59 protein-coding genes (2 of these 59 only partly in view) are annotated in these 55376 nt (G+C 61.6%); 27 read left to right on the forward strand and 32 right to left on the reverse strand.

From position 1 onward, the window contains the following. Positions 1-399 carry the 5' end (the start) of an energy-dependent translational throttle protein EttA gene (gene ettA, locus B2M20_RS13345; RefSeq protein WP_079447523.1) on the reverse strand. The gene continues 1254 nt to the left of window position 1, outside the view, so only the first 399 of its 1653 coding nucleotides appear in the window; the start codon lies at positions 397-399; the stop codon falls past the left edge of the window. Positions 400-804: 405 nt separating this feature from the next. Here ettA and B2M20_RS13350 point away from each other — a divergent pair, with 405 nt between their 5' ends. Together B2M20_RS13350 and B2M20_RS13355 are read left to right on the forward strand one after the other, a co-directional pair. Beyond that, on the forward strand, positions 805-1005 hold the full coding sequence (locus tag B2M20_RS13350) for a hypothetical protein (protein ID WP_079447524.1): 201 nt from the start codon (positions 805-807) through the stop codon (positions 1003-1005). Beyond that, on the forward strand, positions 998-1279 hold the full coding sequence (locus B2M20_RS13355; RefSeq protein WP_139372916.1) for a hypothetical protein: 282 nt from the start codon (positions 998-1000) through the stop codon (positions 1277-1279). Before B2M20_RS13350 ends, B2M20_RS13355 begins: the two co-directional genes overlap by 8 nt. 190 nt (positions 1280-1469) lie before the next feature. On the opposite strand, the gene B2M20_RS13360 is transcribed toward B2M20_RS13355, so the two are convergent. Next, positions 1470-2600 carry a L,D-transpeptidase gene (locus tag B2M20_RS13360; RefSeq protein ID WP_079447526.1) on the reverse strand — a complete coding sequence of 377 codons (1131 nt, stop codon included), beginning with the start codon at positions 2598-2600 and terminating at the stop codon, positions 1470-1472. Positions 2601-2926: 326 nt separating this feature from the next. Between B2M20_RS13360 and B2M20_RS13365 the strand changes: the two genes are divergently transcribed. After that, complete coding sequence (locus B2M20_RS13365) at positions 2927-3685, forward strand: hypothetical protein (protein WP_079447527.1); 759 nt, start codon at positions 2927-2929, stop codon at positions 3683-3685. 6 nt (positions 3686-3691) lie between these two features. Here B2M20_RS13365 and sseA read toward each other — a convergent pair whose 3' ends face one another. From sseA to B2M20_RS13380, 3 genes are all read right to left on the reverse strand, one after another. Further along, positions 3692-4558 carry a 3-mercaptopyruvate sulfurtransferase gene (sseA, locus tag B2M20_RS13370; RefSeq protein WP_244553515.1) on the reverse strand — a complete coding sequence of 289 codons (867 nt, stop codon included), beginning with the start codon at positions 4556-4558 and terminating at the stop codon, positions 3692-3694. 44 nt (positions 4559-4602) lie between these two features. Further along, positions 4603-5196: a GNAT family N-acetyltransferase gene (locus B2M20_RS13375; protein ID WP_079447528.1), complete on the reverse strand. Its 594-nt coding sequence runs from the start codon at positions 5194-5196 to the stop codon at positions 4603-4605. A gap of 137 nt (positions 5197-5333) precedes the next feature. Next, positions 5334-5690 (reverse strand): hypothetical protein, encoded by a 357-nt coding sequence (locus B2M20_RS13380; RefSeq protein WP_079447529.1) that lies wholly within the window; start codon positions 5688-5690, stop codon positions 5334-5336. A 289-nt stretch (positions 5691-5979) separates the two neighbouring features. Here B2M20_RS13380 and B2M20_RS13385 point away from each other — a divergent pair, with 289 nt between their 5' ends. The 9 genes from B2M20_RS13385 (at position 5980) to B2M20_RS13425 (ending at position 14873) form a co-directional block, all read left to right on the forward strand. Beyond that, complete coding sequence (locus B2M20_RS13385) at positions 5980-6792, forward strand: PAS-domain containing protein (protein ID WP_079447530.1); 813 nt, start codon at positions 5980-5982, stop codon at positions 6790-6792. A 188-nt stretch (positions 6793-6980) separates the two neighbouring features. Then, complete coding sequence (locus B2M20_RS20320) at positions 6981-7181, forward strand: hypothetical protein (protein ID WP_079447531.1); 201 nt, start codon at positions 6981-6983, stop codon at positions 7179-7181. Between the two features lie 66 nt (positions 7182-7247). Next, entirely contained in the window at positions 7248-10310 is a 3063-nt protein-coding gene (uvrB, locus tag B2M20_RS13395) for an excinuclease ABC subunit UvrB (RefSeq protein WP_079447532.1), read from the forward strand. A gap of 185 nt (positions 10311-10495) precedes the next feature. Next, entirely contained in the window at positions 10496-11017 is a 522-nt protein-coding gene (locus B2M20_RS13400; RefSeq protein ID WP_079447681.1) for a hypothetical protein, read from the forward strand. Then, positions 11010-12242: an HlyD family secretion protein gene (locus B2M20_RS13405; RefSeq protein WP_079447680.1), complete on the forward strand. Its 1233-nt coding sequence runs from the start codon at positions 11010-11012 to the stop codon at positions 12240-12242. Before B2M20_RS13400 ends, B2M20_RS13405 begins: the two co-directional genes overlap by 8 nt. Before the next feature lie 223 nt (positions 12243-12465). Next, on the forward strand, positions 12466-12801 hold the full coding sequence (locus B2M20_RS13410; protein ID WP_079447533.1) for a hypothetical protein: 336 nt from the start codon (positions 12466-12468) through the stop codon (positions 12799-12801). A 22-nt stretch (positions 12802-12823) separates the two neighbouring features. Continuing rightward, positions 12824-13303 carry a hypothetical protein gene (locus B2M20_RS20685; RefSeq protein WP_158081541.1) on the forward strand — a complete coding sequence of 160 codons (480 nt, stop codon included), beginning with the start codon at positions 12824-12826 and terminating at the stop codon, positions 13301-13303. 92 nt (positions 13304-13395) lie between these two features. Then, on the forward strand, positions 13396-14286 hold the full coding sequence (locus B2M20_RS13420) for a hypothetical protein (RefSeq protein ID WP_244553516.1): 891 nt from the start codon (positions 13396-13398) through the stop codon (positions 14284-14286). Positions 14287-14438: 152 nt separating this feature from the next. Next, on the forward strand, positions 14439-14873 hold the full coding sequence (locus tag B2M20_RS13425; protein ID WP_079447682.1) for a hypothetical protein: 435 nt from the start codon (positions 14439-14441) through the stop codon (positions 14871-14873). An 86-nt stretch (positions 14874-14959) separates the two neighbouring features. On the opposite strand, the gene B2M20_RS13430 is transcribed toward B2M20_RS13425, so the two are convergent. The 4 genes from B2M20_RS13430 to lgt all read right to left on the reverse strand — a co-directional run bounded on the left by B2M20_RS13430 (position 14960) and on the right by lgt (position 18985). Beyond that, positions 14960-15913 carry a ribose-phosphate pyrophosphokinase gene (locus tag B2M20_RS13430; protein WP_079447683.1) on the reverse strand — a complete coding sequence of 318 codons (954 nt, stop codon included), beginning with the start codon at positions 15911-15913 and terminating at the stop codon, positions 14960-14962. 318 nt (positions 15914-16231) lie between these two features. Next, entirely contained in the window at positions 16232-17002 is a 771-nt protein-coding gene (gene pgeF, locus B2M20_RS13435; protein WP_079447536.1) for a peptidoglycan editing factor PgeF, read from the reverse strand. Then, a complete protein-coding gene (locus B2M20_RS13440) occupies positions 16999-18126 on the reverse strand; it encodes a class I SAM-dependent methyltransferase (protein WP_244553517.1) in 1128 nt (375 codons plus the stop codon). Before B2M20_RS13440 ends, pgeF begins: the two co-directional genes overlap by 4 nt. After that, complete coding sequence (gene lgt, locus B2M20_RS13445; RefSeq protein WP_079447684.1) at positions 18119-18985, reverse strand: prolipoprotein diacylglyceryl transferase; 867 nt, start codon at positions 18983-18985, stop codon at positions 18119-18121. The genes B2M20_RS13440 and lgt overlap by 8 nt, the downstream gene beginning before the upstream one ends. 194 nt (positions 18986-19179) lie before the next feature. Here lgt and B2M20_RS13450 point away from each other — a divergent pair, with 194 nt between their 5' ends. Further along, positions 19180-19437, forward strand: coding sequence for an accessory factor UbiK family protein (locus B2M20_RS13450; RefSeq protein WP_079447538.1), 258 nt, complete (start codon positions 19180-19182; stop codon positions 19435-19437). A 19-nt stretch (positions 19438-19456) separates the two neighbouring features. Here B2M20_RS13450 and B2M20_RS19795 read toward each other — a convergent pair whose 3' ends face one another. From B2M20_RS19795 to B2M20_RS13460, 3 genes are all read right to left on the reverse strand, one after another. Continuing rightward, positions 19457-19609: a hypothetical protein gene (locus B2M20_RS19795; RefSeq protein ID WP_173816003.1), complete on the reverse strand. Its 153-nt coding sequence runs from the start codon at positions 19607-19609 to the stop codon at positions 19457-19459. Positions 19610-19729: 120 nt separating this feature from the next. After that, a complete protein-coding gene (locus B2M20_RS13455) occupies positions 19730-20212 on the reverse strand; it encodes a MaoC family dehydratase (RefSeq protein ID WP_079447539.1) in 483 nt (160 codons plus the stop codon). Positions 20213-20216: 4 nt separating this feature from the next. After that, entirely contained in the window at positions 20217-20678 is a 462-nt protein-coding gene (locus tag B2M20_RS13460) for a MaoC family dehydratase (RefSeq protein WP_079447540.1), read from the reverse strand. A gap of 156 nt (positions 20679-20834) precedes the next feature. On the opposite strand from B2M20_RS13460, the gene B2M20_RS13465 reads away from it, so the two are divergent. Continuing rightward, complete coding sequence (locus tag B2M20_RS13465) at positions 20835-21131, forward strand: DUF4282 domain-containing protein (protein ID WP_079447541.1); 297 nt, start codon at positions 20835-20837, stop codon at positions 21129-21131. 159 nt (positions 21132-21290) lie between these two features. On the opposite strand, the gene ychF is transcribed toward B2M20_RS13465, so the two are convergent. From ychF to B2M20_RS13480, 3 genes are all read right to left on the reverse strand, one after another. Beyond that, positions 21291-22388 (reverse strand): redox-regulated ATPase YchF, encoded by a 1098-nt coding sequence (gene ychF / locus B2M20_RS13470; RefSeq protein WP_079447542.1) that lies wholly within the window; start codon positions 22386-22388, stop codon positions 21291-21293. A 134-nt stretch (positions 22389-22522) separates the two neighbouring features. Next, a complete protein-coding gene (gene pth, locus B2M20_RS13475; protein ID WP_079447543.1) occupies positions 22523-23137 on the reverse strand; it encodes an aminoacyl-tRNA hydrolase in 615 nt (204 codons plus the stop codon). Between the two features lie 116 nt (positions 23138-23253). Next, a complete protein-coding gene (locus B2M20_RS13480; RefSeq protein ID WP_079447685.1) occupies positions 23254-23985 on the reverse strand; it encodes a 50S ribosomal protein L25/general stress protein Ctc in 732 nt (243 codons plus the stop codon). Positions 23986-24740: 755 nt separating this feature from the next. Here B2M20_RS13480 and B2M20_RS13485 point away from each other — a divergent pair. The 3 genes from B2M20_RS13485 (at position 24741) to amaB (ending at position 27920) form a co-directional block, all read left to right on the forward strand. Continuing rightward, positions 24741-25241, forward strand: a complete 501-nt coding sequence (locus tag B2M20_RS13485) for a type III secretion system chaperone family protein (protein ID WP_079447686.1) — start codon at positions 24741-24743, stop codon at positions 25239-25241. Positions 25242-25412: 171 nt separating this feature from the next. Continuing rightward, positions 25413-26249 carry a pyrroline-5-carboxylate reductase gene (proC, locus tag B2M20_RS13490; protein ID WP_079447544.1) on the forward strand — a complete coding sequence of 279 codons (837 nt, stop codon included), beginning with the start codon at positions 25413-25415 and terminating at the stop codon, positions 26247-26249. 159 nt (positions 26250-26408) lie between these two features. Beyond that, positions 26409-27920, forward strand: a complete 1512-nt coding sequence (gene amaB / locus B2M20_RS13495) for an L-piperidine-6-carboxylate dehydrogenase (RefSeq protein ID WP_079447545.1) — start codon at positions 26409-26411, stop codon at positions 27918-27920. 81 nt (positions 27921-28001) lie between these two features. On the opposite strand, the gene rocD is transcribed toward amaB, so the two are convergent. From rocD to B2M20_RS13515, 4 genes are all read right to left on the reverse strand, one after another. After that, positions 28002-29219 (reverse strand): ornithine--oxo-acid transaminase, encoded by a 1218-nt coding sequence (gene rocD / locus B2M20_RS13500; RefSeq protein WP_079447687.1) that lies wholly within the window; start codon positions 29217-29219, stop codon positions 28002-28004. Positions 29220-29368: 149 nt separating this feature from the next. After that, the gene (locus tag B2M20_RS13505; protein WP_079447688.1) at positions 29369-30703 is read right to left on the reverse strand and encodes an ATP-binding protein; all 1335 of its coding nucleotides are present in this window, start codon (positions 30701-30703) and stop codon (positions 29369-29371) included. Between the two features lie 62 nt (positions 30704-30765). Continuing rightward, entirely contained in the window at positions 30766-31494 is a 729-nt protein-coding gene (locus tag B2M20_RS13510; protein ID WP_079447546.1) for a response regulator, read from the reverse strand. Beyond that, a complete protein-coding gene (locus B2M20_RS13515; RefSeq protein WP_079447689.1) occupies positions 31491-32003 on the reverse strand; it encodes a MarR family winged helix-turn-helix transcriptional regulator in 513 nt (170 codons plus the stop codon). The genes B2M20_RS13510 and B2M20_RS13515 overlap by 4 nt, the downstream gene beginning before the upstream one ends. A gap of 289 nt (positions 32004-32292) precedes the next feature. On the opposite strand from B2M20_RS13515, the gene B2M20_RS13520 reads away from it, so the two are divergent. Then, positions 32293-33405 (forward strand): branched-chain amino acid aminotransferase, encoded by a 1113-nt coding sequence (locus tag B2M20_RS13520; RefSeq protein WP_079447547.1) that lies wholly within the window; start codon positions 32293-32295, stop codon positions 33403-33405. Positions 33406-33425: 20 nt separating this feature from the next. Here B2M20_RS13520 and B2M20_RS13525 read toward each other — a convergent pair whose 3' ends face one another. From B2M20_RS13525 to uvrC, 6 genes are all read right to left on the reverse strand, one after another. Next, positions 33426-34856 (reverse strand): MATE family efflux transporter, encoded by a 1431-nt coding sequence (locus B2M20_RS13525; protein ID WP_079447548.1) that lies wholly within the window; start codon positions 34854-34856, stop codon positions 33426-33428. Positions 34857-35023: 167 nt separating this feature from the next. Further along, positions 35024-36064 (reverse strand): 50S ribosomal protein L3 N(5)-glutamine methyltransferase, encoded by a 1041-nt coding sequence (gene prmB / locus B2M20_RS13530; RefSeq protein ID WP_079447549.1) that lies wholly within the window; start codon positions 36062-36064, stop codon positions 35024-35026. After that, positions 36064-36543 (reverse strand): molybdenum cofactor biosynthesis protein MoaE, encoded by a 480-nt coding sequence (locus tag B2M20_RS13535; protein ID WP_079447550.1) that lies wholly within the window; start codon positions 36541-36543, stop codon positions 36064-36066. The genes prmB and B2M20_RS13535 overlap by 1 nt, the downstream gene beginning before the upstream one ends. A gap of 22 nt (positions 36544-36565) precedes the next feature. Next, positions 36566-36817, reverse strand: a complete 252-nt coding sequence (gene moaD / locus B2M20_RS13540; RefSeq protein WP_079447551.1) for a molybdopterin converting factor subunit 1 — start codon at positions 36815-36817, stop codon at positions 36566-36568. After that, positions 36814-37431 (reverse strand): CDP-diacylglycerol--glycerol-3-phosphate 3-phosphatidyltransferase, encoded by a 618-nt coding sequence (gene pgsA, locus B2M20_RS13545; protein WP_079447552.1) that lies wholly within the window; start codon positions 37429-37431, stop codon positions 36814-36816. Before pgsA ends, moaD begins: the two co-directional genes overlap by 4 nt. A gap of 134 nt (positions 37432-37565) precedes the next feature. Beyond that, entirely contained in the window at positions 37566-39620 is a 2055-nt protein-coding gene (uvrC, locus tag B2M20_RS13550) for an excinuclease ABC subunit UvrC (RefSeq protein WP_079447553.1), read from the reverse strand. A 277-nt stretch (positions 39621-39897) separates the two neighbouring features. Here uvrC and B2M20_RS13555 point away from each other — a divergent pair, with 277 nt between their 5' ends. After that, a complete protein-coding gene (locus B2M20_RS13555; protein ID WP_079447554.1) occupies positions 39898-40518 on the forward strand; it encodes an outer membrane protein in 621 nt (206 codons plus the stop codon). A 147-nt stretch (positions 40519-40665) separates the two neighbouring features. Here the strand turns inward: B2M20_RS13555 and B2M20_RS13560 are convergent, their stop codons facing one another. The 3 genes from B2M20_RS13560 to B2M20_RS13570 form a co-directional block, all read right to left on the reverse strand. Next, positions 40666-41520 carry a 23S rRNA (adenine(2030)-N(6))-methyltransferase RlmJ gene (locus B2M20_RS13560; protein ID WP_079447555.1) on the reverse strand — a complete coding sequence of 285 codons (855 nt, stop codon included), beginning with the start codon at positions 41518-41520 and terminating at the stop codon, positions 40666-40668. 93 nt (positions 41521-41613) lie between these two features. Then, positions 41614-42306, reverse strand: a complete 693-nt coding sequence (locus B2M20_RS13565; protein WP_079447556.1) for a ribonuclease T2 family protein — start codon at positions 42304-42306, stop codon at positions 41614-41616. A 200-nt stretch (positions 42307-42506) separates the two neighbouring features. Further along, positions 42507-42962, reverse strand: a complete 456-nt coding sequence (locus B2M20_RS13570; protein ID WP_079447557.1) for a hypothetical protein — start codon at positions 42960-42962, stop codon at positions 42507-42509. Positions 42963-43128: 166 nt separating this feature from the next. On the opposite strand from B2M20_RS13570, the gene B2M20_RS13575 reads away from it, so the two are divergent. Both B2M20_RS13575 and B2M20_RS13580 read left to right on the forward strand, forming a co-directional pair. Next, positions 43129-43419, forward strand: coding sequence for a hypothetical protein (locus B2M20_RS13575; RefSeq protein ID WP_079447690.1), 291 nt, complete (start codon positions 43129-43131; stop codon positions 43417-43419). 165 nt (positions 43420-43584) lie between these two features. Then, complete coding sequence (locus B2M20_RS13580; protein WP_079447691.1) at positions 43585-44115, forward strand: DUF3617 domain-containing protein; 531 nt, start codon at positions 43585-43587, stop codon at positions 44113-44115. 124 nt (positions 44116-44239) lie between these two features. Here the strand turns inward: B2M20_RS13580 and hisS are convergent, their stop codons facing one another. The 3 genes from hisS to B2M20_RS13595 all read right to left on the reverse strand — a co-directional run bounded on the left by hisS (position 44240) and on the right by B2M20_RS13595 (position 48053). Further along, complete coding sequence (gene hisS, locus B2M20_RS13585) at positions 44240-45826, reverse strand: histidine--tRNA ligase (RefSeq protein ID WP_079447558.1); 1587 nt, start codon at positions 45824-45826, stop codon at positions 44240-44242. Positions 45827-45939: 113 nt separating this feature from the next. Next, positions 45940-47604 carry a pilus assembly protein TadG-related protein gene (locus tag B2M20_RS13590; RefSeq protein ID WP_079447559.1) on the reverse strand — a complete coding sequence of 555 codons (1665 nt, stop codon included), beginning with the start codon at positions 47602-47604 and terminating at the stop codon, positions 45940-45942. 11 nt (positions 47605-47615) lie between these two features. Then, positions 47616-48053 carry a TadE/TadG family type IV pilus assembly protein gene (locus B2M20_RS13595; RefSeq protein ID WP_079447560.1) on the reverse strand — a complete coding sequence of 146 codons (438 nt, stop codon included), beginning with the start codon at positions 48051-48053 and terminating at the stop codon, positions 47616-47618. A gap of 393 nt (positions 48054-48446) precedes the next feature. On the opposite strand from B2M20_RS13595, the gene aptA reads away from it, so the two are divergent. From aptA to B2M20_RS13610, 3 genes are all read left to right on the forward strand, one after another. Continuing rightward, positions 48447-49784 carry an omega-aminotransferase AptA gene (gene aptA, locus B2M20_RS13600; protein WP_079447561.1) on the forward strand — a complete coding sequence of 446 codons (1338 nt, stop codon included), beginning with the start codon at positions 48447-48449 and terminating at the stop codon, positions 49782-49784. A gap of 121 nt (positions 49785-49905) precedes the next feature. Further along, on the forward strand, positions 49906-51348 hold the full coding sequence (locus B2M20_RS13605; protein ID WP_079447562.1) for an EAL domain-containing protein: 1443 nt from the start codon (positions 49906-49908) through the stop codon (positions 51346-51348). 14 nt (positions 51349-51362) lie between these two features. After that, complete coding sequence (locus B2M20_RS13610; protein WP_079447563.1) at positions 51363-52217, forward strand: TIGR01459 family HAD-type hydrolase; 855 nt, start codon at positions 51363-51365, stop codon at positions 52215-52217. Between the two features lie 69 nt (positions 52218-52286). Here the strand turns inward: B2M20_RS13610 and B2M20_RS13615 are convergent, their stop codons facing one another. Then, positions 52287-52682 carry a response regulator gene (locus B2M20_RS13615; RefSeq protein ID WP_079447564.1) on the reverse strand — a complete coding sequence of 132 codons (396 nt, stop codon included), beginning with the start codon at positions 52680-52682 and terminating at the stop codon, positions 52287-52289. Positions 52683-52935: 253 nt separating this feature from the next. Here B2M20_RS13615 and B2M20_RS13620 point away from each other — a divergent pair, with 253 nt between their 5' ends. From B2M20_RS13620 to ileS, 3 genes are all read left to right on the forward strand, one after another. After that, entirely contained in the window at positions 52936-53919 is a 984-nt protein-coding gene (locus tag B2M20_RS13620) for a bifunctional riboflavin kinase/FAD synthetase (RefSeq protein WP_079447565.1), read from the forward strand. A gap of 17 nt (positions 53920-53936) precedes the next feature. Beyond that, the gene (locus tag B2M20_RS13625) at positions 53937-54473 is read left to right on the forward strand and encodes a sugar O-acetyltransferase (protein ID WP_079447566.1); all 537 of its coding nucleotides are present in this window, start codon (positions 53937-53939) and stop codon (positions 54471-54473) included. 174 nt (positions 54474-54647) lie between these two features. After that, positions 54648-55376 carry the beginning of an isoleucine--tRNA ligase gene (ileS, locus tag B2M20_RS13630; RefSeq protein ID WP_079447567.1) on the forward strand. 2283 nt of this gene lie beyond the right edge of the window, so the window shows 729 of its 3012 coding nt (coding positions 1-729); it begins with the start codon at positions 54648-54650; its stop codon lies off the right edge, out of view.

The raw sequence follows: 55376 nt of genomic DNA on the forward strand, positions 1-55376 counted from the left end.
CCACAACCCCGCAGCCTCGATCTCATCCTGCAGCCTGGTCATCTCGTCGGCGGTTTCGTCGGAGTAGTTCATCGCCAGTTCGTTGTAGCGATCGAGGATCGCCTTCTGCTTGGCGACGCCCTCCATGACGTTTTCGCGCACGGTCTTGGCTGGATCGAGCTGCGGCTCCTGCTCAAGATAACCGACGCGGGCACCTTCCGCGACCCAGGCCTCGCCCGTGTAGTCCTTGTCGAGCCCCGCCATGATCTTCAGCAGCGTCGATTTACCCGAGCCGTTGACGCCGAGCACGCCGATCTTGGCGTCCGGATAGAACGACAGGTGGATGTTATCCAGCACCTTCCGGTTCGGCGGATAAGTTTTGGACAAGCCCTGCATGAAGTAGATGAACTGGCGCGCCATCGTGATCCCTGAAAGCGTGATTCCTAAAGGTGATTCCTGAAAGCGTCGCGGCGGTGTTCAGACGTTCTCTCCCGCCTTGCGGCGAAATCGTCAGGAACCTCTGAACCAGGCCACGCGCCGACCGAAGGTTGTACGCCTCTTTTGAATCCACGTCGCTGATAGGCCGCAGGGGCCGAACTTCGGGATTCAGGAGGCGCCGTTTTCTGGAAAGTTTACTGCCGCTGATGTAGCCGCGCGGTGGCGAAAGGGCAACCTTGCCTTAACCACGCAGAAAGGTTGACGGAAGGAATACTCCGTTTCGTCTCATTCGAACCGCCTTTTAATTAAATCCGTGAAGGATAGCGAGACCAGCGCCATCGTCGGCCTCCCAACAGGAAGCTTGCGACCCAACAAGGCAGTAACACCATGGCGACCAGCGTATCGGCGTCAGCGTCCAACCGGACCGAAAGACAGGATCATCCGCGCGGAGGACTTCACGGCATTCGCGCGTTATGGCGCGAATTCACCGCGATCGCGTTCAGCTCCTACCGGCCCGAACTGCATTACATGCGCGGACCCGGACCCGCGTGGCGTGCCAAGCACGGCGAGCGAGCGCCCAATGACTAGGCCGCGCATCCGCAGTTGGCATCACGCAACATCGCATATGACCGCGTCGATCGCCGAAGCGAAGACGAGGGAACGTTCGATCGCCGATCCCCGACCGAATACCTTCTCGCAGAAAGCCCTGCACCTCAATCATCCGCTCCGCAGGCGCGATCGCCACTTGAGGACGCCTCATCCCGGCTGCGAGATCACGCCGAACTACGGGCATTATTACATCGAGATGGTCGGGAATATCGCCGCGTGGCTCAAGGGCGCACGGGTACGCGCGCTGCGGTGAGTTAAGGTGAGTTAAAAGTGTTTCGAGCGAAGCATGTCCTCGGACTTGACCCGAGGATGGAATGGGTTCGCATGAAGAAAACACGTCAGATCAAAATCATAGAGTCACGCTTCTGACTCTGTCAGAAGCGGAAGGCTCTAAGAGAGCCGCGCAGCAAAACCGTTACGCAGGCGCGGCTTAAGCGCTGCGCCTATCGGATCGTAACCGGCGCCGGCAGCGGCGGCACCGAGGTTGGCTGGGTTCCGGGCAAGCTCGCTGTCTGCGGCGGCTGCGGAGTCGGCGCCGCGCTCGATCCCGGAGCCGGCTGGGTGGAAGCCGTCGTATCGGTGTGCGGTGGACCGCCGGGCAGCACGACAACCCGCGTACCGACCTTCACACGATCAAACAGATCCGACACATCCTCGTTGAGCATCCCGATGCAACCTGAAGAGACGAACTTGCCGATCGTCGAAGGCTGATTGGTGCCATGGATGCGAAATACTGTCGAACCGAGATACATGGCGCGCGCGCCCAACGGATTGCCCGGACCGCCTGCCATGAAGCGCGGCAGATAAGGCTGACGTTCGATCATTTCGGTCGGCGGATGCCAGTCCGGCCACTCAGCCTTGCGGCTGATCTTCTGCACGCCGGCCCAGGTGAAGCCGTCGCGGCCAACGCGCACGCCATAGCGGATCGCGCGATTATTACCGAGTATGTAGTACAGATGCGTATTTGACGTATCGACCACGATGGTGCCCGCCGGCTCTTTGGTGGCGAACGTGACTTCCTTGCGGCGCAGTCTCGGCGCCAGCTGTTTCTCACCGCCCTGATCAGCCTCCGGCTGCTCGTCCGGCGGCAGCGCCGACATTGGGGCCGGCCTACCGTCCGCACCCACCGGAGCCGGCGGCGTGAGGCCGTCAGTCGCTCCGCCGGTCGAAGCGACCGTTTCCGGCATACGCGTCGGAGCTTGATACTGTGGGGGGCCGGGCTGCCCGTAACGAGGATCCTCGGGCGACATCACCGGGCCTGGCGGAAGGTCGCGAGTCGAATAGACCGGCGTGGAACTGGAGCGACCGTAACGCGGATCATCCGGCGACATCACGGGGCCAGGCGGTGTCAACGCTGCGGAATTGTCGCGCTGCGCCGATTGGTCGTCAACCGGATCGAAACTGGGAACCGCATCGGCTCCTCTTTGACGGTCATCTTCGTCCGGATAAGCGGAGGGCGGCGTGGAATAGATCGGGCTCGGCGGGGGCGGGTATCCCTGCGCCGAGGCTAACGAGGTTCCCGCTGCGCCAGCTACGATCGCCGCAAAAACCGTCAGAATGCGTTTGATCATCATCGCCCTTGTATAAATCCAACAAGACACCGGATCGTTAACGGCCACATCGCGCAGGATAGCGGCGCATTCAAGACGATTCAGACAAAAGCCTCCCCGATTCGGTCATAATTCCAGATCGTGGCGAACCGTGTCCTCCAGGCCTCACTATTTCCTGCAAACTTTCGACGGGCGATTGTTGCGGTGGATTTTTGGAGCGCACGACCGCGTCCCTTGCGGTATTCTCGATAGGCCCTGATTCGTACAACCTGTCGATCAGGCGTGTGTTCAATTGCGTTCTGATGGCCCGATCACCGTCGTAGACGCGCGGGGAAGGCGCAACCACACCCATGCTACCCGGCTTTCGTTCCCTATTCGTTGCGGTCACGCTGGCGATCTCAATGCTGATCTTCGGCTTGGGGGCCGCAGCTTTGCTGCGAGCAACCCACGAAGAGTTCGCAAGTCTGCCTCTCAAGCCGATGCCCGAAGTCACGTTTGGATCAAAAGAAGCCGAACAGCCTACGTTGGCCGTGCTGCAGGTCGATACACCCGCCGCCAAACCTGCAACACCGGAATCAAACCAGGCCGACGCACAGCACACGGTGACGCCTTTATCGGATGCGCAGCCGGAATCCGGGGCCGATACGCCTCCTGCCACGGACGCACCTTCTGCTCCGGCCGATACTGACAAGCCGGCAGCTTCTCCATCACGATCGGAGCCCGTCCCCGCGATAGCGGACACGACACCTCCCGCCAATACCGCTGCGCCAGAACTATCGGAGCCAGCGCGAGGCAGCGAGACGGCAGACGAGGCAGACGAGGCCGTCAAACCCGCGGTCGCGAAAAGCGACGCATCCTCAACTGACGGAAAAACATCCGGTGTCACGGAAACGATGACATCGCCGTTCGGAGAGCATTCCAAGCCACCCCTGCCGGCAAGCCGTCCTGTACAGAAAACGCAGGTCGCCGATCCGGCGACGCCCACCACCAAACGATCGTCCACGAAACCACGGCGTGCTGCTAAGAAACATCACCATCGCAGTGCGATCCGGCAGTCAGATCGTTCATCGCAACCCATGCTTTTGGGGTCGCCGCTCGAATTGGAGTGAGCCTGTTCAGGCAGGTCCGGTAGCGATCGGCGGACCCTCACTCAATCCCCACTCCGACCATGACCCGTCGTAGAGCGCCGAGCCCCGCACCCCGAGTCGGTAGAGCGCAAGCGTCAGCACCGCGGCCGAAACCCCCGAGCCGCAGGTGGTGACGACGGGCTTTGCCAAATCCACCCCGACGCGAGTAAACGCGGCACGAATATCGTCCAGCGGCTTCATAGCGCCGGTCCCAGGATCGAACAGCTCGTTGTACGGCAGGTTGCGGCTGCCGGGAATGTGACCTGAACGCAGCCCGGCTCTCGGCTCCGCTACGGCGCCGGTGAAGCGACCAGCCGCGCGCGCATCGACAAGCTGCTCGCGACCCGACGACAGGTTGCTCATGAGCTGAGCTTGACCGCGCACATAAAGCGGATCGAAGGTCGCGTTGAAATGGCCCGGCTTCGGCGAAACTTTACCGGATTCGACCGGGCGGTTTTCCGCGCGCCATTTTTTCAGGCCGCCGTCAAGTACCCGGACATCGGCGTGACCGAACGACAGGAACATCCACCACACCCGCGGCGCGGCAACCCAGCCTCCAAAGTCATAAACAACGACTGTATCTTTCGAGGAAACCCCCAGCGCGCCGACATCACGCGCGAACTGCGCAGCATCCGGATACATATGCGGAAGTGGCGACGCACGATCCGATACGGCATCGACATCGAAGAACACCGCGCCGGGAATGTGCGTGGCGTGAAAATCATCGACAGCCAGCGGTAGCACGCCGGGCATCTTGAACGAGGCATCGATGACCTTGACGTCACCAAGATGCGCGGCCAGCCATTCGGTGGAGACAAGAGGATCGTCGAGAATGGAGATCATTGTAATGCTCATTATATTCCCGCGCCGCAGTCGCTCACTCGGCGGGACGGCCGGGACTATCGACGCTTTTCATTGAGTTCGTAGGTGAGATGCGCCTTCACCTTCGGCCACTCTCCGGGAAGGATGCTGTAGACGACGGTGTCCCGCACCGTCACGTTTGGCGACATCTGACGATCGCGCAGGGTACCCTCCTGTTTGGCGCCGAGCCGCTCGATGCCACGTCGGCTGACATGATTGAAAACGTGAGTACGGAATTCCACGGCGATGCAGTTCAGCTTTTCGAACGCGTGAGTGAGCAGCAGCAGCTTGCACTGGGTATTGACTGCGGTGCGCTGGACGCGCTTCGCATACCAGGTCGAGCCGATCTCGACGCGACAGCTCGCAGAGTCGACGTTCATGTAGGTCGTCATACCGGCGATTCGTCCCTCGGCATCCCGCACCGTAAAGGGCAGCATGGTTCCGGCTGCTTGCAGCGAGAGCCGCCGCTCGATCTCGGCCCCCATTTTCTCCGGCGCCGGAACGAAAGTGTACCAGATCTTCCAGATCTCGCCGTCTTTGACCGCGTCAACAAGGGCTTCGCGGTGATCTTGCGACAACGGCTCGAGCCGCGCATGAGGTCCTTCGAGCGTGACCGGCTGCAGCCAGGGCATGATGTACTCCGTTCCTTTACAGCCATTTGTGCGATCGAGACAAAATTTGCAAAAGCAATTTGCCTGACTTCACATCTTGACAACGGGTACCAGGACAGATGTCAGCGGCTGGAATGACGTCGGAGATAACGCCTGAACTACTTCCCTTCCTCCTTCGCCGGATGTTTTCCGTCCTCCTTCGTCGGGGACTGCGGCTGTTTCTTGCTCGCCGCCTGAAGTTCAGCCACCGCCTTCCGCAGTTCCGCAACTGTGCTCTCAAGCACCTGCATCTGTCGGTTGGCCGCATCGATTTTCTGCCTGCTATCGATGACATATCTGCTGAGGGTGGTTTGCAGAAAATTGATGTTGCTCTGCAAGCAACTCGTCCGCCTCTCCATCGTCTTTTCGACGGTGCAGATCTCAATACCGGGAACGTCCTGCGCCATGGAAGCGCAGAGGCCCAGCATATAAAGGGGCCCGATCATCAACATCAACGGAAGGCGTCGGTCGCTCATCGAAACTCTCATCCCACACAATGATTCCCTGAAGGCAGCTTTGCAGAACGCCGATCAAGGGGCGAGGATTATCACGCGACCTCAGACTGTGGCGGGCAAACCCACACGGCCCGAACAGCTACGGTTGCGCACCCGGCAGTTCCTTGGATTAGATCTCGGGCAGCGCAATTCATTTCAAATCGCGCGCCGCCGCGTTAGGCGCCATTAACGCTGGCGACGAAAACCGTGCGATTGTGCAACCAGTTGTTCGCGAACCGGATTTAGTCTCATTCGGTATCATGGAACGGTGATGCATATCGACTGGCGAATAGTGTTGGGTCCGGCTTTCGCGATTTTAATCGCAGGCGCGTCCATCTATGCCGATCGCAACGTTGCCGCCTTTGCGGACCTGTCAGCGCTATATATTTGTGTCGTCGCCCTCGCCGGATCGCTTGGTGGCACAGTTTCCGGTCTGATCAGCGCCGGAATAGCCGTTTTAGCCTCCGCAGGAATTCTTAGCGACTACAATGCCACGGTCGCTGACGGTTCCATCGTTTTACGTCTTGGATTGCTGACCCTGACCGCCGGCGGCACCGCCTTGATCACCGGATTGTTGCGGTTGCGGATGATGAATGCGCTCAGACGGGAGCGCGAGCGGCACGCGACAGCGGCACGGCTGTCCACCGCCCTCAACCAGACCGACATCGGGATCGTCATGCTCGACGCAGACACCCGTGCCGAATTCATCAACCGAGCGTTCCGGAATTACTTCTCGCTGCCTGACGAGAAGGCCGACAGCAAGCCGCCGTTTATCGCGCTGATGTATCATGGCCGCGATACCGGCGCGTACGAACTGCCGCAAGACGAGCTTAGCCATTTCATCGCCGAGCGCGTTGGGATGGTACGCGCGGGCGATCCGACCCCGATAAATATCAAACTCAGAAACGGCGAGGTGCTGCGCTTCATTTGCACGGCGCTTCCGGACGGCGGCCGAATGCTGAGTTATGCGCCGGTGACCGATCTCATTCGTCGCACCGACAATCCGGCGGATGCCGACTACTACCTCTCACTGCGCGGAAGAGACCGACGTCTCCCGATCCATCGCCTTCGCGCGGCGGAATAATCTCGCTTCTGAAAGGATTTCATCCGTATCGATCCGGAACTATGGTTGCGCATCGATCAACCCGGCCTAGAGTCTTTCACCGCTTAACGGAAGCGGTGAAAGACTCTAGTTTTTTTGATTGACGCGTTTTCTTCACGCGAACCGGATTCCACTTCGCTCGAAAACGCTATGAGAGCACACCCGCCGCCATGACACGCCAGACCCGACAGCAAGCCATTCGCCGCCTCGCCTGTTCCGGGTGCGGAACGAAATTCACTTGCGATCTATCTGGCAACTGCTGGTGCGCCGAGGAGGCCGGGCGAAAGCCAATGCCGACCGAAGGCGGCGATTGCCTGTGCCGCGATTGCCTGCGAAAGGCCGTGTCGAGGTCATCATCGCCGAAGGCGTGATCACGGTATGTGCATCCGTGTGATTGCGCTCTTTCTTGCGGGCTGGATTCGCCCCATATTGCCGGCATGGCGAAGCCTCCCAATCCTCCTAAACAACCCGGTAAACCGCCGAGCGCTCAGAAGTCTAAAGCCCCGAAGTCGAAGGCACATCGTCCCGAGGTGCAGCCGATCGGACCTGCGCTCGCCGAATTGCTCAATCCGGCGATTAACCGCGGCGATGCCGGCCTCGGGTCCGGCACCGGATTGCAACCGCCACCGGACAATTCGTGGGACCGCCGCTCCGGCGGCGAGGCTGCGGCGCATCGCGCGCGAGCCTCCACGCGCGGCAAGGACGATGCGACGGCAAAACGGGATGCGTCTCGCTCCCCTCCCGTTAGCGGAGCGAGTGACAGGGACAGGGAAGTCTCTCCCCTCAAGGACGAGGTAAAGCAAAAGGGCTTCGACGAAGCGCCGCAAGCGGAATTCGCGACGCCGAACTACGGCACCTCCGCCACCATCCCGACGCTCGACCCGGAACTGGCGCGGCAGTTGGGCTTCCCAACCGCCGAGGATGACGATGAAGCGTTGGCGCGGCCACCGCGCAACAAGATGGAAGGCCTTGGCGTCAAGGCGACCGCTGAAGCGCTCGAGAATCTGATCCGCGATGGCCGCCCCGAATTTCGCGGCGACGACGGCGGGATGAAAGTATGGACACCGCACCGGCCGCCGCGACCGGAGAAGAGCGAAGGCGGCGTGCGGTTCGAGATCAAGTCGGAGTATCAGCCCAAAGGCGACCAGCCACAGGCAATCCGCGAACTGGTGGAAGGCATCCAGCGCAACGACCGCACCCAGGTGCTGCTCGGCGTCACCGGCTCCGGAAAGACCTACACCATGGCCAAGGTGATCGAAGCCACGCAGCGCCCAGCCCTGATCCTCGCGCCAAACAAGACGCTGGCAGCGCAGCTCTACGGTGAGTTCAAGAATTTCTTCCCCGACAACGCGGTGGAATACTTCGTCAGTTATTACGACTACTATCAGCCTGAAGCCTACGTACCGCGCACCGACACCTATATCGAGAAGGATTCCTCGATCAACGAGCAGATCGACCGCATGCGCCACGCGGCAACGCGCGCGCTGCTGGAGCGCGACGACGTCATCATCGTCGCCTCTGTGTCGTGTATCTATGGTATCGGCTCGGTCGAGACGTACACCGCAATGACCTTCGCCCTGAAGCGCGGCGAGCGCATCGACCAGCGTCAGCTCATCGCCGATCTCGTGGCGCTGCAATACAAGCGCACATCGGCCGACTTCACCCGCGGCACTTTCCGCGTGCGCGGCGACGTCATCGATATCTTCCCGGCGCACTACGAAGACCGCGCCTGGCGCGTGAACCTGTTCGGCGACGAGGTGGAGAGCATCGAGGAGTTCGATCCCCTCACCGGCCACAAGCAGGATGAACTGGATTTCATCAAGGTCTATTCCAATTCGCATTATGTGACGCCGCGTCCGACGCTGGTGCAGGCGATCAAGTCGATCAAATCGGAACTCAAGATGCGGCTCGACGAACTGCACGCGCAGGGTCGCCTGCTGGAAGCGCAGCGGCTGGAGCAACGCACCACCTTCGACCTCGAAATGATGGAGGCGACCGGAAGCTGCGCCGGCATCGAGAACTATTCACGCTATCTCACCGGCCGCCGCCCGGGCGAGCCGCCGCCGACCTTGTTCGAATACGTCCCCGACAACGCGCTGGTGTTTGCCGACGAGAGCCACGTCAGCGTGCCGCAGATCGGCGGCATGTTTCGCGGCGACTTCCGCCGCAAGGCCACGCTCGCCGAATACGGCTTCCGCCTGCCCTCCTGCATGGACAACCGGCCGCTGCGTTTCGAGGAATGGGACATGATGCGCCCGCAATCGGTCGCGGTATCCGCCACGCCAGGCGCATGGGAGCTGAACGAGAGCGGCGGCGTGTTCGTCGAGCAGGTGATCCGTCCGACCGGGCTGATTGATCCGCCGGTCGACATCCGCCCCGCGCGGACGCAGGTGGACGATCTCGTAGGCGAGGTGCGCGCAACGGCTGCGAATGGCTATCGCTCACTCATCACGGTGCTAACCAAACGCATGGCGGAGGACCTCACCGAATATCTGCACGAGCAGGGCATCCGCGTGCGCTACATGCACTCGGATATCGACACCATCGAGCGTATCGAGATCATCCGCGATCTCAGGCTTGGCGCTTTCGACGCGCTGGTCGGCATCAACCTGCTGCGCGAGGGCCTCGACATTCCCGAATGCGCGCTGGTTGCCATCCTCGACGCGGACAAGGAAGGTTTTTTGCGCAGCGAGACCTCGCTGATCCAGACCATCGGCCGCGCGGCCCGCAACGTCGACGGCCGGGTGATCCTCTATGCCGATCAGGTCACCGGATCGATGCAACGCGCCATCGCCGAGACCGACCGCCGCCGCGAAAAGCAGGTGGAATACAACACCGCCAACGGCATCACGCCGGAAAGCGTCAAGAAGTCCATCGGCGATATTCTCAACAGCGTTTATGAGCGCGATCATGTGCTGGTGGAGATCGGCGATGGCGGCAAGGGGAATTCCTGGTCGGATGACGCGATCGCGATCGGCCACAATTTCGAGGCCGTTCTCTCCGATCTGGAAACGCGGATGCGCGAGGCCGCCGCCGACCTGAACTTCGAGGAAGCCGCAAGGCTGCGCGATGAGGTCAAGCGGCTGCGCGCCACCGAGCTGGCCGTGGTCGATGATCCCACCATCAAGCAGCGCGGGGTCGCGGCAAAGGCGGGCGCCTATGCCGGCGCGAAGAAATACGGCGATGCGGCGAATCTGCCAGCGCGTTTGGATAAAGCAGCGCAAGGCAGGCCGACCGGAAAGTTTGGCAAGCGCAGCTCCTCAACCTCAAAAATCCATAAACCCTCGCTCGACGAAATGGGTATCGCCACCTGGCACGAGGTCAAGCCGACCGGCACGCGTCCAAAGCCGCGCAAACCGACGCTCGACGAAATGGGTCCGGGGACCGAAAGCAGGATTTTCCAACCGACCAATTCGCGCGAATCCGGACCTGAATTCGGTCCACGGCCGCGCTCATCCGGCGGCGCGCCGGGCCACAGGGGTGGATGGAAGAAGAAGTGAACAGGCGTCGCCGGTCAAACAATCAGGAAAGGCTCACCGTGCGCTCGACATGACGGATGCCGACGCTTCGAAATGCCGCCGTAGTTGATCGTACTTGCCAAATTCCAAGCCTGTGCAATGATGCCAACCTTCGGCAAATGCCGGCTATACTTTTTCAGTTAGTTGTTTCCGGAATGGAGGACCGCTTGAGCGAGTTGCTTCATCCAAACGCCCCCCACGATCTTCCCTCGTTCATTACAGCGCCCGGTGACACGGATGTCTTGATGGTGGCTGTCGGCGTCATCCTGCTTGGAGCCGTTCTGGCGGTCGGCAATATCTATCTACGGCTGCATACCCTGCCGGAGCGGATGGCGCACAGATCGCAGAAGCTGCAGTTCGAGATTGTCGCCGTTCTCGGCTTACTGGCGCTGTTTACCCATATGCATGTGTTCTGGGTGGCGGGACTGTTGCTGGCGATGATCGACCTGCCGGATTTCAGCACCCCGCTGCGCAGCATCGCAGGCTCCGTGGCGACAATTGCCGGCATCCAGCCAGGCACGGCGGCGCCCCGATCGCCGCACGATATCGCGACCGCCGGCGCACCGGACTTGGCGAAGCCGGACTTGGCGAAACCGAACTTGGCGAAACCGGATTTGGCAAAGGCGTCCGACAAAAAAGAACCCGGCGAGGATGACGCCGGCGCTAGCGGGTTGCCGGGTCATGCTTGAACTGCTGCTCTGTTCGCTGCTGACGATCGTCCCCGATTATCTTTACCGGCGCTACGCGCAGGGAAAGCGGCTTGGCCGCGAAATCACGCTCTACTCCGTCTGGTTCGAGCTGAGGTGGGGCATTACCGCCTGTTTGATGCTCACGGTCGCCCTGATCACGGTGATCTTCTATTTCCATCCCTCGACGACGACAGCGACCCTGTACTTCAGGACCGTCCCGATCATCCCCGAGACAATCGGGCGGGTGGCCGAGGTTCATGTCGATTTCAGCGCGCCCGTGAAAAAGAACGACGTGATCTTCAAGCTCGACAGCTCGAAGCAGGAAGCAGCGCTGGAAACCGCTCGGCGCAAGATCGCTGAGGTGGATGCCGCGCTAGGCGCTGCACAGGTCGATATCATCAAGGCGGATGCCCAGATCCAAGAAGCCAAAAGCGCATACCAGCAGGCGTCCGACGAGCTTAACGTGAAGCGCGAACTGCAAAGGCGCAATCCGGGGATCGTCCCCCAGCGCGACATCGAGAAACTCGGGGTCCTGCTCGCGGGACGGCAGGGCACCGTGGATGCGGCAAATGCGGCGAAAGAATCCGCGATGACCCGCATGACATCGCTTCTTCCCGCGGAGAAGGCTAGCGCCGAGGCGGCGCTGGCACAGGCGCAGGTCGATCTCGACAAGACCTACATTCGCGCCGGCGTTGACGGACGCGTCGAGCAATTTTTGTTACGGCCTGGCGATATCGTCAACCCGATGATGCGATCGGCGGGAATCCTGATCCCGGAGGGCGCCGGCAAACGGTCGCTGGCGGCGGGGTTCGGCCAGATCGAAGCGCAGGTGATGAGGGTCGGAATGGTGGCGGAGGCTACGTGCATTTCGAAGCCGTGGGCCATTATTCCGATGGTCGTCACGAGCGTACAGGACTACATCGCGGCCGGTCAGTTCCGTGGCGGCGAGCAGCTCGTCGAGGCGGGGCAGACTCTGCGTCCGGGCTCGATTCTTGTCCTCCTCGAGCCGCTCTACAAAGGCGGCCTGGAGGGCATCACACCGGGAAGCAGTTGCATCGTCAACGCCTACACCAGCAACCACGACCAGATCGCGTCAAAAGATACCGGTGCCTTCAAGCGCTTCGCGCTCCACGCCGTAGACGCCGTGGGGATCGTGCATGCCATGCTGTTGCGCATCCAAGCCCTTGTGCTTCCCGTCAAGACGCTGGTCATGAGTGGGCATTGAGACTTGTGTTTCGATCTCAAGAGCAACATCGTGTCAAAACGATCCCGCGATTGCGACACTTCTCGCCGCTTGCTGGCTTCTGATTCAACCGTCGTTGAATCAGAATCCAGCATTATCTTTTTTGATTGATCATGATCTTTATCCGAAAAACGGTTTTCACTTTTCGGGATCATGCTCTAAGCATGAAGCGATTTTCTCTTCACATTGTGCGGGGGCACCATCCATGGCGGATGCCGATCTTGACGTCATCATCCGGCAGCTTGCGAAGCAGCAACACAAAAGCCTGACGGCGGCTGTGAAGACTCGGCGCGACCGCTATCTCGCTCTTGCAGCGAAAGCGAAGGATGTTGCAGGCAAGCAGCGCTTGCGGCAAATGGCGAAACACACGTTCGAGGAAGGCACCGCCGCCGCAAGGCGGTTGCGGATGTCCGCCGACAACGCAGCCGACAGCTACGCACGCGCGATGCGGCGGGCGGCGAACACGTTCGCGGCGGAACAGGCCGCCGCGCCGAAGAAAAAATCCGGAAAGACAGCGAAACCGAAAACGGTGAAGGCCTGACGCTTATAGCGTTTCGAGCGACGTGGATACCGGTTCGCCGGAAGAAACGCGTCAATCAAAAAGGGTGGATCACGATGATTTTGAATCGACGCGATCCGGAATCGAACGTGATCATTCCAATATTTTAACGCGAGATGCGGCTGGAAACCGCTACACCTTTTTCTCATCCCGCTCTAGATTTTCGTGCGCCATCAGCTTTGCCGCCGCGTCCCTCGCCTGCTCGGCATCCGCTATCAGCAGGAATTCGTTGCGCGCCAGTGTCACGCCGCTCGCCGTCGTCACCGCGCGTTTGGGACAAATTCCGAAGCAGCCGGTCATCACCACACGCGGGCGCTTCTCGCCGCTCGCCCGACTCAAAGCCTTCAGTTCCGATTTCAGCGCGCGTTTAACCGCGTGGCCGTTCGCGGCGCGCTTGAGACATTTTCTGCAGATCAGTATCGGTGAAGGCCGACGCGGCCGCGCGGTCGCGGGCGAGATTGAATTTACCATGATGAGCATATAGGCATCGCGCCGATGCGCGCATGCCCGCGCGCCATAATTTCGAACACACGCGGCCGCAATGTGCGGCTTCGGATTGGCGGACTGGCAGAACCCATGGCTTCGAGGATCATACGACGTACGGGTTTACTGCTTCTGGCGGTTGCTGCCGGCTGGACAACCGGAACCTTATCGGCACAATCGGGAGATGCTGACACTCCCGGCAACCCGGCGGAGCACATCGCGCCCGATGGCGACCTACCAACGGATTCCAAAATCGACTGGAGCCAACTCGAGGCCGACGGCTTTACCCTCTCAAAGGAAATGCCGCCGCAGGTTCGCCATTCACAGTCATCGTCGCAACCCGCATCCGACCCCGAACTTGCCTGGACCTCCCGCGATAATGCGGACGGCTCCGCCGCCCTTACCGCAAGACGTTCGGTTTCACCGCTCTGGGACACACGGATCGGGACCGATCTGACCGTCATACGTCAGCCGTCGCCGCTGACGGCGTCGGAACCCGCAGCGAACAAACTTGCAACCGACGCCCGCTCATCGCAGTCCTCGGGTCAGGCATGGGCAGCCGCCACCGCGCCCGGCCTGGGGCGGATCTGGGACAAGACCGCGCTTGAAGCACGGATTGACCCCGCCCGGGCTCAAACCATGCTCGATACCTCGCTCAGCAAATCGCTGCCTCTCAGCGACGGCCGTTACGCGGTTACCCTTCAGAACGGCTACAACGTCACTCAACACGACGCGCTGTCGATCCCGGGCATCAAGGGAACGCGACAGTATAAAACCGACCACTCGGCCAGGCTGAGCCTGACCGACACCGGCACCAGCCTGATCGCGGGACAGTCGCTTTCAACAAACGATAATAAATGGCTTCGCAGGATCGGTGCCGAACAGAAGCTGTTCGACGACATCAGCGTCGCCGGCTCGGTCAGCGAAACGCCGCAAGGTCCCCCGAACGCGAGCCTGACCGCAGCGTTCAAGCGTAAGTGGTGAGCCCGCCAGCGCGGCTGATTTCGGAGATTGAACGCTGCTCGCCGCAGATCGGCCCCGATGTTGTCAAAATCGGCAGCCCTGATACCGTAGCTAGAAACTCGTCGTGCGGGGGGACAACCGCGCTCGCTCAACGCGAAACAGGGAACAAGCCGATGAATGCCACTCCATCCGAAAAAGAAGAACCAAGCGTGCCCGAAGCCGATACGAACCTCGCCGCCGTCTCGGAGGTAGAGGCGGGTATTCGCGATTTCGTGCGCAACGACATCGCCTATCTGCGCCGTCCCGCTGCCAGTCCCGCCGCGGGTGCTCCGAACCCCGACGCGAAGCTGGAGCCGAACACGGAAGCAACGGTGAACAACGTCAACTCGCTGATCCAGCGTGTCGCCGGAACTTCGCTCGCCGAGATCGAGAACCTCGTCACCGAACTTGAAACCCTCCGCGATCTGCTTCATGCGGAAGGACAACGGGTCCAGCGCGAGATCTCGGGCTATGCTCAGCTGAGTCAGGCCGCGATGAAGTCGACCCGGATCATCGCGGACAACGTCGCGCAATGGAAACGCACAGCTGAGAACCTGCGCAACGAGTGAGCATATTGCTCTTGCAGCGAGGATATTAAAGTTTGATCCAGATCGAGCCTGGATCAGACTTTAGTGTCCTCACTTCAATCTGCCGTTCAGTCGAACAGGCTCGATACTGATTGTTCGGCAGCAGTGCGGTTGATCGCCTCGCCGATCAATCCGGCGATCGACAGCAGGCGGATGTTGCCGGTCTTGCTCACGGCGTCAGTCGGCTGGATCGAGTCGGTAATGACCAGCTCTTTCAGTTTTGAGCCGGCGATGCGCGCGGCGGCGGCGCCGGACAGCACCCCGTGAGTGATGTAGGCATAGACGTCCCGGGCGCCGTTGGCGAGAAGCGCGTCGGCGGCATTGACCAGGGTGCCGCCGGAATCGACGATGTCGTCAATCAGAATGCACGTATAGCCCGCGACATCGCCGATCACGTTCATGACTTCGGATTCGCCCGCGCGCTCGCGACGCTTGTCGATAATCGCCAGCGGAGCACTGATGCGCTTGGCAAGACCGCGCGCGCGCACCACGCCGCCAACGTCGGGCGATACCACCATCAGCTTGCCGAGTTCGAACCGCTCCTTGATATCGCGAACCATCACCGGGGACGCGTAGAGATTGTCGGTCGGAATATCGAAAAAGCCTTGAATTTGCCCCGCGTGCAGATCCAGCGTCAGCACGCGATCCGTCCCGGCGCGCGTGATCAGGTTGGCCACCAGCTTGGCCGAAATCGGTGAGCGCGAACCGACCTTTCGATCCTGCCGCGCATAGCCGAAATAAGGAATCACCGCGGTGATCCGGCGCGCAGAGGCACGGCGCAGAGCGTCCGTGATGATTAAAAGCTCCATCAGGTGGTCATTGGTCGGATACGAAGTCGACTGAATTACGTAGACGTCCGAGCCGCGCACATTCTCCAGGACTTCGACGAAGATCTCGTTGTCGGCGAAGCGACGGACGCTGGCTTTCGTGAGTTCAAGCCCAAGCCATCTGCCGATTTCCCGCGCCAGCACCAGATTGGAGTTGCCGGCGACCAGCTTGACGGCGCCGTTCTTGGCGGACATCGACGCGTCTCCCCGCGATGTGGTGGATACAACGTTCAACATCCCGTCTCCCGAGAGCCTCTCCGATCCCGCGGAGGCGGTGTATCAAGGAGTGGCCAAGTCTGGCAATACGCCGCCTTGCGGAATCCGGGGTAGATCCCGCCGAATCGGACGTCAATGACCGCTTAATGCGGCGAAGCCGACCACGCTCGCCGACATCGGCCGTCTGCGAAAAAGGGCCGCCCTGCGGTTGCCGGGTGGTAGCACGCGCCCGTTCTGCCCTGAGCGGAGCTTCGCCACACGGCATGAGCGATCATCGACCGTCGGCATCCGGCGCCGTTAATCAACGTCCAGCACGATCGCGTGGACGTGGCGGCCGAAATCCGGTTCCTCGCGATGCACCGAGCGGCGATAGCTGAAGAAGCGTTCGTTTGAATAAGTATCGATGCCGGTATCGTCGATCGTCAGCACGCCAGCGCGTTCAAGCCGCATCCGGATGAAGCCGCCGAGATCGAACATGGCATGGCCGTCGCGCTCCGACCGAACGAAGAACCGCTCATTGTCCTGATCGGCCTCCATGAATCGCGCGACGAATTCGGCTCCAACCTCGTAGCTTTGCTGGCGGATCAGCGGACCAATGGCAACGGCCATGTCGCGGCGCCGGCCGCCAAGCGCTTCCATCGCTTCGATGGTCTTTTCCAGCACGCCCGTCAGCGCGCCCTTCCAGCCGGCATGTGCCGCGCCGATCACGCGGGCCTGCGGATCGGCGAACAGGATCGGGCCGCAGTCAGCCGCGGTCACGCCGATCGCAAGCCCGGGGGTTCGCGTGACGATGGCGTCCGCACGCGGCCGGGATGACACGTCCCAAGCCCTGTCGGCGACTACGGCATCGGACGAGTGGAACTGGTAGAGCGAGAGAAAATTCCCTGGCGCAACGCCCATCATCTCGGCCATGCGGCGCCGGTTCTCGGTGACATGCGCCGGGTCATCCTGCGAACCGATGCCAGCATTCAAACTCGCGTAGATGCTCTGCGAGACTCCGCCTTCACGGGTGAAAAAGGCGTGCCGCAGCCCGGAAACCGTCGAAAGCAAGGTGGATGCCAGCGTCACGGCGCCCTCATCCCACCGCGACGCTCCCGATCGCTCAGTCCCACCAATTCGGTGAGACCAGGATCGGAGACGCCGATCACCTTGAACATCGACCCCATGCCGCCACGCCCCCCCTCGGTTAGACGCTTCAGCGCCGTCGCGATGCTGTCGGATATTTCAGGAGTTGCTTTCTCCATCAGGTTGACGGCGCGGGACTCGATGCCGAGCCGTCGCAAAAATTCTCCCTGCGTCACCGGCCCGTGCACGCGGGCACCGACATCCTCGGCTGCGCGGGCAAGCGCTTCGAAATCCACATGGGCTGTCACGTCCACCTGACCGGGATATTTCAGCGGATCGGCGAAGCTGTGCCTTGCGATGGCCTGAAAGGTATCGCCCGCGTCGCTGCGCACATGGCCGTAATCGATGATCAGCGCAGCGCCGCCGTGATCGCGAACGCGGGTTGCGATGGACATGATCTCGGCATCCGGGCGCCACTCGAAAATGGCCCCGACCGGCGCCGCGCGCACCAGCGGCGGCAGCAGCATGTCGAAGCGCGGCGTTGGCGCAGCGTTGGCGCCGAACACGAGTTGACCGCTGCTGTCGATATCGACAACCCGCTCGTGCCAGCCGTCGTCGCGTTTGACCATCTGATGGATCGGAAGCACGTCAAAGTATTCGTTGGCGAGGATGATCGCCGGTCCCTCCGGCACCTCGTCCAAGCTCGCGTGCCAATGGATGTTCGGCGTGCTGGACAGCGCCGCCTTCTGCTTTTCCCTCAGCTCCGGATTGATCTCGATCAGATGGACGCTGAGCGCCTGATACATGGGTGGCAGCACCCGCAACGCGCGTAGCGCATCCGCCATCATGGTGCCGCGGCCGGGACCGAACTCAATCAGCCGCAGCGTGGCCGGAGAGCCGATCGACCGCCACACCGAGGCGCCCCACAACCCGAGCAGTTCGCCGAACATCTGGCTGACTTCGGGCGACGTGATGAAATCACCCTCGCGCCCCAATGGGTCGCGCGCGATATAGTAACCGTGTTGGGGATGGGTCAGGCAAAGCTGCATGTAGCGCCAGACCGGCAGCGGACCGGACGTCTTGATCAGCTTCTTGATGTCGGCCAGCAGCGGAGAAGGTTCAGCCACGATCGACCTTGCCCGGATTCGGAATCGCTCGTGCGTCTGACGCCCGCGAACCGCGGGACCAGGCGGCATAGACAATAGCGAGTCCAGCGATAACCATCGGTATCGACAATAGCATTCCCATGGTCAATCCACCCCACAGAAATCCGAGCTGTGGATCCGGCTCGCGAAAGAATTCTGCGACAATCCGCGCCAGCGCGTACAGCGTGATGAAGCTGCCAAGAATCAGCCCCGGCCGCTTGAGCGCGCCGAAGCGGATCATCAGCGCGAGGATCGTGAACAGTACCAGCCCCTCGAGCGTGGCCTCGTAAAGCTGGCTCGGATGCCGCGGCAGCGGGCCGCCGTTAGGAAACACCATGGCCCAGGGCAGGCTCGGGTCGGCCGGACGTCCCCACAATTCGCTGTTGATGAAGTTGGCGATACGGCCAAGAAAAAGGCCGATCGGCCCGACCGCGGTGGCGACGTCCCCAAGCGACAGGATCGGCAGGCCGTGCCGGCGGCAGAACAGGATGACCGCCGCGACGCAGCCCATGAAGCCGCCGTGAAACGACATGCCGCCGTTCCAGAGCTGAAAGATCTGGGCGGGATGGTGGATGAAGAAATCCAGATTGTAGAATAGCACATAGCCGACGCGGCCGCCGACGATGATGCCGATCGTCACCCACAGGATAAAATCGTCGAGCTGCACCACCGAGATCGGCGCCGGTCCCCCCCAGAGCTTCTCGCTCCTGAGCAACGCCCGCGCATAAAGCCAGCCGAGCATGATACCGCCGATATAGGCCAGCGCATACCAGCGGATCGCGATCGGACCGAGCGAAATGGCAACGGGATCGAAGACAGGATAGGTGATGAGGAGAAACATCGGATTCGTTCTATCCAAGGCGGAATGCCCGCGCTTGCCGTGAGCATCCACCTCTCGAACGGCCACGTAACGATTGCAAGGGAAATCCGGCCCCAACAAGGCTTGCGACGGTTCGAGCGGGCTTGAACTGCCGTGTCGGGATCGCCATTCTCTCTCGGTGATATGGCGATCTTGCCGCTAACCGGAGATAGTAGATGACCCAGACCAGCAACCGGTTTTTCGACGAGATTGGACGACTTATGAACGATACCGCCGGGGTGGCTCAGGGGCTCAAGCGTGAGGTCGACGCGGTAGTCCGCCATCAGGCAGAGAAGATCCTGCGCGATCTCGATTTGGTCAAGCGCGAGGAGTTCGAGGCTGTGAAGGAGATGGCGCGGCTTGCGCGCGAGGACAATGAGACGCTGAAGGAACGGATCGCCGCGCTTGAAGCCAGGCTTGGCTCGGCCGGCTGAACGGATGTTTCAGCAGGGGTCAGCGAGCGGGGATGTGCGCGACTGCAACACTGTCCAGCGAATATACGCCATCTGAGTAGCGCTTCACCACGGTCCACGTTGCCAGCGTTACGGCCAGCGTCACGCTCGCGAACAGCAAGCCGACGATCTTCAATCCAGCGCGATCTGCCATGGCGTCCCCCTGCCCCTTACCCTGACGCGTTTCGACAAGACTGTCTGAGGGTTCACAATTCCTTAAAAGAGGCTCGTTTTCGAATAAAATTCCTCCAAACTAGGTCAATCGTGCACCCCCTCAATCCTGCGGAAGCCGGCGCGGGACGAAAACTGAGCCCAAAAAGGAAAAGACCAGTTCGCCGCGCTGGTTCGTGCCGGTGTTACGTATTTGCATAACGCCCCATTCCGGACGAGAGTGGGTGGCTCTCAGCGATTCGACTTCGCTGGCATAACTGACAGTATCCCCCGCCAGGACCGGTTTCAGCCAGCGCAGGTCGCGAAATCCGGGCGACGGCCCCCACATCCCCGGCTTTTCGCCGCGCGCGGCGGCTTCCGCCGCCTCACGCTGACTGTCCGCGACCATCAGCTTCATCCAAACCGAAACGACATGCCAGCCGGAGGCTGCCAGACCGCCGAATAGTGATTTGCGGCCTTCATCCTCGTCGAGGTGAAACGGCTGCGGGTCGAATTGTGACGCGAATGTCTTGATGAGATCGCCGGTGAAGATAAACGAACCGAGATCACGACGCTGCCCGACCCCCATGTCTTCGAAATAACCCAAGAGCTCAGCTCCGCGCCGTCTGCTCCGCGCGGCGCCGGATCATGATCGGAGACACCGCCTCGAGCAATACCTGGCCAGAAGCATTGCGCATGCGTATCGCGAAGGTCACGATTCCCATCTCCGGACGGCTGCGCGACGCCCGCGCCGCAGTCACATCGACGTCCAGCATCAGATCGTCGCCCGGCCGCAGCGGCGACAGCCAGCGGACTTCATCAACGCCGGGAGAGCCGAGCGAAGCGGTCCGTCGGATATAGCCGTCAAACATCATGCGCATCATAAGCGAACACAAATGCCAGCCCGAACCCGATAGCCCGCGCAGCATGGTATGCTTCGCCGCCGCCTCATCGAGATGCATGGGCTGCGGATCGAACTCGGATGCGAATGCGATGATGTCGTCACGACTGACATGCCGCGGCCCGAAAGTGCCGAAATGGCCGAGGGGGAAATCTTCAAATGTCAGGGTCATGGCGAGAGCTGTTGAAGGATGCCCGATTGTGGCCGCTATTTGCAGCAATCTCAACCCGTACGCCAGCATGCCGCGGCGCGAGCTTGCCGGGAGCGGCCCTTGGGGTAAGTGCCGCCCGGCTCATGACGGCCGCGCGACGCGCGAGGGGAACGGCAAATGTTTGAAATCCGGGATCTGTTTCAGTGGGATCGCTTCATCACGCCCACCATCATCAAGGTATTTTATTGGCTGGTCATTGTCCTGATCGTGCTGTCGGGATTATCCGGCATCTTCGCGGGCCTGACCTCGATGGCCGTCAGTCCCTTTAGTGGTTTCATCACGATCCTTCTGAATGTCGCCGGCGTCCTCGTTGGCATCGTGTTTTCGCGGATCGCGGCCGAGTCGATCCTGATCGTCTTTCGTATCAACGAACATCTCGGTGCTATTCGCGATCAGGGCACGACCCGGTCGTAGCATGATCCGATCCAAGGATCGGTTTTCTTTCGGGATTCATGCTGAGCATGATCCCGACTCGAATGGCCGCGCCAGCGCAACGTGAAAACCGGTCCGGATGAGAGCATGCTCAGCCGGAAGAACTAAGCAAAGCTTGATTCAACGCAGTTGAATCGGACTCTAGGTATTGAACCGGAAATGCATGACGTCGCCGTCAGCGACGACGTATTCTTTTCCTTCCAGCCGTAGCTTGCCGGCGTCGCGCGCGCCTGCTTCGCCATTGAGCGCCATATAGTCGGCGCAAGCGATGGTTTCGGCGCGGATGAAGCCCTTTTCAAAGTCGGTGTGAATGACGCCCGCCGCACCTGGGGCCTTGGTGCCCTTGGTGACGGTCCAGGCGCGCGCTTCCTTCGGGCCTACCGTGAAATAGGTGATGAGATGCAGCAGGTCGTAGCCCGCGCGGATCAGGCGGTCGAGACCCGCCTCTTCCAGCCCCAGCGTTTCAAGGAAATCGGCGCGCTCCTCACGCGACAGCGTCGCGATCTCAGACTCAATCTTCGCGGAAATCACGACCGCGACCGCGCCTTCCTTCGCCGCATGTTCGAACACGGCTTGCGAGAAGGCGTTGCCGCTCGCCGCCGAGCCTTCCTCGACGTTGCAAACGTAGAGCACCGGCTTTGAGGTCAGCAATCCCAGCATGCGGAAATTGCGTTCTTCCTCAGGCTTGCGCTCCATGCCGCGCGTCGGCTTGCCGTCGCGCAGGAGCTTGAGCGCGCGCTCGACCAGATCGAGCTGCTCCTTGGCTTCCTTGTCGTTGCCCTTGGCCTTTTTCGAAAGATTGTCGACGCGCTTCTCGAGGCTTTCGAGATCGGCCAGCATCAGTTCGGTCTCGATGGTCTCGATGTCCGCGAGCGGCGCGATTTTGCCCTCGACATGGGTAATGTCGGAATCCTCAAAACAGCGCACGACATGCGCGACCGCATCGACCTCCCGGATGTTGGCGAGAAACTGGTTGCCGAGCCCTTCACCTTTGGATGCGCCGCGCACCAGACCGGCGATGTCCACAAACGTTAGTTGCGTCGGAATGATCTGCGCCGATTTGGCAATCGCCGCGAGCCCGTCGAGGCGCGAATCCGGCACCGCCACGGCGCCGACATTAGGCTCGATGGTGCAGAATGGATAGTTCGCCGCCTGCGCCGCCGCCGTTTCCGTCAACGCGTTGAACAGGGTCGACTTGCCGACATTGGGCAACCCGACGATACCGCATTTGAAACCCATGATTCATTCCGATATTTGGCGCGGATTGCGCAACCGACCCGGATCGCCATAAGCGGGGCTTAACCCGCCTATCCATTTTATTCGAGGAACCAATCGCCGGACCGCTGGCGATGAAGACGATTTGACCTGGCCGTTTACTTGGCGCCGTTGTTGTCCTCTTTATCCTTCTCGGCAAATCCCTTCGCCTGCATCGCGAGATGCACCTTGTTCTGGAATGCCGAATCCCTGGCGGCGACGAGCAGTGCTGCGTTTTCCGCAACGACGTCCACCAGCGCCTCGACCCAGGGACGTTCGCTTTTGGGGAAGTCGTTCAGCACGTGCGCATGCACTAGTTCCTTGATGCCCGGGTGACCGACGCCCAGTCGAACGCGGCGATAGTCGTTGCCAACATGCGCCGAGATCGATCGCAGGCCGTTGTGTCCGGCAATGCCACCGCCGACCTTGACACGAACCTTGGCCGGTGGGAGTTCGATTTCGTCGTGAAACACCACGACATCACCCTGCGTCAGCTTGAAGAACTGCGCGGCGTCCTGAACCGCGTTGCCGGAGTTGTTCATGTAGGTCGTCGGCTTGAGCAGGATGACCCGCTCCCGGTCGAGCGTGCCTTCGGAAGCTTCACCCTGAAAGCGGCGGCGCCACGGTGCGAAACCGTGACGCCGCGCAATCTCGTCCACGACCATGAACCCGATGTTGTGTCGATTCCCCTGATACTTCGTGCCGGGATTTCCCAGTCCGACGAACAGGCGCATGACGCGGATCCCCTAGAGCATTTTCCGGCTAAGTGGAATCCGGTTAGCCGTAAGACATTCGCGTTGCGAAACCTCGGCAGGCGGCGTCGCGAATGTCAAATCGCTCCACCGGCCGCTTACTTCTTTTTGTCGCCGCCACCTGCGGGCGCCTTCGCTCCGCCACCTGCGGGCGCCTTCGCGCCACCGGCGGCCGCGCCTGCAGCAGCAGCAGCGGGAGCCGCACCGGCGGCGGGAGCCGCGGTGCCGGCCGCAGCGGCGGCGGCTGCCTTGAGTTCTTCCGCGTAGCCTGACGGCGGCACGATGGTCACCAACGTGACGTCCTCGCGTGCTAGCGGTTTCACGCCGGGCGGCAACTCAACGTCTGACAAATGGAGCGAATGGTTGATTTCCAGTGCGCCGACGTCGGCCTCGATGAACTGCGGGATGTTTTCAGCCGCGCACTCGACATCGATCGCGTGGGTCACGAGATTGACGGTGCCGCCGCGCTTCACGCCGGGCGCGACATCTGCCTTCAGCAGGCGAAGCGGAACGCTGACGCGGATGGTGGCGCCTTCGCCGAGCCGCATGAAGTCCACATGGATCGGCAGATCCTTGACCGGATCAAGGTGGAAGTCGCGCGGAATCACGCGGTGCTTCTTGCCGTCCAGGTTGATGTCAAAGATCGTCGTCAGGAAACGGCCCGCCAGAATGCGCTGACGCAGTTCTGGTTCTTCGACCGAGATCGGCTGCGGGGGCTGCTTGTTTCCATAGATCACGCCCGGCACTCGGCCGGCGCGACGCTCAGCCCGGGCGGCCCCCTTGCCGCTCTTCGGACGCGCGTTCGCCTTCAATTCCCTGACGGTCGCCATCGATTTATCCTTGCTTTTCAAAAAGTTAAAGGCCGCAATCGCGGCCCGTTGCACGTCACCGGCAAGCCTCCAGGGGTGCGGGGGCCATGAGACGTGGCGGCGTTCTAACCGCAAACGCCCGAAATAACAAGAAATTGGGCTGAATTTTTCGAACTCTCCGGCTGTCGCGTAAGTCGCTTTTAGCCGTTGGACAGGCTGATCTTTCCGCGTCGGGGAGATTGAGAAAAGGCAGACCCAGGGTCGCCCCAAGAAGGCGCTTCGGTCGTACCCATGCATCGTAACGAGAGATTGCTGGGACAAGGATCAACATCCGAAAATTTTCGAAGATGAAGCGATTGATCGCTCCTTTGAGAACAAGCGGCGTAGCCGTGCGACACACCAACCTCGTTATCGCCGAGGGTGTAGACATCATCCGGCGTCGGAATCTTTCGTCGATCATCGGATGATGCCGGACTCGCGGCAGGCGAGTCGCACCCGCAAGACTCGCGCAACGCGAGTCCCGAGTCCGTTTTGTTCACGGCGTAAACCGTCTCTGCTTTCGATCAGTTGTGGACGACGCGCGCTTTGCCTGTGGACGGACTCCAGGCGGCGTTGCGCCGATTCCGCAAATCACATCACTTGATCCGCGCAGGACATCATCCTCATTCGATCAACGCGTGTGATGGATCGTCTGAAAGATTGATATCCGCCGCGTGCCAGCACCGGCCGTTCTATGAGTGCGTATCAACACAAGCAAAAGCAAGGATCGGGACGGCATGTCGCTGCTCGAAGGCGCTATCGATTCCAAGAACAATCCGCTGGCGGTGGTCGAGGACATTGCCGCCACCAACGATTGGGCGTTCGAGCGTTCCGGCGAAGACGAAATCACAATCGTCTCGAAAGGCAACTGGACCGATTATCACCTCACCTTCACCTGGATGGGTGAGATCGATGCGTTGCATCTCGCCTGCGCCTTCGACATGAAGATTCCGGTCGCCCGGCGCAGCGAGGCCCAGCGCGTGATCGCCGCGATCAACGAGCAATTGTGGGTCGGTCATTTCGATATCTGGACCCAGACCGGAACGATCATGTACCGCCATGCGCTTGTCCTTCCCGAGGGGCTGATTGCGTCGAACGCGCAGTGCGAGACCATGATGGCGGGCGCGATCCACGCCTGTGAGCGCTACTACCCGGCGCTGCAGTTCGTGGTCTGGGCCGGAAAGTCGGCGGCCGAGGCGATGACCGCCGCAATGTTCGACACCGAGGGCGAGGCGTAATCTCGCGCAATTGCTTTTTGCGTCATGGCCGGCTTGACCTGGCTGCCCATCCTCTTGCAATTCGTTCAATGAATGACGGATCGTGGGGTTGTCCGTGCGAAGGTATGCTTCGTCCTCAACCCGCGATGACGGGTCTTTTCGCGAACGCTCTTTGACCATCAGGAACCCGCCATGACGATAACGCCGGACATGCAAACTCTCGCGGATATTTCAGGCACTGTCGTTCTCGCCGGCGCCGGGAAGATGGGCAGCGCATTGCTGACGGGATGGCTCGCGCGCGGATTGGATCCGAAGCGCGTCATTGTGATCGAGCCATATCCTTCCGCCGATACCCGCTCGTTCGCCGCCGGCGACATTCGGCTGAATCCCGCAGCCGAGGAAATCGGTGACGTCGCGGCGCTCGTGATCGCGGTCAAGCCGCAGACCTTCGGCGACGCCGCTCCGACGCTGCGGCCGCTGGTGGGATCTCCGACCCTTGTGGTGTCGATCATGGCGGGCACGACGATTGCCATGCTCGACACGGCCTGCGGCGGCAACATCGTCCGCGCGATGCCCAATACGCCTGCCGCGATTGGCCGCGGCATGACCGTGGCGGTCGCCGCGAAAGGTGTGAACGAGACACAGCGCACCGTGGCCGACGCGCTGCTGCGCGCGACCGGAGCGGTGGAATGGGTCGATGACGAAGCGCTGATGGACGCCGTCACGGCTGTGTCGGGATCGGGACCGGCCTACGTCTTCCTGCTCGCCGAGGAGCTCGCGCGCGCCGGCGTCAGCGCAGGTCTGCCTGCCGATCTCGCTGCAAAGCTGGCCCGCGAGACTGTCGCCGGGTCAGGCGAGTTGCTGCATCGATCCGATCTCGACGCCGCGACGCTGCGTCAGAACGTCACCTCGCCCGGCGGCACCACGGCCGCAGCGCTCAACGTATTGATGAGCGAGCACGGTCTGAAAGAACTGATGACGCGCGCGGTGGCCGCCGCGACAAAGCGATCGCAGGAACTGGCGAAGTAGTTTTTTGCTGCAGGACTGAAGCGTCCCTGACGATCCGAGGATTTCCGCGAGCGCTTGACGCATCGTCGCAACATGCTGCGGGAACGCTCATCCGGCTTGAAGAACTGTCATGACTTGCCGCAACATGGGCCACCCGGACCCGTTTGGGAGAAAGCTCTTATGCTTGCCGACGAGGTTGCATCCCTGCTCGATCATCTCGGGGTTTCACCCGATCGTCGGCACGGCACGCGCGCCGTACGCTCGCCTCTGACCGGCGAGACCATCGCGCACCTCGAGGATGCAAGTTCGCAAGGTGTGGCCGAAACCGTCGCGCACGCTGAAGCGGCGTTCCGGCAATGGCGGTCGGTCCCTCCACCGCGGCGTGGCGAACTGGTTCGCCTGCTCGGCCTTGAATTGCGCGACGCCAAGGATGTTCTGGGCCGCCTGGTCACCATTGAAGCCGGCAAGATCGTCTCGGAAGGCCGTGGCGAGGTGCAGGAGATGATCGACATCTGCGACTTCGCGGTCGGCCTGTCGCGCCAGCTTTACGGGCTCACGATCGCCAGCGAACGGCCCAATCACCGCATGATGGAGCAATGGCACCCGCTCGGCCCGACCGGCGTCATCACCTCGTTCAATTTTCCCGTCGCGGTATGGTCGTGGAATGCGGCGCTGGCGCTGGTCTGCGGCAATCCGGTGATCTGGAAGCCGTCGGAAAAAACCCCACTCACGGCGCTGGCGGTGCAGGCGCTGTTCGAACGCGCCGCCGTCAAGGCGGGCAACATCCCCGACGGCCTATGCACCGTGCTGATCGGCGGGCGCGATGTCGGCGAGGCCCTGGTCAACGATCCACGGGTGCCGCTGATTTCCGCGACCGGATCGACAGCGATGGGCCGCGAGGTTGGAACGCAACTTGCGCGGCGGTTCGCGCGCGGCATTCTCGAACTCGGCGGCAACAATGCCTCGATCGTCTGCCCGTCGGCGAACCTCGATCTGGCGCTCCGGGCCATCGCCTTCGCCGCCATCGGCACCGCCGGCCAGCGTTGCACCACGCTGCGGCGGTTGTTCGTTCATGACAGCGTCCACGACGAATTCGTAGCGAAGCTGACACGCGTCTATGCCTCGGTCCGGATCGGCGACCCGCTCGCAAGCGACGAGGTGCTGGTCGGTCCGCTGATCGACGAAGCCGCATTCGAGACCATGCAATGCGCGCTTGCGGAGGCACGGGCGCACGGCGCGCGAATCCACGGCGGTGAGCGTGTCGAGGAGAAACGGTTTCCCAACGCGTATTATGTCCGGCCGGCATTGGTGGAGATGCCGGCGCAGACCGGCCCGGTGCTGCGGGAGACCTTCGCACCGATTTTGTATGTCATGAAATATACCGACCTCAACGCGGCGATAGAGCAGCACAATGCGGTCGCTCACGGACTGTCGTCCTCGATCTTCTCGACCGACATGCGCGAGGTGGAGAAGTTTCTCTCAGTGGCGGGCTCCGATTGCGGCATCGTCAATGCGAACATCGGCCCCTCCGGCGCCGAGATCGGTGGTGCGTTCGGCGGAGAAAAGGAAACGGGCGGCGGCCGCGAAGCCGGCTCCGACGCCTGGAAAGCCTACATGCGTCGCGCCACCAGCACGGTGAATTACGGCGACGATCTTCCGCTCGCCCAAGGCGTCCGCTTCGACATCGATTGAGGCGGAGAGCATTTTCCGGCTAAGTGGAATCAGGTTAGCCAAAATCGAGAGCCCGCTTCTGATCCCATCAGAAAGCGGACTCTAGGGATCAGCTTCCGCGCGAGCGAATTCGTCCAGCACTTCGGCGACCCGGTCCGCCACCCAATCGATCTGGGATTCTTCGATAATCAGCGGGGGCGCAAAACGAATGGTGTTGCGGTGAGTGTCCTTGGTCAGCACGCCCGCCTGCAACAGCCGCGTTGCGACCGCGGCGGCGTTGGCCAAATCGCGATCCAACTCGACGCCCGCGAACAACCCCCGCCCTCGCACCTCGCGAATGATGGGATTTTCGATCGCGCGAAGTCGTGCGAGCAAATGCGTGCCAAGGCGCGCGGACCGCTCGACCAGTCTCTCGTCCATCAACGTATCAAGTGCGGCCAATCCGACCGCGGCCGCAATCGGATTACCGCCGAAGGTGCTGCCATGGTCGCCGGGCGTGAACACCTGCATCACCTCGCGCCGCGCCAGGAACAGCGACACCGGCAGAAGTCCGCCGCCCAACGCCTTGCCCAGTGTTATCGCGTCCGGCGTCACGCCGTCGTGCTGGCAAGCTAGCAGCTGCCCGGTGCGACCAAGGCCGGACTGGATCTCGTCGCAGATCAACAGGACATTGTGCTCCCGGCAGATGCGCGCGACCTCGGCAAGGTAGCCCGGCGGCGGCACGTTGATGCCGCCTTCGCCCTGGATCGGCTCGACCAGGAAGGCCGCGGTGTTCGGCGTGATCGCGGCTCGAAGCGCCGCCACGTCGCCGAACGGCACCGACCTGAAACCGGGCGGAAATGGACCGAAGCCGTCGCGATATTGCGCCACAGACGAGAAGCCGACGATAGCGATGGTGCGGCCGTGAAAATTACCGTCACAGACGATGATCTCAGCGCGGTCGGCCGGCACCCCCTTGACCGTGTAGGCCCATTTGCGCGCGGCCTTCAGCGCCGTTTCCACCGCCTCGGCGCCGCTGTTCATCGGCAGCGCCAAGTCCATCCCGGTCAAACTGCAAGCGCGGGCGAGAAAGGCTCCGAGACGATCGTTGAAATAAGCGCGCGAAATCGTGTCCAGTTGTCGCGCCTGGTCAGTGAGCGCCTGTATCAATCGGGGATGAGAATGTCCGAAGCTTGCCGCCGAATAGGCGCCCATCATATCGATGTAGCGTCGCCCGTTTTCGTCCCACAGGTAGACGCCCTTGCCACGCACGATGGTGACCGGCATCGGCGCATAGTTGGAGGCACCATAGCGCATTTCCAGCTTAACCGAGCCGTCCATGTCACCCGCTCCCTCAATTCGAGTGTGCTCGAGGCCGTAGAGCATCATGCGCTCCTCCTGGCCAGACCGCAACGAGCCCGTATTCAATGTGGGACCTCAGAACCGGGAAAGCTAGGCATGATCCGAGCGCAGAAAGAACACGCTTGCACCTACACCGGCACCCGCACGGTCGCGCGCAGACCGCCCATCGGACTGTCACCGAGTGTAATGTCGCCGCCATGGGAGCGCGCGATGTCTCGCGCAATAGCAAGGCCGAGACCGGAGCCGCCCTCGTCCTGATTGCGCGCGCTGTCGAGTCGCAGGAACGGCTTGAAGACCTCCTCGCGCATGTCCCGCGGGATGCCCGGGCCATCATCATCGACCATGACGGTGAGCCATCGGTGATCGCGATGGCCGTTGATGGCGATGGAGTCGGCGTATCGTGCCGCGTTTGACACCAGATTGCCAAGGCAGCGCTTGAACGCTGCCGGCTTGACGGTGGCGACGGGAAGTCCGTTAAATATCGCCGTTGCTGCGTGACCGTTGCGCTCGGCATCGCTTCGTAACTCCTCGAGAGCGGAAGCCATGTCGGTCGGCTGCGCATGCTCGCCGCTGTCACCGCGCGCGAAAGCGAGATAAGCCTCAAGCATCCCGTGCATCTCGTCGACATCCTTCCGCATGCCATCGACTTCCGGACTGTCGCCGATCAGCGCCAGCTCCAGCTTGAAGCGGGTCAGAATCGTGCGCAGGTCATGCGACACGCCGGCCAGCATCGCGGTGCGCTGCTCGATACTGCGCTCGATACGCATCTTCATTTCGATGAACGCATGCGCCGCGCGGCGGACCTCGCGCGCCCCGCGCGGACGGAAGTTCGGCGCGTCGCGGCCCTTGCCAAAACTCTCGGCGGCGTCCGCCAGCCGCAGGATCGGCTTGATCTGGTTGCGAAGAAACAGCACAGCGACGAACAGCAGGATCGACGACGTGCCCAGCATCCAGAAGATGAAGATTTCCGAGTTTGACGCGTAGGCGGCGCTGCGCTGCGCAAACACCCGCATCACAGTGTCGTCGAGCTGAATTCTGATCTCCACCAGATTGGACCGTCCGACCGTATCGATCCAGAACGGCTTGCCGATCTGCCTGCTGATCTGCACCGACAGCGACTGGTCGAGCAGGGTGAAGAACGGTTTCGGCCCGGGCGGGGGCATATCGCCCGGAGGCAGGAAATCGACGACCAATCCGAGCCGCTGCTGTGCGATGCGCCGGATCGCCGTACGGTCCTTGTCCTGCGGGTAATCCTTGTACACATCGATCAGCGCGGCGACGTCCTGCACTACTGCCGCCGACAGACGTCGCGTCACCGTATTCCAGTGGCGCTCCATGAACACGAAGGCCACGACCGATTGCAGCACCACCATAGGAACAATCATGATCAGCAGCGCACGGGCATAAAGGCCCTCGGGCATCCACTTCTTGAACGCGTGCCCAATCCGGCTATTGACGACCATGACCCGTCGCAACGCCGTGCGGGCTAGCGTGAGACCGGCATCGAGGGTGGTCGTGATCGACGTCAAGGGGCTGCGACCAGGCGATAGCCTACCCCGCGTACCGCCTGGAGGAATAGCGGATTGGCGGGATCACGCTCGATCTTCCTCCGCAACCGGTTGATCTGGACATCGACGGCGCGCTCGTTCACGGTGCCGCCGCCGTTGAGTTCGCCGCGGCGAACCGTCTCGCCCGGGGTGGCCGCGAGCATACGCAGCATCTCGCGCTCGCGATCAGTGAGATGAATGACGTCGTCGCCCTGACGCAGCTCACCGCGCTCCAGATGATAGACATAGGGTCCGAACGCAATCGATTCGCTTCGCATCATCGGCAGCGGCATCGTACGCTTGAGGATATTCCCGATCCGCAGCACCAGTTCGCGCGGCTCGAACGGCTTGGCGAGATAGTCGTCAGCGCCGATCTGCAAACCCTCGATGCGGTTCTCGGCCTCGTGCAGGGCCGTCAGCATGATGATCGGCACCGGAGACGAGGCACGGATGGAACGGGCGAGATCAAAGCCGGTTTCGCCGGGCATCATGATGTCCAGGATCAACAGGTCGAAATGCAGACCGAGCAATTTCGAGCGGGCGGCCTTGGCGCTCATGGCCGTGGTGACACGGTAACCCTCCCCCGCCAGAAAGCGCGACAACAGATCCCGGATGCGCCGGTCATCGTCGACCAGCAGCAGATGCGGGGCGTCGTCGGCCAGCTTCACCTGCGCTCGCGCGGTCCCTGCCGTTTGCGTTACTGTCATGCCTTCACCATCTTGCCGTCCGCTCGCAGGATCGCCTCCAGCACCTTGTCAGGATCATCATGGTCGACCATCCCGAGCAAAAATTTGCGCACCACCTCGGCACCGGATGCGTCGAGGCCCCGCAGCGCGCGTTTGATGCGATCGGTCTGAAGACCCGCGAGCTGCGCTACCAGCGCCTCGCCTTTCGGGGTGGCGAAAAGAAGGCGCTGCCGGCGGTCGGCGTCGCCAGCCTTCTGCACGATATAGCCCTCGTCGAGGAGTTGCTTGAGCACTCGCCCCAGCGATTGCTTCGTGATCCGCAGAACATCGAGCAAATCGGCGACGGTAAGCCCGGGGTAACGATGGACGAAATGCATGACTCGATGATGCGCGCGGCCGAAGCCGAATTCCTCAAGCACATGATCAGGATCGTCAACGAAATCGCGATAGGCAAAGAACAGCAGTTCGATGATGTCCCAACGCGTCTCCGCGGATCGCCTGCCGGGCGTCTCAGGGCCGGAAGTGACCATGGCGGTCGGGGCCGAGAGTTTTATGTCAGCCATATTGACATATCTGGTTTCAATGTTACAAGTCGGCTGTCTGATGCGAAATATAATAACGTTTCGTCCGGGGCCGACTGTTTATCGACCCCCGACACGAGCGTGCGAAACCACGCAGCCCGGAATTCTGATCGGTGCGATTGCCGGGCGGCATTTCGGTTAACATACTGGACTTCGCGCCTTCCGCCAAAGCGGAAACCGCCTTCGCATGGCAGGCAGGGGCACGCAGACACGGTGCTGCAAAGCCGGGAGAATGTTCATGGGAGTTTCGCTTGATACGATCGATGGCGGGACGTCGTTGAGATTCGATATCCAACCGACGGCCAATCCGACGCAGGCGACCGTGCGCGCCGAAAAACTTGCGAACCCTGGTTTTGGCCGGGTGTTTACCGATCACATGGCCGTTGTGAACTTCAATCAGGCGAAAGGCTGGCACGGGGCGAGGGTCGCGTCGCGCGCCAACTTCCCGCTCGATCCTGCGACCGCCGTTCTGCACTACGCGCAGGAGATTTTCGAAGGCCTCAAGGCCTACAAGCGTGACGACGGTGGCGTCAACCTGTTCCGTCCCGACGCCAATGCGAGACGCTTCCGCAATTCGGCCGAGCGCATGGCGATGGCGCCACTACCCGAGACCGTTTTCATCGAGGCCATCGAGCAACTCGTGCGCATCGACCAGGACTGGATTCCTGGCGGTGAAGGCAGCCTATACCTGCGGCCCTTCATGATCGCGAACGAGGTCTTCCTCGGCGTGAAGCCATCGGCGGACTACATCTTCGCCGTCATCGCCTCTTCGGTCGGCTCCTATTTCAAGGGCGGCCCCGCACCAGTCTCGATCTGGGTATCGGAAAACTACACGCGCGCGGCAGTCGGCGGCACCGGCGCCGTCAAATGCGGCGGTAACTATGCCGCCAGCCTGCGCGCGCAGGCCGAAGCCATCGATCGCGGCTGCGATCAGGTGGTTTTTCTGGATGCGGTCGAGCGACGCTATGTCGAAGAACTCGGTGGCATGAACGTTTTCTTCGTTTTCGACGACGGTTCGCTCTCGACGCCGCCGCTCGGCACCATCCTGCCGGGCATCACCCGCGATTCGATCATCACACTCGCAAGGGAATCCGGCACGAGCGTGCGCGAGGAGCCCTATACAATCGATCAGTGGCGCACGGATGCCGCCAGCGGCAGGCTCCGGGAAGCGTTCGCCTGCGGCACCGCCGCCGTCATCTCGCCGATCGGCAAGGTGTGCTCGGCGCACGGCGATTTCACCATCAATGGGGGCGCCGCCGGGTCCGTCGCGATGGGCTTTCGCAAGAAGCTAGTCGACATCCAGTATGGCCGCGCGACCGACCCGCACAACTGGACCCGCAAGGTGCTGTGACCGGCGCGCATTCACGCGATTTATTTCGCGGCCAAGACCTCGCGAAACTGCCTGCCGTTTAGGGGCACCAGACCGATCCGCTCACGTCTGACCCAGCGCGAAATCATCAGGATGGCCACGGCCGCGAGGCCCGACGCCAGGCCGATCCAGATACCGGTGCCCTGAAATCCGAGTTTGAAGGCAAACAGCAAACTCAACGACATGCCGAAGCCCCAATAGCCCAGGCCGGCATAAATCATCGGCACGCGGGTATCCTGCAAACCACGCAGCATACCGGCGCCGACCACCTGCGCGCCATCGGCAATCTGAAATACCGCTGCACAGGTGAGAAACGACACCGCAAGTCCGATCACCTCGGCGTTTGCCGCATCGTTGACGTCGATAAATGCGCCGATCAGCCATCGTGGCGCGGTAATCATCAACACACTGGTGCTCACCATGAATGCAATCGCCAGGGCAAACGACGTCCATCCTGCGCGGGTAATCCCGTCGAAGTCTCGCGCGCCGTACGCGCGACCGACACGTACCGTCGCCGCCTGCGCCAGTCCCATTGGCACCATGAAGGAAACCGACGCGATCTGAATTGCAATGGCATGAGCCGCGATCGAGGCTGTTCCGAACTGTCCCATCAGGAATACCGCGGCATTGAACACGGTGATCTCGAAGCCGAGCGCCGCGCCAATCGGCAGACCGACGCGCCACAGCGTGACGAGACGCGGCCAATCGGCGTGCCACCAGTTCCCGAAAAGATGATAGCGACGGAACTTGTGGCCAAAGCTCACCACCACTACCAGCCCGGCGAACAGGAAGGTGTTCGACAACGTCGTTGCGATGCCGGAGCCGCGCAGTCCAAGTGCCGGCAGACCAAGATGACCGAACACAAGCGCCCAGTTTGCGACGATGTTGAACAGGATCGCGACCGCCGTCACCATCATCGCCGATAACGGCCGTTCCAGCGCGGCGAAGAACGAGCGTAACGCGATGAAGCCGAGCGTCGGCAGCATGCCCCATTGCAAGGCGCGCACGAACAGCTGAGCATCTGCTGCAAGCTGCGGTTCCTGATCAAACCGAAGGAGGATCGCCTCGGTATGCCAAAGCAGCAGCCAGCTCGGCACCGCAATCAGAACCGACGCCCATATCCCCTGCCGAAACGTCCGCCGCACGTCGCGCACCATATGCAGCTTGCGGCCAAACGCCTCGGCCATCATCGGCGAGGTCGCGGTGACGACGCCAATGCCGAAAATCAGGATCGCGAAGTACAGATTGACGCCAAGGGTTCCGGCGGCCAGCGCGGAAGCACCAACGCGGCCCAGCACGATCACATCTGTCGTGGTCAGCGCGATTTGCGCGAGGTTGGTGAGGACCAGAGGCCAACCGAGCGTCAGGGTGGCCCGGAATTCTCCGAGCCAAACATCGCGCCAGAGTGCGCTATGGCGAGCGTCAAAAAGCATGGCGACTTCGTCATCAACACGGCAATCGGGGCAGAAAGACAGTATCGGGACGACGGGCACCTTTCACCGTGTCGCCGGAGGCGTCGTATCTCGTTCATTGACCAGCGTTTATAGCGCTTTCAAACGATCAGGCACCGGTTCGCAAGAACAAACGCAACGCCACACGCTCATGCCGCGCCGGCCGAATGTGCAGACCTATCCGCAAGCCGCGCGACCTCGATCCAGAACACCTCGCCCTCAGATTCCTCGGTATCGAGCCAGAGCAAATCCGCGCGCGGATAAGCCTTTTCGATCGCCGGCTTGCAGCGACCGACCTCGCACAACAGTCCACCGCCGGGCGCGAGATGAGTATTGGCGCCGTCGATGATCTGTCGCACCAGATCGATGCCATCGGCACCGCCGTCGAACGCCATCCGCGGCTCCGCAAGACACTCGTGCGGCAGGCCCGCCATGCCCTTCGCATCGACATAAGGCGGGTTCGAGATAATGAGATCGTATCGCTTGCCACTGACTGCTGTGAACAGATCGCCCTGCGCAACATGGATGCGATCGGTAAGGCCGTGCTCGCGTACATTGCGCGCTGCGACCGCGAGCGCGTCCGCCGACAGGTCAGTCGCATCGACCGTCGCATTCGGAAATGCGCGCGCGGCCAAAATCGCAAGGCATCCCGAGCCGGTACATAGATCGAGCACACGGGTTACGGTTGCAGGATGACGCAAACGCAGCACATCGTCGTCGCCGAAATGCGAATCCAAAATTTCCCCGATGAACGAACGCGGCACGATCACGCGCTCGTCGACATAGAACGGCAAGCCGCGCATATACATCCTGTTGACGAGATAGGCGGCGGGCTTGCGGGTTGCGATGCGCTGCTCAATCCAGCCAAGAATGCGCCGGCCCGCCGCCTTCGGTACGCGCCGCGCCGCCTGCGGTTCGACCTCGTCCGGATGCAGGTGCATGGCCTCGCCGACCAGGAAGGCCGCCTCTGCGACCGGATCGGTGGTGCCGTGCGCGAAAATGACATGCGCGCGCTCAAGCCTTGCGGCTGCATGATGAACATAGTCGAAAATCGTCTCGAGTTCCGGAGTCGAGGTTCTGGCAACGGCAGAGTTTGCAGCCTTTGCTGTGGCTCGCTCCGGCGGGCGTTTTCGGTTTGAGCTGGCGGCCGCGACTTTCGATCGTCCGCCGCGTGCGGCGGTCCTCGCCATCAGGATTTGGCCCAGCGCGCCGCAGCAGTGTCGTCGCGGTCGTGAGCGTCCACCCAGCTTGACCCGGCGGCGCCCTCCTCGCGTTTCCAGAACGGCGCCTGCGTCTTGAGATAGTCCATCAGGAATTCGGCGCCCTGAAATGCCGCCTCGCGATGCGACGACGCAGTGACCACGAGAACGATGTTCTCACCAGGGACGATCCGGCCGTAGCGATGAATGATGGTGATGCCTGTGAGCGGCCAGCGCGAGAGCGCTTCCTCGGCATGACGCGCGATCTCAGCCTCCGCCATACCGGGATAATGTTCCAGCATCAGCGCGGCGATCGCATCGCCACCCTCGCCGCCAGCCTGGTCGCTTCTGCAAATGCCAGAGAAACTCACGACGGCGCCGATGTCGGTGCGGCCGCGCGACAGCGCCGCGACTTCGCGCGCGACATCGAAGTCGGCTTCCTGCAGGCGTATGGTGACGGGAACGGTCATCGACGGAGCCGGAGTTGACAGATCAGCCGCCGGTCATCGGCGGAAAGAAGGCAATTTCGCGCGCGCCCGCGATCGTCGTGTCCTGGTTGACATGCATCCGGTCGATCGCGGCGCGGATCACCTTCGGCTTCTCGAATGCGTGGGCATATTCATCGCCCCGCTGCGACAACCATGCGATCAGATCGGCAACCGTCGCGACGGCCGGCGGGGGATCGAGCGCCTCCTCGGCCTTGCCGACCCGCTCGCGCACCCAGGCGAAATAAAGCACCTTCATTTCTCATCCTCCGCCATGAGGTGGTGAATACCGGCGTGGAAATAGTCCCAGCCTGTATAGATGGTGAGGATCGCCGAGACCCACAACAACAGAAGTCCGACCTGGGTCACGAATGGGAATACCAGATCGCCGGCCTCCCCCGCGAGCAAAAACCCGATCGCGACGAGTTGCGCGGTGGTCTTCCACTTCGCAAGCTTGGTCACCGGCACGCTGACGCGCAACGCCGCCAGATATTCGCGAAGCCCAGATACGAGAATCTCGCGGCACAGGATCACGATTGCCGCCCACAGCGTCCAGCCATGGATGATGCCGTCCGCCGCCAACATCAGCAGGCAGGATGCAACCAGAAGCTTGTCGGCGATCGGATCGAGCATCTTGCCGAGGGCGGAGTGCTGATCCCAGATTCGTGCATAGTAGCCGTCGAAAAAGTCCGTCACAGCGGCCGCAATGAACACTCCGAGCGCCACCCAGCGCAGCTGTAACGGCCCGTCCATGATCGATTGCGCATAGACGCAACCCACCACCACCGGGATCGCGGCGATGCGAGCATAGGTGAGGATATTCGGTAGCGACAGCATGTGCTTCGCGGTCGCCTGGCTGGTTACGGTGCTCATTTCATCTTACCAATACTGTCGCAGGGCGAACGTCAACCGGCCGCGCCGCGCAATTTTGCCGACCTCGCGGCTGCCGTAGTCTTAATTCATTGATCTTAGTACGAAAAAGAAGACCGGATATCATAACAAATCCCCTACGCCGGCCGAGCGTGGAAAAAATCGAAGATCCTGCGGGCACTTTCGGCGCTTATGCCCGGAACCTTGCCGAGGTCTACCAGCGACGCCCGCTCAATCTCCTTTAACGTCCCGAAGTGATGCAGCAGCGCGCGCTTACGCGCGGGGCCAATACCGGGAACTTCCTGCAATCCGGCTTCTCTGATGTCCTTTCTACGCAGCTTGCGATGCGATCCGATGACAAACCGATGCGCCTCATCACGCAATCGTTGGATAAAATACAAAATCGGATCCCGCGGTTCGAGCTTGATGGCTGGACGATCCGGCAGGAACAGGGTTTCGCGGCCGGCATCACGGTCCGGTCCCTTGGCGACCGCCACCAACGAGACCCGGCTCAGACCCAGCGCCTCGAATATCCCGCGGGCGGCATTGAGCTGGCCGAGGCCGCCGTCGATGATCACGAGATCGGGCCATTGCGGAACGGCGTCCTGTTCCGATTCAGCTTTCTGCGTCAGCAATCTCTTGAACCGGCGCTCCAACACCTCACGCATCATCGCGTAGTCGTCACCGGGGGTCAGGTTATCAGACTTGATGTTGAACTTGCGGTACTGATTCTTGAGAAAGCCATCGGAACCGGCGACGATCATCGCCCCCACCGCATTGGTGCCCTGGATGTGACTGTTGTCGTAGACTTCGACGCGCTGCGGCGCCTGCGGCAGGCCGAGCACCGTCGCCAACCCCTGCAGCAGCCGCGACTGCGTCGCGGTATCCGCCAGTTTGCGGCCCAGCGCTTCGCGGGCGTTGGTCAACGCGTGCGCGACCAGCTCCTTCTTTTCGCCCCGCTGCGGCATTAAAACCTTGACCCCGTAACCAGCCTTGATCGACAGCGCATGGGCGAGCAATTCGCCTTCCTCGATCGGGCGCGATAACAGGATCAACCTGGGCGGAGGCTTGTCGTCGTAGAACTGGGCGAGGAATGATCCAAGCACCTCCTCCGGCGTGAAAGATTTTTCCGCGCGCGGAAAATAGGCCCGGTTGCCCCAGTTCTGTCCGGTGCGGAAGAAGAATACCTCGACGCAGAAATAGCCGCCCTCCTGATGAATGGCGAAAACGTCCGCTTCTTCCACCGTGCGCGGGTTGATGCCTTGTTGCGACTGGATCGCCGACAGCGCGGCCAGTCGGTCGCGATAGAGCGCAGCGCGCTCGAAGGCGAGATCGTCGGAGGCTTTTTCCATTTCCCGCGCCAGCTCCTCCTTCACGGCGCGGCTGCGACCGGACAGGAAATCGGTCGCCTCGCGAACCAATGCCGTATAGCCGGGAAAATCGATCTCGCCGGTGCAGGGACCGGCGCAACGCCTGATCTGATACAGCAGGCAAGGCCGCGTTCGGCTTTCGAAAAAGGAGTCGGTGCAGGAGCGCACCAGGAACGCTCGCTGCAACGCCGTAATGGTGCGGCCGACTGCACCGGCGGACGCGAAAGGCCCAAAATAGCGCCCCGGCCGCGACTGGGCGCCGCGATGTTTGAGGATCTGCGGCGCCCAGTGGTCGCCAGTAATCAGAATATAGGGGAACGACTTGTCGTCGCGAAGTTGCACGTTGAAGCGTGGTCGCAACTGCTTGATCAAATTCGCTTCGAGCAGCAACGCCTCGGTCTCGGTCTCGGTCGATACGATCTCGACGGTGGCCGTCGCCGCAATCATGCGCGCGATGCGCATCACCTGGCCTGTCGGCCGCGCATAAGACGACAAACGCTTGCGCACGTTCTTGGCTTTGCCGACATACAGCACGTCGCTTGCGGCATTCATCATGCGGTAGACGCCGGGCGAGGTGGGCGCATGGCGAACCGCGTGTTCGATCGCCGCACGTCCGATCGCGAGCGGAGCCTCCGCGATCGTATCGGACGTATCGTCCGGAAGATCAGGCAGCCGCGGCTCGTCGTCCTCGTCGGTCTCAATGGTTGCGGGATCGACGTCCTGTTCCGTCGGCACCCCGCCGCGCCGCCGCATGTCCGCTCCGGAACCAGGCGGCTGTCTTGGCCCGATCGGCTTCGCAGGATCGGAGGAATCGGTCGTCATGTCCCTCAGTTAAGCGATGAAGCCGGCCGATGCCAGCGATCCACTCCCAGGCAGGGCGAGGCTTTGGCTCTGCGCAAAGCGTCACGCGACCGGTTCCCGGCGCGGCCATGCCGATAACACTTTTTTAAGGACAAGAGACGGCGGGGGCACCGTCTTAAGGACCGTTTAACTTAAAACTTTCGATAAATCCTACGTATCGAATTTAGCATTTCGTAGCCATACGGACCTGGCTCGCGCGATGTCACGGTGGGAACGGTAAAAGGGTTGGAGTGCCGAGATGACCAAGACAATGATCGCAGCATTGGCTGCAGTGGCATCCACAGCGCTGATCGGCACCGCGCAGGCCGCCGATTTCTCTTACCGGGCGCCCTACACCGTCAACCAGCCGCTCAATGCCTTTAGCTGGGCGGGGCCCTATCTGGGCGGCAACCTGGGATATGCCTGGGGCAGCGTCCAGAACAGCCTCACCAGGCCGGACGGCGTGTTTGGCGGCGTGCAGGCCGGCTACAACTGGCAGAGCGGTGCGCTGGTGTTCGGCCTCGAAGGTGACATCCAGGCCAACGCCGCCAACGATACTTTCGCGGCCTGGAAATTCTCAAATCCCTGGTTCGGCACTGTACGCGGCCGTGTCGGCTACGCGTTCAACAACGTCCTGGTTTACGGCACCGGCGGTCTTGCCTTCGGTAAACTGCGCGCCGAAACCTTTGCTCTGTCGGAATCCCACACCAACGCGGGCTGGACGGTCGGAGTAGGCGCTGAAGTCGGCATCTACCAGAACTGGACCGCAAAGGTCGAGTATCTGTATGTCGATCTGTCGAGCAGCAATTTCACGATTACAGGCGCGCCGCACAGCTACCAATCCGGAATGGTCCGCGCCGGGGTAAACTATCACTTCTAGAGATCTTTTTGATTTGACGCGTTTTCTTCGAGCGAACCGGATCCCACTTCGCTCGAAACGCTATAACGAGAACAATAATCATCACACCAACCTCCGGCCGCTTGCGGCCGGATTTTTTTGACGGCAATCCGCCCAGGCAAGGCCGGCTCAATCGGTGATCGCCTCAAGCTTGAAGCGGGCGGCGCCGCCCTGGCCCAGCGGTTTCTCCAGTTCGGGAAGGATGGACTTGAGTTCGGCTCTCAACGTCCATGGTGGATTGACGATCAGAAGCCCGGCCGAAGTGAGTGGCCCGTCCGCGGTCTGCGGCGCCACGCTGAATTCCAGTCGTAGGCATTTGTCGGCGTCGCCTCCCGCGACGGCACCGACCCTGCGGGCCAGATCGTCCGTCGCCCGGCGCCGCTTGGCCGGATACCACAACAGGTAGCAGCCGGTCGGCCATTTGGCGAAGGCTTCGGCGAATCCGCCGGCGAGGCGTTCGAACTCGTCCTTGCGCTCGAACGGCGGGTCGATCAGCACCAGCCCGCGCCGCTCCTTCGGAGGCACGAAAGCGGCAAGCCCCATCCAACCGTCAAGATCGACCACGTTGGCCTGGGTGTCGCGGCGCAGCGCACCGATCAGGTGCTTGCGTGCAACGGGCTCGATTTCGCAGGCGACCATCCGGTCCTGCGGCCGCAGCAAAGCACGCGCGATCAAGGGTGACCCCGGATAACATTTCAGGTCACGCTGGGGATTGAAGGCCCTGACGATATCGAGATAGGGCGCAACCAACTGAGCAACGGGGTCGGAAAAACGTGCCTGCATCAGCCGCGCAATGCCGGTCAGCCATTCTCCGCCGCGATCTGCCTCCTCACCGGTCAGATCGTAGACGCCCGCGCCCGCGTGAGTGTCGATGACACGGAATGCCGCCGGCTTCTCGTGCAGATAGGTTAGGACGCGGACCAGCACGATATGCTTGATGACGTCGGCGAAGTTGCCGGCGTGGAAGGCGTGGCGGTAATTCATGGTGCTGAAGTTCTTTTGGTATTTCTCGGAGCAACGCCATCAAGTCCGGCCAGACGTCTTACCGCTCCAATACGCGCAGAAGGAGACGAAATACTACCCGCCGCGCACCGGAGGCATCACCACCTGGTCCCGGACGCAGGCGCGCCGGTCGATTTCCTCACACGCGCGGAATTGCAAGTCCTTGTTCATGCAGATTCGCACCTCGCTAAGCCTGGTCCGGTCGCAGATCACCGCAATTGCGGATTGGCTGAGGCCCGGATTATTCTTGATGAAGGCGCTCTCGATAGCATCAGGCGTCATACTCTTCGGTGCGGCAAGATCGAGAAATTCCGCCGGAATCTTCACAGCGGCGCGTGATTTGCGGACAGTCTCGAAGTAAGCCTCTGCGCTGAGCCCTGAGCAGGTGCCGTGCTTATCCCACTGGCTGTAGATCAGACCCGGCGCCGGCATCAAATCCAGCATCGAGGTCATGATGCGGCGATCAAGCCGCGGAGCAGGACGCTGACAATAATCGGGAAAGCCGTGCTCGTATTGCGGCCAAAGGCCGTGCACCACAAAAGAGAACGGTCGCTCGCCGCACTGGCCCTGCTGCGACCGGCTGGTACTGCCGCGTTCCGCCGCGGCAGCGCAGAACGACGGAGACCATGACAGCGAAAGCACATAGAAATCGAATGCGCCGGGCGCATTCTGTCGTTGGTCTTTTGCCGCCGCATCGGCCGTCCACCCCGCAAGCAGGATCAGCCACGACAGAACAGACGCGGCCGCCGCGCGAGACACCCATTTCATGACGCCAACTCCTCAGCCCAGCCGGAATCCGGTCCTCGCGCGATATCCGACGAGAACCAGCCCACCATAGCATAACGACCCGAGGCCGGGACATCTCTGAAGCTTTACAAGGATAGTGTATAAGGGGTTTCCGCCCGCCCTCGTGATGAGAACACGGGTCAAGCCTTTCCCTTCCGGGATCAGAACCGAGCCTATCTTAATTATGGTTGGGCGGTAAGGCAGCCCGGATTATAGGCCCAGTTGCGATCGAGGCCGACCACGCACCACTCGACGCCCTGCCCCATGCTGGCAATCCCGCCGTCCTCTATGATGGAATAATGCACGGTGCGGACTTTGCCGTCGCTGACCATCGCTTCGGCGGTGCAGTAGCGGCGGGGAATATTGTTGGACTCCCGGGGCCGGAACGCCTTTTCATGGACGTTGCCATAGGCGGTGATGCGCAGCGGGGAGTTCCAGAATTTCCTTTCCTTCTCCCAAAATTGCGTCGTGATGGTCGGCAACCCGGCCTCACAGCCCGGCAACCGACCCTCATAGGACGGCCCGAACACAGGAAAATTGAATGCGTGCGCAACCGGCATCGTAGCGAACAGCCCCAATGCTGCGCCGAGCATCGTGCCGACAGCGGGTTTCTTCAAGGATGTGATAAGGTTGCGCATGGAGTTCCGCCGATGAATCTGAGCCTTGCGACGGTGCCGCGAAGCACGCGCAAGGTCAAGTGCGGCAAGGCAACACCCGCGGCCTAACTCCATGATGACCGGCTCGCCGTTCTTTTCACAGCCCGCTCGGCGTTCTAAGGTTCGAGTCGCAACAATGGAGATGAGGATGAGATTGTTCGGAGCGGCTTTGCTGGCGGCGATGACCAGCACGCTGGTTTGCGGATCAGCATGGGCCGACTGGGTGCCTCCGCTCAAGGGCAACGACACCGGCGGTATTATCTCCTATTCGCTGGTGCATCAGGCAGATTTTCGCGTGATTGCGGTCGATCACTGTGCGCGCTACGGCAAAGTGGCGAAGTTCCTCGGCGTCCAGGCTTATCCCGGCGGCTATATCTCGTTCGCTTGCCGCTGGGTGCCCTATGGTCCGGATCAGCCTCCGCTGCGGACACGCTACTGAGCCTGCACCCTCGTGGAGTGAATTCGAGTTCGCTGCCAATTTTTTTACAGCAAACGCGGCAAGCGAAACTCCCATCAGAAACTTTTTAGTGTGGCTGTCCCCGGCTATTCAAAGGGGATACGAATGGCAGGTCCGCGCCACGACATTCCACCGACGGAGCTTGCGATGCGACGGTCTCTTCGGCTCTCGATTTCACTCCTGCCGCTACTTCTTCTCTCCGCCGCGCCTGCGCTGGCGGAGGTGCAACTGCCGCTGCGCAAGGCCGGGCTTTGGGACATCAAGCTGGACCACGAGGGCGGCAGAATGCCGGCAGTTGTGGTTCAGCAATGCACCAGCGAGGCCGTGGACCGTGAGTTCATGTCGGATTTTGCCCCCTCCGCCAAGCAGAACTGCTCCAAGACCGAGATCCAGAAAGCCGCAACCGGCTACGTCATGGATTCGGTCTGCACCATGGCCGGCACGACCGTGACATCGCACGCCGAAACCTCAGGCGATTTCAACTCCGCCTACACGGTGAACGTCACATCGCATAGCCAAGGCGGCAAGCTCGGAAGCCAAGACAACAAGGTCACCATAGCGGCGAAATGGGCCGGCCCTTGTAAGGAGGGCCAGAAACCCGGCGATGTCGTGATGCCCGGCGGCTTCAAGATGAACGTGCGCGACTTTGAAAAATACAAGTCGATGGTGCCGCATTAGAGCTTTGTCCGCTTCTGACAAAATCAGAAGCGCAGCTCTATGATTTTGATCGAACGCGCTGTCTTCACGCGAACGGTATCCACTTCGCTCGAAAACGCTCAAGCCTGCGCAGGCAAGACGATGGCTAATCCCACCTCACGCCGTGACGCGTGAGCAGTTTCCGTACTTCGACAACAAGATCGGTCTCGCTGACTTCAATCTGCGCCTCCGCCTGCTTCTTCAGATACTCAGTGCGGTCCTCGATCGAGGTCAGCCCCGCGCCCGCGATCAGATCCTTGATCTGCACCTTGCCGTTCGCTTTCTCATCGGTGCCCTGGATGATGGCGCACGGTGCGTTGCGCTTGTCGGCATATTTCATCTGCTGGCCGAGCGAATGCTTCGGATTGCCGAGATAAAGCTCCGCGCGAATGCAAGGCCCATCCGGCCTTGAAGGATCAATAGGAGAGTTGCGCAGCTCCGCGACCATTTTCTGGTAGCCCGCGATGTCGCCGCCGAACACGGTGACGACCACGGGGCCTGCTTGCGGCTTCGTGTCGAGCTTTCCGAGCATGGTCAGCGCCGCCTGCAACCGCGACACCCCGATGGAGAAACCTGTGGCGGGAACGGGCTCGCCGCGAAAGCGCGAGACTAATCCGTCATAACGCCCGCCGCCGCCAACCGAGCCGAAGCGCACCGGGCGACCCTTCTCGTCCTTGGTTTCGAGCAGAAGTTCAACTTCGTAGACAGGGCCGGTGTAATATTCGAGGCCGCGCACGACGGAGGGGTCGATGCGGATGCGATCCTCCCCGTAACCGCTTGAAATGACGAGTTCGGCGATATCGCCCAACTCTGAAAGAGCGGCATTCATTGTAGCAGCGCCCTTCATAGCGCGGAACTTCTTAGGAAGTTCGCCATCCATGTGCCTATGCCATGTATCGTCGGGGAGTCGATTCACGGTAATTTTGAACTTCAAGCACTGACGAATTGCTTCGATCTGATCTTCGTCGAGATTAGCACCCTTAGTGAAATCTCCGCTGTCATCCTTACGTCCCGAACCCAATAGTTTTTCGATTTCACTCCATTCAAACTTGTCAGCCTTATCGATCGCGCGCAGCACCGTCAGCCTTCGTCCCGCATTCTCATCGCCGCCGAGTCCAATGCTTTCCAGCACGCCATCGAGCACCTTGCGGTTGTTGACCTTCACCACGTATTGCCCGCGCGGGATGCCGAGCGCTTCCATCGTATCGGCGGCCATCATGCACATCTCGGCGTCGGCGGCACAGGCCGACGGACCGGACAAAGCCCCACCCACCGTATCGGCGTCGAACTGCATGAACTGCCGAAAGCGTCCCGGTCCCGGCTTCTCGTTGCGGTAGACATAGCCGGCGCGATAACTGCGATAGGGCAGCGCGAGGTTCTGGAAATTTTCCGCCACGTAACGAGCCAGCGGCGCGGTGAGATCGTAGCGCAAGCTGATCCACTGCTCGTCGTCGTCCTGGAACGAGAACACGCCCTCATTGGGTCGGTCCTGATCGGGCAAGAATTTGCCGAGCGCGTCGGTATATTCAAAAGCGGGCGTTTCGACCGGCTCGAAGCCGTAGCGCTCGTAGACCGCGCGGATTGTGTCGGTCATCGCGCGCGTGGCTGATATGGCCGCGGGACCGCGATCCTCCAGCCCGCGCGGCAGGCGGGCGCGAAGTTTCTGCGGTTTTTTCGGTTTCTTGTCGGACATGGCGCTCGCTGCTGTGTTTGTAGATTTCCGTCGTCTACAAAATCAGCGTCGGGTTACCAGCCGACGGGCAAGCGGGCAAGGCGAACTCGTTATCCCTCTCCCCTTGCGGGAGATCAATTCACTAGCACCGCGCCGTCGCAGCGGATGCTGGAGACCCAGACATCCGCCTGCCCGATGCCGACGCCGAGCGTCGCCAACACCTGCGCCAGCACCTGATCGATTGACGCCGTGGCGCCGCTGATGATGCCCGTCACGGTCGGCCCGAGACCGGGGACGGGCAGGCCCAGCGGCCCCACATTGATCTTGAGCGAGAGATCGCCGAGCAGGCTCGCGGTCAATGACGAGGTGAAATCGGTCGTGGTCACGGTCTTCTTCGTTTGCGCGGCAATGTCCACGTAGCTGAAGGACACCGGCGTCGGCGCGGTGTTGCCCATGCCGGCATGAGCGCGGCCTGTCACGGTGACTGCGCCGAGATTGACCAGAGTCGCCGCGCCCGGGTCCGGTTTGCTGGTGAAGTTGGTCATCTCGGCCGCCGACACGTTGCCGATCCAGGCGTCGACGATGCCGGGCGTGACGCCGAGCGTGACGCTGGAGGTGCTGATATCGGGACGGCCGCAGCTCACGGCGTTCAGCGTGGCCGTACCAGAGGCGACCTCGATATAGACCGGGAGATTGACGGCCGCGACCGGGCCGCTGCCAAGCAACTTGATCGATACCAGCACGCGGGTCTGCGCGGTGTGCACGCTCGCGCCTTCAGTCCCGACCGTCATCCAGCTTGTCCCTTGCGGGTGCTCGCCGATCGTCGCCATCACGGAGACGCTGGCGATGCCGGGTAGTCCGAGATTGACGGAGGCCGCGATCTGGTTGCTGCCATTGGCGATCGCACCGGTCGCCGAAAGCAGATCGAACGCCGAGACGCTGACGCCTGTTTTCGGTTTTGAGCCGACCGTCATCGCCGCATAAGGGCCGACGTCGATCAGCTTCCCCGGCACGATGGTGGTGGTTAGCCCGGCAAGCGCCAGCGAGACCTTCGACAGCGCCGTGGTCGCGGCATTCATGCCGTTCGCCGCCTGCTGCGCACTCAGCATCGCCGCCACGATGTCGCCGACCTTCACGTCGCCGGACAGCACGGAGTCGTAGGTGACGCCGGTCAGGTCGAGCCGCGTCGCCAGCGCATTGATGAAATCAAAGGCGTCGATGTGAGCGTCGATCAGCGACTGATAGTCCATCGCCGAAAGCGATAATGTCGTTCCCAACATCTGACCGAGAATCGCATTAAGCAGGCCGCCATTGAGCGAGACCAGCCGCGAGCCGATCGCGAACGAGGCAAGCGCGGTGCTCGCGGCCGTTGCCCTGCTGGTGATATCGAAGTGGCTGCTGCCGCCGGTGAACATGCGCGCGAAATAAAGCGGCGTCTCGGCACGCAGCGTGACCCGCGCCGCGTTGGGCGCGCCGGTCGCGGGGGTGACAAAGCGCGCCTGCGGCGCCAGCGCTGCGTTCGCGGTGAACGTGCCGAGTTCGATGGAAAGCAGCGCGTTCGCCGGATAGCCGTTGGCCATCACGGTGGCGGCGGCCGCGCTCGTGGCTTTGCCAAGGTTGCCGGCGGCGACAATGGCCGCAAGGTCGGCGGCGCTCTGCGCCTTACGGCGGTCGGCATAGATCGACCCGACATCCACGCCGAGCGCGGCGCAACCGAGCACCAGCACCATGCACCCGGCTCCCATGATCGCGAAATTGCCGCGCGTATCCGAAATGAAGCGCCGAAGCAGGTTCCGCATCGTGCGTCTCCTCAAAAGCCGCCGAACGGAATCGCCGCTGAGCGGATGATGGTCGAAGGCGGCGCCGGCACGAACGGCAACGTGTAAATGATGTTGTCGGAGGCGCCGTAGTTGACTGTGACGACGAAGACGTCGCTGCCGGAGGTTGCCGCGCTGACGGTGAGATGTCCGGGCTGCAACAGAGGATACGACCCGGCATTCGTCGTGACGTAGTTTTCGGCAAGGCTGATGCGCTCTGTCTCGCTCAAGCCCGCGACCGACGAACGCGCCGCTTCCGCGGCAAGTTGCTGCACGCCATGCACCATGGTGAGGTAGGCACCGAACACGACGATGCCGAACACCAGCACCAGGAACAGCGGCAGAAGCATCGCGAATTCGACCGCGGACGCGGCGCGGATGCAGCGGGCAAAGCGCGGAAGGCACAGGGCGTGGCGTGGCGAGTCTGTCATGCGACTTATTGAGCCACACAACTATTAAGTGTGTGTGAATATTATATCAATCAATAGTAGTATATTTCGACCGCAAAACGAGCGCGCGTCCGGCCACCGGACGACGCCGCAGATGTCCCGGCATTTTCAGCACGCGATCGATCACGCAAACTGCGTTTCGCAGGTGCGCAAAAAGTTCTAGGGTGGTTCAAGCTCAGACGTTCGGTTCATTTTCGCTGTAGGCAAGCAAATTTCTGAACCTGAACACGCTGGAATGGTTGAGTTGACTCCAGTCCTTTCGAATCCTGAGTTGGCACCGAAGGCGCCGCATAGTGAAGTGCCCACCAACGCTGATGTTGCGCGGCGGAGGTCCGACATCATCCGCAACGCGCTGAAAAAAATGAGGGATCCCCGATGTTAGACAAGAGCCTTGCCCTCAACGTGCCGAACGATCTTGCTGCGTTCTGGATGCCCTTCACCGCTAACCGCGCCTTCAAAAAAGCGCCGCGGCTGCTCGCCGGCGCCAAAGACATGCACTACATCACCACCGACGGCCGCAAAATCCTCGACGGTGCCGCCGGCATGTGGTGCTGCAACGCCGGTCACGGCCGTGCCGAGATCGCGGCGGCTATCGCCAGGCAGGCCGAGGCGCTGGATTTCGCGCCGCCGTTCCAGTTCGGCATTCCGCAGGCCTTTGAACTGGCAAGCCGCATCGCCGAGCTCGCGCCGGAGGGGCTCGATCACGTATTCTTCTGCAATTCCGGATCGGAGGCCGCGGACACCGCGTTGAAGCTCGCGCTGGCCTATCACCAGCTCAACGGTCAGGGGAACCGCATCCGCCTGATTGGCCGCGAGCGGGCCTATCATGGCGTCGGCTTCGGCGGCACTTCGGTCGGCGGCATCGTCAGTAACCGCAAAATGTTCGGCGCGCTGCTCACCGGTGTCGACCATCTGCAATCCACCTACAACCGCGACAAGCAGGCGTTCAGCAAAGGCGAACCGCAATGGGGCGCGGAACTTGCCGATGAGCTGGAGCGCCTCGTCAATCTGCACGGCGCCCAAACCATCGCCGCCGTGATCGTGGAGCCGATGGCCGGGTCGACGGGCGTGCTGCCCGCGCCGAAAGGCTACCTCAAGCGGCTGCGCGAGATCACGCAGAAGCACGGCATCCTCCTTATCTTCGACGAAGTCATCACCGGCTTCGGACGCCTCGGTTACGCCTTCGCCGCCGAGCGTTATGGCGTGCTCCCCGACATGATCACCTTTGCAAAGGGAGTGACGAACGGCGCGGCCCCGATGGGCGGCGTGCTGGTGCGCGACACCATCCACGACGCCTTCATGACCGGCCCGGCGAATGCCGTGGAGCTGTTCCACGGCTATACTTATTCGGCGCACCCGCTGGCCTGCGCCGCAGGGCTTGCCACGCTCGATATTTACCGCGACGAAAAGCTGTTCGAGCGTGCTCGCGGCCTGGAACCGAAGTTCGCGGACGCGATGATGAGTCTGCGCGACGAACCTAACGTGGTGGACATCCGCACCGTCGGCATCACGGCGGGCATCGAGCTCGCCCCCAACGAAAACGGGCCGGGCGACCGCGGCTTTGCGGCCCTGAGATCCGCCTTCCACGATTACGATCTGATGATGCGCGTCGCAGGCGACACGCTGGCACTTACCCCGCCGTTGATCGTCAGCGACGATCAGGTGGGCGAGATCGTCGAAAAGACCGCCAAGGTGATTCGCGCCGTCGCCTGAACCATCGGCCCGATTTTCGGCGGACAACTTCAGAAAGACCCATCCGCCGAATCAGCAATAATGGTAGTGCGGGGGACTGGAAGCGCCGCAGATCGCTCCACGCCGGAAGCATTTACGCCAGATGATTCGTATTTCCACGATTTTCATTGCTCTCTGCATGGTGCTGGTCTCCGCCTCGGTGGGTATCGTGCTCTACACGATTACGGGCCTGCGCGCGTCGGAGTCAGCCATCGTAGCGCTGACCGTCCTGGCATTCCTCATCCTCTACAATGCAGTGTCCATGCGGTTACGCGACGGCAACAACGCCGAAGGCCAGATCGCGGACCTGTCGCAGGGCGTCGCTGACCTTGCCCGCCAGATCTCCGATTTCGGGCGCCGCCTCGCGGCAGCCGAAAGCAAGATTGCCTCGGCGAATTCCGGTGGTTCGGACCGAGTTCAATCCGGCCTTCAATCCGCGCTTGGTGAAATCAACGAGCTGGGCGGACTGGTCAAGCAGCTCGCCGCCACGGTCGCCGCCCATGACGACATGCTGACCGACTTGCCATCAGCCGCTTCCGCGCCCGCATTCGAACCGGTGGCACCGGAGAGACCCGTCCACCGTGAGCCCCTCGCGAGGGCGATTGCACCGGCATTGCCTCGGACGGCCATCAATTCGGCACGGACTGACACCGACCTACAGATCCTGGCCATCCAAAACGCCATCGAGACCGGCAGCATCGATACCTTCCTGCAACCGATCGTTACGCTTCCGCAGCGCAAGATACGCTACTACGAAGCGATGACGCGGCTGCGCAATGCCCGTGGCGCATACCTCGCAGCCGGCGAGTTCATTCCAGCCGCCGAAGCTGTGGGCTTGATGGGGCAACTGGACAACACGATCTTGCTCCGCTGCATGCAAGTTCTGCAGCGGCTTCAATCGCGCAACAAGGAGGCCGGCCTGTTCTGCAACGTCGCCTTGGCGACGCTCGGAAACCCCACCACATTCGCGCAGTACCTCGACATTCTCGAAGCCAATCGTGCGTTGGCCTCCTCGCTGATTCTCGAATTCAAGCACGATACGCTGCGCGCTCTGGACATCACCGGAAGCAAACGCCTGGCCGCGATGACGCAGCTCGGCTACAGGTTCTCGGTCGACCATGTAGCGAACCTGCGAATTGAACCGCGCGAACTGGCCGACCGCGGCGTCCGCTTCATCAAGGTGCCCGCCTCGCTCTTGCTGGACCAGAAACAAACGTCGACCTCCGATATCCATCCGGCCGACATATCCGATCTGCTGGGACGCTTCGGCATCGACCTGATCGCAGAGCGGATCGAAGAAGAAGCGGCGGTCGTCGATTTGCTCGACTACAATGTTCGCTTTGGCCAGGGTTTCCTATTCGCCGCGCCGCGGCCGCTACGCCAGGATGCGGCGGAGGACACAGCTGACAAGGCAAAGTCGCGCGCCAACAGCGCAGCCAGACCGGGTGAAGTGGGAGCCGTGAAAACTGACGCGATCAAGCCCGAACGTTCGTCTCGCGTGACCGGCAACGCTGCCCTGGCACGTCGCGCTGGCGGCGCTGCCTGAAAGCATCCGACTGAATGACTGCCCTTCGTTTTATCGATCATCTGCGCGAGCCCGCCGCCGAAAGGGATGTCGTGCTCTGCGACGTCTGGGGCGTCGTCCACAACGGTGTCATGTCGTTTTCCGAGGCCTGCTCCGCGCTGAAAACCTTCCGCAGCCGGGGCGGCACCGTCATTTTTATCACCAATGCGCCGCGCCCGGCCGACGCAGTGCAGCGGCAGTTGCGCAAGTTCGGGGTTCCGGACGATGCTTACGATGGCATTGCTTCCTCCGGCGACCTGACGCGCAACTTCGTCGCAGAGCATCCGGCCAAGGCGATTTTCTGGCTGGGGCCTGAGCGCGACAGCGCGATCCACCAAGGCCTCGATCCGGTATTCGCGCCGATCGAGCACGCCGATTACATCGTCTGTACCGGCCCCTTCGACGACGAGACCGAAACCGCGGAGGACTATCGTGCCCTTATGATGCAGGCGCGCGAGCGCAAGCTGCCGCTGATTTGCGCCAATCCCGATATTGTCGTTCAAAGTGGCGACCGGTTGCTTTATTGCGCCGGCGCCATCGCAGAACTTTATCGCGAACTCGGTGGCGAGGTGGTCTTCTACGGCAAACCGCACCGGCCGATCTACGAGCGCGCCATGGCCTTGGCGCGAGAGCAGCGCGGCAAAGACACGCCGTTAAACCGGGTGCTGGCCATTGGCGATTCCGTACGCACCGACCTCATGGGCGCGCACGCCTTCGGCATCGACCTGCTGTTTCTGACGCGCGGCATCCATTCCGAGCAATTCGCCGGCATCGACCAGCTCGATCCGGCCTCGGTCAAGGAACTGTTCGGCCATCCGCCTCTGGCGCTGATGCGCGAGCTGAGATGGTAAACGAACAGGACGCGGCGAAGCCGCTGCGTCGCACGTATTCTGATCGCAAACCTGGGCTCGCCGGAAACGCTACGCCGGGACGTTGTCGGGAAATACCGCTTCGATCTTGTTCTTCAGCGTCGCGGCGTTGAACGGTTTGACGATGTAGTTGTTCACACCGGCCTTTTTGGCGGCGATGACGTTCTCGGTCTTGGACTCGGCCGTGATCATGATAAACGGCGTCATCGCAAGATTGGCATCGGCACGGACTTCCTTGAGCAGGTCGTAGCCGGTCATCGGCTCCATGTTCCAGTCGGAGATCACGAGACCGTACTTCTTGGTGCGCATCTTGTTCAGCGCCGCCGAACCATCGCTGGCGTCGTCGATATTCTCAAAACCAAGCTGCTTGAGCAGATTCCGGATGATGCGGATCATGGTGTTGTAATCATCCACCACCAGAACAGACATCGACAAATCAACCGCCATCTCGAGCCCCCTGCGTCAGATTTTCTATGTGCGCCGAAATCGCCAAAAGCCCGCTGAAGTGGGCCATCCTCGAAGCAAACACCGGTATTTTCCGCCGGTCACTCGCCTCGCGGGTAGTTTTGCATGATACCACCAGCCCTTAAACAGCGCGTTAACCGGCCGTCGAAAGGTGCCGCCGGACGCCAAGCCGACTTGACTTCGATCCGGCCGCAACGTCACGGTCCGCCACTGAAACCCTTCAATGAACGCGATAATGGCCTCGGGATTCACGATTATCCGCGATATCGCTCCCGCTGCCGCTATTCCTAAAGGAGGAGTGGTGGCAATAGGAAATTTCGATGGTGTACACCTCGGCCACCGCGCGGTCATCGCGGCCGCGTTCGAAATGGCCCGCTCCCGCGGAAAGCCTGCCTTCGCGGTGACCTTCGAGCCGCACCCGCGGAAGTTCTTCAGTCCGAATGCCTCGCAGTTTCGCCTGACCGACGAAACCAACAAGCTGCGGCTTTTGGCGGGCACAGGTCTCGACGGCGCCGTGGTCATGACCTTCGACGCCGCGCGGGCCGGCACGACAGCGCAAGATTTCATTCACCAAGATCTGATCGAACGCCTCGGAGTCAGCGGCATCGCCGTCGGATACGATTTCCGTTTCGGCAAGGGCCGGGTGGGATCGCCGAGCCTGCTTGTCAGCGAAGCCCCGCGCCTCGGGATCGAGGTGGACGTGCAGCCTCCTATCGACATCGACGAACGCGCGGTCTCGTCCAGCGCCGTCCGCATGGCGCTTGCGGAAGGCCGGATCGCGGACGCCACCACGATGCTCGGTGGGCCATGGTTCGTGACCGGCGAGGTGATCCACGGCGAGAAGCGAGGCCGCAGCCTCGGCTATCCCACCGCCAACATCCGCCTCGATCAGGATTGCGGCCTCAAGCATGGTATCTACGCCGTGCGCATCGGCCGCGGCAAGGGAAAGGATCACCACCGCTTGGACGGCGTCGCGAGCTTCGGCCGCCGGCCGACATTCGACAATGGCGCGCCACTGCTCGAGGTATTCGTGTTCGACTTCCAGGGCGACCTCTACGGGACCATGCTGGACGTCGCCTTCATCGGCTTCATCCGCGACGAACTGAAGTTTGATGGTGTCGAGGCGCTGGTTCATCAAATGGACGATGACGCCGCCCGTGCCAAAACCCAGCTCGCCGCCGCGCCTGATGTATTTCCGAAGCTGGGAGAGATCGGCTGAAGACCGAAAAGCAGAAGATGCTCGCGGGCGAACTGTATCGCCCCGGCGACCCGCAGATACAGGCCGAGCAAGGTGCGAACAGCGTATGGCTCGCGCGCTACAACGCGGCGATGGGGCTTCCGGAAGCCCAACGCTACGAACTGCTCACGCAGCACCTGGGCCGCGTCGGCGCAGGCGTCGTGATCCGGCCTCCGTTCTCCTGCGATTTCGGCTATAATATCTTTCTGGGCGACGGCGTATTTCTCAATTTCAACTGCGTTATCCTCGACGTGGTCCATGTTACGGTCGGTGACCGCACCCAGATCGGTCCAGCGACCCAGATCTATGCCGCCGACCATCCCCGTGACGCTCAGACAAGGCACGAAGGGCTCGAGTTCGGCAGGCCTGTTCGAATTGGCTCCGATGTCTGGATCGGCGGAGGCGCGATCATCCTTCCCGGCGTCGCTATCGGCGACGGGGCGGTGATAGGCGCGGGCAGCGTGGTGACGCGGGATGTCGCAGCAGGCGTCACGGTGGCGGGAAATCCTGCGCGTCGCCTCCGGAGCGGAAGTTGAATCACGACCCAGCGCTTTGCCATTCCCTCGGCTGACTGCTATGGACAGTCCCATGTTTGCGCGGCGCACCATTATAAGCATTAGCAGCCCGGCTTTCGCCTGAGCTTCGCTCGGCGCAAGACCGGGACCACCCCACTTTCCGCGCCATTCAGCCAAAGCCAGAAGCCTAGCCATATGTCCGACAAGTCGCAGAAATCCGCCGCGAAAGCCGACGCCCCCGATTACGCCAAAACCCTCTTTTTGCCGCAGACGGAATTTCCGATGCGCGCGGGGTTGCCGCAGCGCGAACCGGAAATCCTGAAGCGCTGGAAAGACATCGATCTTTACGGACAGCTCCGCAAGACCGCGAAGGACCGCGCGAAATTCGTGCTGCACGATGGCCCGCCCTATGCCAATGGCAACATCCATATCGGCCACGCGCTCAATAAGATCCTGAAGGACGTGGTGACCCGAAGCCAGCAGATGCTGGGGTATGATTCCAACTACGTGCCGGGATGGGACTGCCACGGCCTGCCGATCGAATGGAAGATCGAGGAGGAGAACTACCGCTCCAAGGGCAAGACGAAGCCGAACTTCAAGGACCCCGCAGCGATGGTGGCGTTTCGCAAGGAATGCCGTGCCTATGCGGAGAACTGGCTGAATGTGCAGCGCGAACAGTTCAAGCGTCTCGGCATTATCGGCGACTGGGATCATCCCTACGCCACCATGACCTATCCGGCCGAGGCGCAGATCGCGCGCGAACTGATGAAGTTCGCCGCTAATGGCACACTCTATCGCGGCTCCAAGCCGGTGATGTGGAGCGTGGTGGAGAAAACGGCGCTGGCGGAAGCCGAGGTCGAGTATGAGGACCACACCAGCGATACGGTGTGGGTGAAGTTTCCGGTGACCTCGCCGGCGCACGGC

The organism is Nitrobacter vulgaris (assembly GCF_002028545.1).
Lineage (GTDB): Bacteria > Pseudomonadota > Alphaproteobacteria > Rhizobiales > Xanthobacteraceae > Nitrobacter > Nitrobacter vulgaris.

Excerpts from the sequence above, each read along its gene's own strand:
- B2M20_RS13605 (WP_079447562.1), top strand. The coding sequence starts at position 49,906 with ATGATTCGTATTTCCACGATTTTCATTGCTCTCTGCATGGTGCTGGTC.
- rocD (WP_079447687.1), bottom strand. The coding sequence starts at position 29,219 with ATGGACGGCTCGGTTAAGCTGGAAATGCGCTATGGTGCCTCCAACTAT.
- moaD (WP_079447551.1), bottom strand. The coding sequence starts at position 36,817 with ATGAAGGTGCTTTATTTCGCCTGGGTGCGCGAGCGGGTCGGCAAGGCC.
- B2M20_RS13430 (WP_079447683.1), bottom strand. The coding sequence starts at position 15,913 with ATGTCCGCCAAGAACGGCGCCGTCAAGCTGGTCGCCGGCAACTCCAAT.
- B2M20_RS13460 (WP_079447540.1), bottom strand. The coding sequence starts at position 20,678 with ATGACCCTGACATTTGAAGATTTCCCCCTCGGCCATTTCGGCACTTTC.
- B2M20_RS13595 (WP_079447560.1), bottom strand. The coding sequence starts at position 48,053 with ATGACAGACTCGCCACGCCACGCCCTGTGCCTTCCGCGCTTTGCCCGC.
- aptA (WP_079447561.1), top strand. The coding sequence starts at position 48,447 with ATGTTAGACAAGAGCCTTGCCCTCAACGTGCCGAACGATCTTGCTGCG.
- B2M20_RS13505 (WP_079447688.1), bottom strand. The coding sequence starts at position 30,703 with ATGGTCGTCAATAGCCGGATTGGGCACGCGTTCAAGAAGTGGATGCCC.
- B2M20_RS13575 (WP_079447690.1), top strand. The coding sequence starts at position 43,129 with ATGAGATTGTTCGGAGCGGCTTTGCTGGCGGCGATGACCAGCACGCTG.
- B2M20_RS13485 (WP_079447686.1), top strand. The coding sequence starts at position 24,741 with ATGTCGCTGCTCGAAGGCGCTATCGATTCCAAGAACAATCCGCTGGCG.
- B2M20_RS20320 (WP_079447531.1), top strand. The coding sequence starts at position 6,981 with ATGACACGCCAGACCCGACAGCAAGCCATTCGCCGCCTCGCCTGTTCC.
- lgt (WP_079447684.1), bottom strand. The coding sequence starts at position 18,985 with ATGTTTCTCCTCATCACCTATCCTGTCTTCGATCCCGTTGCCATTTCG.
- B2M20_RS13620 (WP_079447565.1), top strand. The coding sequence starts at position 52,936 with ATGGCCTCGGGATTCACGATTATCCGCGATATCGCTCCCGCTGCCGCT.
- B2M20_RS13480 (WP_079447685.1), bottom strand. The coding sequence starts at position 23,985 with ATGGCGACCGTCAGGGAATTGAAGGCGAACGCGCGTCCGAAGAGCGGC.
- B2M20_RS13425 (WP_079447682.1), top strand. The coding sequence starts at position 14,439 with ATGAATGCCACTCCATCCGAAAAAGAAGAACCAAGCGTGCCCGAAGCC.
- B2M20_RS13535 (WP_079447550.1), bottom strand. The coding sequence starts at position 36,543 with ATGACCGTTCCCGTCACCATACGCCTGCAGGAAGCCGACTTCGATGTC.
- uvrC (WP_079447553.1), bottom strand. The coding sequence starts at position 39,620 with ATGACGACCGATTCCTCCGATCCTGCGAAGCCGATCGGGCCAAGACAG.
- B2M20_RS13580 (WP_079447691.1), top strand. The coding sequence starts at position 43,585 with ATGCGACGGTCTCTTCGGCTCTCGATTTCACTCCTGCCGCTACTTCTT.
- B2M20_RS13520 (WP_079447547.1), top strand. The coding sequence starts at position 32,293 with ATGGGAGTTTCGCTTGATACGATCGATGGCGGGACGTCGTTGAGATTC.
- B2M20_RS13625 (WP_079447566.1), top strand. The coding sequence starts at position 53,937 with ATGCTCGCGGGCGAACTGTATCGCCCCGGCGACCCGCAGATACAGGCC.
- ychF (WP_079447542.1), bottom strand. The coding sequence starts at position 22,388 with ATGGGTTTCAAATGCGGTATCGTCGGGTTGCCCAATGTCGGCAAGTCG.
- B2M20_RS13365 (WP_079447527.1), top strand. The coding sequence starts at position 2,927 with ATGCTACCCGGCTTTCGTTCCCTATTCGTTGCGGTCACGCTGGCGATC.
- B2M20_RS13565 (WP_079447556.1), bottom strand. The coding sequence starts at position 42,306 with ATGAAATGGGTGTCTCGCGCGGCGGCCGCGTCTGTTCTGTCGTGGCTG.
- B2M20_RS13525 (WP_079447548.1), bottom strand. The coding sequence starts at position 34,856 with ATGCTTTTTGACGCTCGCCATAGCGCACTCTGGCGCGATGTTTGGCTC.
- prmB (WP_079447549.1), bottom strand. The coding sequence starts at position 36,064 with ATGGCGAGGACCGCCGCACGCGGCGGACGATCGAAAGTCGCGGCCGCC.
- B2M20_RS13375 (WP_079447528.1), bottom strand. The coding sequence starts at position 5,196 with ATGCCCTGGCTGCAGCCGGTCACGCTCGAAGGACCTCATGCGCGGCTC.
- B2M20_RS19795 (WP_173816003.1), bottom strand. The coding sequence starts at position 19,609 with ATGGCAGATCGCGCTGGATTGAAGATCGTCGGCTTGCTGTTCGCGAGC.
- B2M20_RS13355 (WP_139372916.1), top strand. The coding sequence starts at position 998 with ATGACTAGGCCGCGCATCCGCAGTTGGCATCACGCAACATCGCATATG.
- B2M20_RS13610 (WP_079447563.1), top strand. The coding sequence starts at position 51,363 with ATGACTGCCCTTCGTTTTATCGATCATCTGCGCGAGCCCGCCGCCGAA.
- proC (WP_079447544.1), top strand. The coding sequence starts at position 25,413 with ATGACGATAACGCCGGACATGCAAACTCTCGCGGATATTTCAGGCACT.
- B2M20_RS13450 (WP_079447538.1), top strand. The coding sequence starts at position 19,180 with ATGACCCAGACCAGCAACCGGTTTTTCGACGAGATTGGACGACTTATG.
- B2M20_RS13360 (WP_079447526.1), bottom strand. The coding sequence starts at position 2,600 with ATGATGATCAAACGCATTCTGACGGTTTTTGCGGCGATCGTAGCTGGC.
- B2M20_RS13410 (WP_079447533.1), top strand. The coding sequence starts at position 12,466 with ATGGCGGATGCCGATCTTGACGTCATCATCCGGCAGCTTGCGAAGCAG.
- B2M20_RS13420 (WP_244553516.1), top strand. The coding sequence starts at position 13,396 with ATGGCTTCGAGGATCATACGACGTACGGGTTTACTGCTTCTGGCGGTT.
- B2M20_RS13555 (WP_079447554.1), top strand. The coding sequence starts at position 39,898 with ATGACCAAGACAATGATCGCAGCATTGGCTGCAGTGGCATCCACAGCG.
- B2M20_RS13405 (WP_079447680.1), top strand. The coding sequence starts at position 11,010 with ATGCTTGAACTGCTGCTCTGTTCGCTGCTGACGATCGTCCCCGATTAT.
- B2M20_RS13510 (WP_079447546.1), bottom strand. The coding sequence starts at position 31,494 with ATGACAGTAACGCAAACGGCAGGGACCGCGCGAGCGCAGGTGAAGCTG.
- B2M20_RS13380 (WP_079447529.1), bottom strand. The coding sequence starts at position 5,690 with ATGAGCGACCGACGCCTTCCGTTGATGTTGATGATCGGGCCCCTTTAT.
- amaB (WP_079447545.1), top strand. The coding sequence starts at position 26,409 with ATGCTTGCCGACGAGGTTGCATCCCTGCTCGATCATCTCGGGGTTTCA.
- pth (WP_079447543.1), bottom strand. The coding sequence starts at position 23,137 with ATGCGCCTGTTCGTCGGACTGGGAAATCCCGGCACGAAGTATCAGGGG.
- uvrB (WP_079447532.1), top strand. The coding sequence starts at position 7,248 with ATGGCGAAGCCTCCCAATCCTCCTAAACAACCCGGTAAACCGCCGAGC.
- hisS (WP_079447558.1), bottom strand. The coding sequence starts at position 45,826 with ATGTCCGACAAGAAACCGAAAAAACCGCAGAAACTTCGCGCCCGCCTG.
- sseA (WP_244553515.1), bottom strand. The coding sequence starts at position 4,558 with ATGAGCATTACAATGATCTCCATTCTCGACGATCCTCTTGTCTCCACC.
- B2M20_RS13615 (WP_079447564.1), bottom strand. The coding sequence starts at position 52,682 with ATGGCGGTTGATTTGTCGATGTCTGTTCTGGTGGTGGATGATTACAAC.
- pgsA (WP_079447552.1), bottom strand. The coding sequence starts at position 37,431 with ATGAGCACCGTAACCAGCCAGGCGACCGCGAAGCACATGCTGTCGCTA.
- B2M20_RS13590 (WP_079447559.1), bottom strand. The coding sequence starts at position 47,604 with ATGCGGAACCTGCTTCGGCGCTTCATTTCGGATACGCGCGGCAATTTC.
- B2M20_RS13560 (WP_079447555.1), bottom strand. The coding sequence starts at position 41,520 with ATGAATTACCGCCACGCCTTCCACGCCGGCAACTTCGCCGACGTCATC.
- B2M20_RS13350 (WP_079447524.1), top strand. The coding sequence starts at position 805 with ATGGCGACCAGCGTATCGGCGTCAGCGTCCAACCGGACCGAAAGACAG.
- B2M20_RS13465 (WP_079447541.1), top strand. The coding sequence starts at position 20,835 with ATGTTTGAAATCCGGGATCTGTTTCAGTGGGATCGCTTCATCACGCCC.
- B2M20_RS13515 (WP_079447689.1), bottom strand. The coding sequence starts at position 32,003 with ATGGTCACTTCCGGCCCTGAGACGCCCGGCAGGCGATCCGCGGAGACG.
- B2M20_RS13385 (WP_079447530.1), top strand. The coding sequence starts at position 5,980 with ATGCATATCGACTGGCGAATAGTGTTGGGTCCGGCTTTCGCGATTTTA.
- B2M20_RS13570 (WP_079447557.1), bottom strand. The coding sequence starts at position 42,962 with ATGCGCAACCTTATCACATCCTTGAAGAAACCCGCTGTCGGCACGATG.